This is a genomic window from Pseudomonas sp. DTU_2021_1001937_2_SI_NGA_ILE_001 (genome assembly GCF_032463525.1).
GTDB lineage: Bacteria > Pseudomonadota > Gammaproteobacteria > Pseudomonadales > Pseudomonadaceae > Aquipseudomonas.
In genome coordinates, this window is the sequence record NZ_CP135971.1 from 4,933,341 (window position 1) to 4,989,576 (window position 56,236).

Annotated in this window: 52 protein-coding genes, 1 tRNA gene, 2 pseudogenes and 1 riboswitch (1 of these 56 running past the window's edge); of the genes and pseudogenes, 38 read left to right on the plus strand and 17 right to left on the minus strand. The window is 62.7% G+C overall.

The window, feature by feature from the left end; translation table 11 throughout:
* Positions 1-73 carry the 5' end (the start) of a manganese efflux pump MntP gene (mntP, locus tag RRX38_RS21565; protein ID WP_315960599.1) on the minus strand. The gene continues 494 nt to the left of window position 1, outside the view, so 73 of the gene's 567 nt are visible here — the first part of the coding sequence; it begins with the start codon at positions 71-73; its stop codon lies beyond the left edge, outside the window.
* 6 nt (positions 74-79) lie between these two features.
* Positions 80-241, minus strand: a riboswitch (yybP-ykoY riboswitch).
* 149 nt (positions 242-390) lie between these two features.
* Here mntP and RRX38_RS21570 point away from each other — a divergent pair.
* Positions 391-2,169 (plus strand): sensor domain-containing phosphodiesterase, encoded by a 1,779-nt coding sequence (locus RRX38_RS21570; protein WP_315960600.1) that lies wholly within the window; start codon positions 391-393, stop codon positions 2,167-2,169.
* A 112-nt stretch (positions 2,170-2,281) separates the two neighbouring features.
* On the opposite strand, the gene RRX38_RS21575 is transcribed toward RRX38_RS21570, so the two are convergent.
* From RRX38_RS21575 to RRX38_RS21590, 4 genes are all read right to left on the minus strand, one after another.
* Complete coding sequence (locus RRX38_RS21575) at positions 2,282-3,595, minus strand: c-type cytochrome (RefSeq protein ID WP_410524924.1); 1,314 nt, start codon at positions 3,593-3,595, stop codon at positions 2,282-2,284.
* Between the two features lie 71 nt (positions 3,596-3,666).
* On the minus strand, positions 3,667-5,436 hold the full coding sequence (locus RRX38_RS21580) for a GMC family oxidoreductase (RefSeq protein ID WP_315960603.1): 1,770 nt from the start codon (positions 5,434-5,436) through the stop codon (positions 3,667-3,669).
* 27 nt (positions 5,437-5,463) lie between these two features.
* Positions 5,464-6,183 (minus strand): gluconate 2-dehydrogenase subunit 3 family protein, encoded by a 720-nt coding sequence (locus tag RRX38_RS21585; protein WP_295471192.1) that lies wholly within the window; start codon positions 6,181-6,183, stop codon positions 5,464-5,466.
* Between the two features lie 574 nt (positions 6,184-6,757).
* Positions 6,758-7,543 carry a transporter substrate-binding domain-containing protein gene (locus RRX38_RS21590; RefSeq protein WP_315960604.1) on the minus strand — a complete coding sequence of 262 codons (786 nt, stop codon included), beginning with the start codon at positions 7,541-7,543 and terminating at the stop codon, positions 6,758-6,760.
* Between the two features lie 278 nt (positions 7,544-7,821).
* Between RRX38_RS21590 and RRX38_RS21595 the strand changes: the two genes are divergently transcribed.
* Positions 7,822-9,000, plus strand: a complete 1,179-nt coding sequence (locus RRX38_RS21595; RefSeq protein WP_295471189.1) for a GGDEF domain-containing protein — start codon at positions 7,822-7,824, stop codon at positions 8,998-9,000.
* A 28-nt stretch (positions 9,001-9,028) separates the two neighbouring features.
* On the opposite strand, the gene RRX38_RS25140 is transcribed toward RRX38_RS21595, so the two are convergent.
* The 5 genes and pseudogenes from RRX38_RS25140 to RRX38_RS21610 all read right to left on the minus strand — a co-directional run bounded on the left by RRX38_RS25140 (position 9,029) and on the right by RRX38_RS21610 (position 13,228).
* Positions 9,029-9,796: a methyl-accepting chemotaxis protein gene (locus RRX38_RS25140; protein WP_410524925.1), complete on the minus strand. Its 768-nt coding sequence runs from the start codon at positions 9,794-9,796 to the stop codon at positions 9,029-9,031.
* A gap of 87 nt (positions 9,797-9,883) precedes the next feature.
* Positions 9,884-10,969: pseudogene (locus RRX38_RS25145) on the minus strand (cache domain-containing protein); the annotation flags it as partial.
* A gap of 188 nt (positions 10,970-11,157) precedes the next feature.
* The gene (locus RRX38_RS25150) at positions 11,158-12,021 is read right to left on the minus strand and encodes a methyl-accepting chemotaxis protein (protein ID WP_410524926.1); all 864 of its coding nucleotides are present in this window, start codon (positions 12,019-12,021) and stop codon (positions 11,158-11,160) included.
* Positions 12,016-12,873: pseudogene (locus RRX38_RS25155) on the minus strand (CHASE3 domain-containing protein); the annotation flags it as partial. The pseudogene RRX38_RS25155 and the gene RRX38_RS25150, both read right to left, overlap by 6 nt.
* A 270-nt stretch (positions 12,874-13,143) precedes the next feature.
* A tRNA-Leu gene (locus tag RRX38_RS21610) sits at positions 13,144-13,228 on the minus strand.
* Positions 13,229-13,351: 123 nt separating this feature from the next.
* Between RRX38_RS21610 and queA the strand changes: the two genes are divergently transcribed.
* From queA to RRX38_RS21640, 6 genes are all read left to right on the plus strand, one after another.
* Positions 13,352-14,416 carry a tRNA preQ1(34) S-adenosylmethionine ribosyltransferase-isomerase QueA gene (gene queA, locus RRX38_RS21615; protein WP_295471162.1) on the plus strand — a complete coding sequence of 355 codons (1,065 nt, stop codon included), beginning with the start codon at positions 13,352-13,354 and terminating at the stop codon, positions 14,414-14,416.
* A gap of 14 nt (positions 14,417-14,430) precedes the next feature.
* Entirely contained in the window at positions 14,431-15,546 is a 1,116-nt protein-coding gene (tgt, locus tag RRX38_RS21620) for a tRNA guanosine(34) transglycosylase Tgt (RefSeq protein ID WP_295471571.1), read from the plus strand.
* 53 nt (positions 15,547-15,599) lie between these two features.
* On the plus strand, positions 15,600-15,941 hold the full coding sequence (gene yajC / locus RRX38_RS21625) for a preprotein translocase subunit YajC (protein WP_315960607.1): 342 nt from the start codon (positions 15,600-15,602) through the stop codon (positions 15,939-15,941).
* Between the two features lie 61 nt (positions 15,942-16,002).
* On the plus strand, positions 16,003-17,871 hold the full coding sequence (secD, locus tag RRX38_RS21630; RefSeq protein ID WP_315960608.1) for a protein translocase subunit SecD: 1,869 nt from the start codon (positions 16,003-16,005) through the stop codon (positions 17,869-17,871).
* Between the two features lie 9 nt (positions 17,872-17,880).
* Positions 17,881-18,795: a protein translocase subunit SecF gene (gene secF, locus RRX38_RS21635; RefSeq protein WP_295471157.1), complete on the plus strand. Its 915-nt coding sequence runs from the start codon at positions 17,881-17,883 to the stop codon at positions 18,793-18,795.
* A 109-nt stretch (positions 18,796-18,904) separates the two neighbouring features.
* On the plus strand, positions 18,905-19,441 hold the full coding sequence (locus tag RRX38_RS21640; RefSeq protein ID WP_295471156.1) for a glycine zipper 2TM domain-containing protein: 537 nt from the start codon (positions 18,905-18,907) through the stop codon (positions 19,439-19,441).
* A 92-nt stretch (positions 19,442-19,533) separates the two neighbouring features.
* On the opposite strand, the gene suhB is transcribed toward RRX38_RS21640, so the two are convergent.
* Entirely contained in the window at positions 19,534-20,349 is an 816-nt protein-coding gene (gene suhB / locus RRX38_RS21645; protein WP_295471155.1) for an inositol-phosphate phosphatase, read from the minus strand.
* A gap of 215 nt (positions 20,350-20,564) precedes the next feature.
* Here suhB and trmJ point away from each other — a divergent pair, with 215 nt between their 5' ends.
* The 22 genes from trmJ to RRX38_RS21755 all read left to right on the plus strand — a co-directional run bounded on the left by trmJ (position 20,565) and on the right by RRX38_RS21755 (position 39,849).
* Complete coding sequence (trmJ, locus tag RRX38_RS21650) at positions 20,565-21,329, plus strand: tRNA (cytosine(32)/uridine(32)-2'-O)-methyltransferase TrmJ (protein WP_315960609.1); 765 nt, start codon at positions 20,565-20,567, stop codon at positions 21,327-21,329.
* The gene (gene cysE / locus RRX38_RS21655; RefSeq protein WP_295471152.1) at positions 21,329-22,105 is read left to right on the plus strand and encodes a serine O-acetyltransferase; all 777 of its coding nucleotides are present in this window, start codon (positions 21,329-21,331) and stop codon (positions 22,103-22,105) included. Before trmJ ends, cysE begins: the two co-directional genes overlap by 1 nt.
* Before the next feature lie 143 nt (positions 22,106-22,248).
* Positions 22,249-22,746: a Fe-S cluster assembly transcriptional regulator IscR gene (iscR, locus tag RRX38_RS21660; protein WP_295471150.1), complete on the plus strand. Its 498-nt coding sequence runs from the start codon at positions 22,249-22,251 to the stop codon at positions 22,744-22,746.
* Positions 22,747-22,790: 44 nt separating this feature from the next.
* Positions 22,791-24,005, plus strand: a complete 1,215-nt coding sequence (locus RRX38_RS21665; protein ID WP_315960610.1) for an IscS subfamily cysteine desulfurase — start codon at positions 22,791-22,793, stop codon at positions 24,003-24,005.
* Between the two features lie 75 nt (positions 24,006-24,080).
* Positions 24,081-24,467 (plus strand): Fe-S cluster assembly scaffold IscU, encoded by a 387-nt coding sequence (gene iscU, locus RRX38_RS21670; RefSeq protein ID WP_002552476.1) that lies wholly within the window; start codon positions 24,081-24,083, stop codon positions 24,465-24,467.
* Between the two features lie 42 nt (positions 24,468-24,509).
* Positions 24,510-24,833, plus strand: a complete 324-nt coding sequence (iscA, locus tag RRX38_RS21675; RefSeq protein WP_295471088.1) for an iron-sulfur cluster assembly protein IscA — start codon at positions 24,510-24,512, stop codon at positions 24,831-24,833.
* Between the two features lie 11 nt (positions 24,834-24,844).
* On the plus strand, positions 24,845-25,366 hold the full coding sequence (hscB, locus tag RRX38_RS21680) for a co-chaperone HscB (protein ID WP_295471086.1): 522 nt from the start codon (positions 24,845-24,847) through the stop codon (positions 25,364-25,366).
* A 44-nt stretch (positions 25,367-25,410) separates the two neighbouring features.
* Positions 25,411-27,273, plus strand: a complete 1,863-nt coding sequence (gene hscA, locus RRX38_RS21685; protein WP_315960614.1) for a Fe-S protein assembly chaperone HscA — start codon at positions 25,411-25,413, stop codon at positions 27,271-27,273.
* Positions 27,274-27,276: 3 nt separating this feature from the next.
* On the plus strand, positions 27,277-27,618 hold the full coding sequence (gene fdx, locus RRX38_RS21690; RefSeq protein WP_295471082.1) for an ISC system 2Fe-2S type ferredoxin: 342 nt from the start codon (positions 27,277-27,279) through the stop codon (positions 27,616-27,618).
* A 19-nt stretch (positions 27,619-27,637) separates the two neighbouring features.
* Positions 27,638-27,838 (plus strand): Fe-S cluster assembly protein IscX, encoded by a 201-nt coding sequence (gene iscX, locus RRX38_RS21695; protein WP_295471080.1) that lies wholly within the window; start codon positions 27,638-27,640, stop codon positions 27,836-27,838.
* A gap of 188 nt (positions 27,839-28,026) precedes the next feature.
* Positions 28,027-28,452, plus strand: a complete 426-nt coding sequence (gene ndk, locus RRX38_RS21700; protein WP_295471079.1) for a nucleoside-diphosphate kinase — start codon at positions 28,027-28,029, stop codon at positions 28,450-28,452.
* A 31-nt stretch (positions 28,453-28,483) separates the two neighbouring features.
* Positions 28,484-29,626 carry a 23S rRNA (adenine(2503)-C(2))-methyltransferase RlmN gene (gene rlmN, locus RRX38_RS21705; protein ID WP_315960615.1) on the plus strand — a complete coding sequence of 381 codons (1,143 nt, stop codon included), beginning with the start codon at positions 28,484-28,486 and terminating at the stop codon, positions 29,624-29,626.
* Positions 29,627-29,649: 23 nt separating this feature from the next.
* Complete coding sequence (pilW, locus tag RRX38_RS21710) at positions 29,650-30,408, plus strand: type IV pilus biogenesis/stability protein PilW (RefSeq protein WP_315960616.1); 759 nt, start codon at positions 29,650-29,652, stop codon at positions 30,406-30,408.
* Positions 30,408-31,445, plus strand: a complete 1,038-nt coding sequence (locus RRX38_RS21715; RefSeq protein ID WP_315960617.1) for a RodZ family helix-turn-helix domain-containing protein — start codon at positions 30,408-30,410, stop codon at positions 31,443-31,445. The genes pilW and RRX38_RS21715 overlap by 1 nt, the downstream gene beginning before the upstream one ends.
* Before the next feature lie 3 nt (positions 31,446-31,448).
* The gene (ispG, locus tag RRX38_RS21720) at positions 31,449-32,558 is read left to right on the plus strand and encodes a flavodoxin-dependent (E)-4-hydroxy-3-methylbut-2-enyl-diphosphate synthase (RefSeq protein ID WP_295471072.1); all 1,110 of its coding nucleotides are present in this window, start codon (positions 31,449-31,451) and stop codon (positions 32,556-32,558) included.
* Positions 32,559-32,580: 22 nt separating this feature from the next.
* A complete protein-coding gene (gene hisS / locus RRX38_RS21725) occupies positions 32,581-33,870 on the plus strand; it encodes a histidine--tRNA ligase (RefSeq protein WP_315960619.1) in 1,290 nt (429 codons plus the stop codon).
* Between the two features lie 71 nt (positions 33,871-33,941).
* Positions 33,942-34,550 (plus strand): tetratricopeptide repeat protein, encoded by a 609-nt coding sequence (locus RRX38_RS21730; protein WP_295471569.1) that lies wholly within the window; start codon positions 33,942-33,944, stop codon positions 34,548-34,550.
* Positions 34,543-35,697 carry an outer membrane protein assembly factor BamB gene (gene bamB / locus RRX38_RS21735; RefSeq protein ID WP_315960620.1) on the plus strand — a complete coding sequence of 385 codons (1,155 nt, stop codon included), beginning with the start codon at positions 34,543-34,545 and terminating at the stop codon, positions 35,695-35,697. The genes RRX38_RS21730 and bamB overlap by 8 nt, the downstream gene beginning before the upstream one ends.
* Before the next feature lie 136 nt (positions 35,698-35,833).
* Positions 35,834-37,318 (plus strand): ribosome biogenesis GTPase Der, encoded by a 1,485-nt coding sequence (gene der / locus RRX38_RS21740; RefSeq protein ID WP_295471069.1) that lies wholly within the window; start codon positions 35,834-35,836, stop codon positions 37,316-37,318.
* Between the two features lie 126 nt (positions 37,319-37,444).
* Positions 37,445-38,593: a pyridoxal phosphate-dependent aminotransferase gene (locus RRX38_RS21745; RefSeq protein WP_315960621.1), complete on the plus strand. Its 1,149-nt coding sequence runs from the start codon at positions 37,445-37,447 to the stop codon at positions 38,591-38,593.
* Entirely contained in the window at positions 38,581-39,372 is a 792-nt protein-coding gene (locus tag RRX38_RS21750) for an amidohydrolase (protein ID WP_315960622.1), read from the plus strand. The genes RRX38_RS21745 and RRX38_RS21750 overlap by 13 nt, the downstream gene beginning before the upstream one ends.
* A 57-nt stretch (positions 39,373-39,429) precedes the next feature.
* Positions 39,430-39,849 carry a hypothetical protein gene (locus RRX38_RS21755; protein WP_315960623.1) on the plus strand — a complete coding sequence of 140 codons (420 nt, stop codon included), beginning with the start codon at positions 39,430-39,432 and terminating at the stop codon, positions 39,847-39,849.
* 65 nt (positions 39,850-39,914) lie between these two features.
* Here RRX38_RS21755 and RRX38_RS21760 read toward each other — a convergent pair whose 3' ends face one another.
* The 4 genes from RRX38_RS21760 to xseA form a co-directional block, all read right to left on the minus strand.
* Positions 39,915-40,784, minus strand: a complete 870-nt coding sequence (locus RRX38_RS21760; RefSeq protein WP_295471065.1) for an oxaloacetate decarboxylase — start codon at positions 40,782-40,784, stop codon at positions 39,915-39,917.
* Between the two features lie 483 nt (positions 40,785-41,267).
* Positions 41,268-42,944 carry a 2-isopropylmalate synthase gene (gene leuA / locus RRX38_RS21765; protein ID WP_295471064.1) on the minus strand — a complete coding sequence of 559 codons (1,677 nt, stop codon included), beginning with the start codon at positions 42,942-42,944 and terminating at the stop codon, positions 41,268-41,270.
* Positions 42,945-43,290: 346 nt separating this feature from the next.
* The gene (locus RRX38_RS21770) at positions 43,291-44,115 is read right to left on the minus strand and encodes a peptidoglycan DD-metalloendopeptidase family protein (RefSeq protein WP_315960624.1); all 825 of its coding nucleotides are present in this window, start codon (positions 44,113-44,115) and stop codon (positions 43,291-43,293) included.
* A gap of 7 nt (positions 44,116-44,122) precedes the next feature.
* Positions 44,123-45,502, minus strand: a complete 1,380-nt coding sequence (gene xseA / locus RRX38_RS21775) for an exodeoxyribonuclease VII large subunit (protein WP_315960625.1) — start codon at positions 45,500-45,502, stop codon at positions 44,123-44,125.
* A 98-nt stretch (positions 45,503-45,600) separates the two neighbouring features.
* Here xseA and RRX38_RS21780 point away from each other — a divergent pair, with 98 nt between their 5' ends.
* From RRX38_RS21780 to guaA, 4 genes are all read left to right on the plus strand, one after another.
* Positions 45,601-46,380: a sulfite exporter TauE/SafE family protein gene (locus RRX38_RS21780; protein ID WP_315960626.1), complete on the plus strand. Its 780-nt coding sequence runs from the start codon at positions 45,601-45,603 to the stop codon at positions 46,378-46,380.
* Positions 46,381-46,445: 65 nt separating this feature from the next.
* Positions 46,446-47,000, plus strand: coding sequence for a sugar ABC transporter ATPase (locus RRX38_RS21785; RefSeq protein WP_295471059.1), 555 nt, complete (start codon positions 46,446-46,448; stop codon positions 46,998-47,000).
* A 118-nt stretch (positions 47,001-47,118) separates the two neighbouring features.
* Positions 47,119-48,588 carry an IMP dehydrogenase gene (guaB, locus tag RRX38_RS21790; protein ID WP_295471058.1) on the plus strand — a complete coding sequence of 490 codons (1,470 nt, stop codon included), beginning with the start codon at positions 47,119-47,121 and terminating at the stop codon, positions 48,586-48,588.
* A gap of 105 nt (positions 48,589-48,693) precedes the next feature.
* Entirely contained in the window at positions 48,694-50,271 is a 1,578-nt protein-coding gene (guaA, locus tag RRX38_RS21795; RefSeq protein WP_295471057.1) for a glutamine-hydrolyzing GMP synthase, read from the plus strand.
* Positions 50,272-50,357: 86 nt separating this feature from the next.
* Here guaA and RRX38_RS21800 read toward each other — a convergent pair whose 3' ends face one another.
* Complete coding sequence (locus RRX38_RS21800) at positions 50,358-52,304, minus strand: putative bifunctional diguanylate cyclase/phosphodiesterase (RefSeq protein ID WP_315960627.1); 1,947 nt, start codon at positions 52,302-52,304, stop codon at positions 50,358-50,360.
* Positions 52,305-52,613: 309 nt separating this feature from the next.
* Positions 52,614-53,174 (minus strand): TetR/AcrR family transcriptional regulator, encoded by a 561-nt coding sequence (locus RRX38_RS21805; protein WP_315960628.1) that lies wholly within the window; start codon positions 53,172-53,174, stop codon positions 52,614-52,616.
* 96 nt (positions 53,175-53,270) lie between these two features.
* Between RRX38_RS21805 and RRX38_RS21810 the strand changes: the two genes are divergently transcribed.
* The 4 genes from RRX38_RS21810 (at position 53,271) to RRX38_RS21825 (ending at position 56,190) form a co-directional block, all read left to right on the plus strand.
* The gene (locus tag RRX38_RS21810; protein WP_315960629.1) at positions 53,271-54,452 is read left to right on the plus strand and encodes an MFS transporter; all 1,182 of its coding nucleotides are present in this window, start codon (positions 53,271-53,273) and stop codon (positions 54,450-54,452) included.
* A 39-nt stretch (positions 54,453-54,491) separates the two neighbouring features.
* Positions 54,492-54,752 carry a hypothetical protein gene (locus RRX38_RS21815; protein ID WP_315960630.1) on the plus strand — a complete coding sequence of 87 codons (261 nt, stop codon included), beginning with the start codon at positions 54,492-54,494 and terminating at the stop codon, positions 54,750-54,752.
* Between the two features lie 83 nt (positions 54,753-54,835).
* On the plus strand, positions 54,836-55,618 hold the full coding sequence (locus RRX38_RS21820) for a hypothetical protein (RefSeq protein WP_315960631.1): 783 nt from the start codon (positions 54,836-54,838) through the stop codon (positions 55,616-55,618).
* A gap of 83 nt (positions 55,619-55,701) precedes the next feature.
* Complete coding sequence (locus RRX38_RS21825) at positions 55,702-56,190, plus strand: hypothetical protein (RefSeq protein WP_315960632.1); 489 nt, start codon at positions 55,702-55,704, stop codon at positions 56,188-56,190.
* Positions 56,191-56,236: the final 46 nt, after the last annotated feature.

The window sequence follows — 56,236 nt, forward strand, 5'->3', positions numbered from 1 at the left end:
CTTTACCGATGGCGGCGGCGAAGGCGTCGGTGGACATGGCCAGGGCCAGGAAAACGAGGGAAATCGGGTTCACGGTTTGCTTCCAGCCGGGCTGTGGGACAACGACACTGCCACGCGCCCGGCTTCAGGCGTGTGCAATGTCGCTGGTCTCACCAACCTTGAAGGTGTTCGTACCACGGCTGTCGTGCCGAGAATGTTGATACGAACGCTGACGGTTGCTCGTCAGCAGGCTACTCCCCAACGGAAGCGGCGATTATATACAGGTCTTGGGCAAGGTGTCTGGTGGAGCACGCGGATCGCTCTGCGGTGCTACCTGACGGCGACCCTTCGGCGCTTTTTTGCCTTTGGCCCGGCCATTTCTTTTACAGTGTGTCTAGATAGCACCCCGCCATGAGGTACCCGTCAGTGCAGGATGAAACCCCTTGCTTGCTCAATACCCCGGCACGACAGGAAGCCGTGAACGCCCTGGCGTGTTTCAAAGGTGTCAGGGACGAGATGTTCGATGAGCTGATCCGCCTGGCAACCCAGCACTTCAATGTACCTATCGCGTTGATCTCGATCCTGGAAAACAATCGCCAGTGGTTCTGGGCCCAGGCCGGCATGGATGTGGACCAGACACCGCTGGTGGATTCGTTCTGCGCCACGGCGATTCTGGCCGATGACTTTTTCCAGGTCAGCGATGCCACCACCGATGCGCGCTTTCGCGACAACCCGCTGGTGCAGGGCAATCCCGGTATTCGCTTCTACGCCGGCTATCCGCTGGTGACCCTTGAAGGCCTGCCGCTGGGCATGTTCTGCCTGATCGATACCGAGCCGCGCGAAGAGCTGACGCGGGAGCAGCAGGCCACTCTGCAGCAACTGGCCAAGCTGGTCATGCTGCGCATCCAGGCGCTACGCGAAAGCAGCTATGTGGACGCCACCATCGGGTTGTTCAATCGCATCAAGTTCGAAAAGGATGTCGAGGCCTATCGCTGGTCTGATGAGCCGGTCACGGTGATTGCTGCCGACATGATTTCCCCGGCCTTTCTCAACGAGATCGTCAAATCGCTGGGGTATCCGTTTTCCACGCGGGTGATGCTGCTGCTCAAGGACAAGCTCAAGCAGATCATCGGCGCCCGCGACCTGTACAAGATCAGCCCCACCCGGTTCGGCTTCATGGTGCCCGGTGAGGTGGATCTGTCGGAGCTGATCGAGCGTTTGTCCCGGGAAATCCAGCAGCCCATCGAGTGCTCTGGCATTCCCCTGCAGCCGCGTGCCGGGTTGGGCATGCTCAAGCTCAGCCAACAGACCTGGCACGATGACTGGCTGCGTTGTCTGGTCAGCTCTGCCGACCACGCGCGGCACCGTGGCAAGGGCTGGGTGTACTTCGAGCCTGAGCTGGATCACGCGCAGGTGCGGGCGTTCAGGCTGCTCACGTCGTTGTCCAAGGCGGTGGAGCAGGAAGATCAGTTCTATCTGGAGTTTCAGCCCAAGGTGCATGCCGCCAGCGGCAAGATGTGTGGCGCCGAGGCGTTGCTGCGCTGGAAACACCCGGAACTGGGTCTGATCAGCCCGGCTGAATTCATCCCCCTGGCGGAAAAGACCCCGCTGATTCGCCAGATCAGTGCCTGGGTGGCACGACGTGTCTTGCAGCAGATGTCGGCATGGCAGGCTCAGGGGCATCGCTGGCTGGTGTCATTCAACGTTTCGGCCAGCGACATGGCTGACTCGGCATTCGTCGAGCGGATGATCGGCCTGTTGCGGCAGCAGACCATCGAGCCGAACCTGGTCGAGCTGGAGTTCACCGAAAGCGCCCTGATGACCACCCCGGAGCTGACCCACAGCAACCTGCAACGTATCCGTGCCTGTGGTATTCGCCTGGCCATCGATGACTTCGGCACCGGCTACAGCAACTGGACCTATCTGCGCACGTTGCCAGCGACCACGGTGAAGCTGGACCAGTCGTTCATGCGCGATGCCTGCAGTAACCCCAAGGACCGCGCGGTGGTCACCTCGATCATCCAGCTGGCGCAGAACATCGGCTACGAGGTGGTGGCCGAGGGCGTGGAGAGCGAAGAGCTGTTCGAGCAGTTGCGCAGTTGGGGCTGCGATCAGATCCAGGGCTATTACGTCGCTCGGCCGATGTCTGCGTCGGCTCTGGTGGACTGGGCCCGGAGTCGCCAGGTCTGAGTGCACGCCGGACGGCATGCACCGGATGGGAAATCGAGATAGCCAGCCTGCTTGCGAAGATGACGCCTTGTAGGCGGTGTTCTCCGCAAGCAGGCTCGCCTGCGGCTCGGCCTTACTGCGGTCGTGAAGGGGCGAGGGCGGGTTTGGCCACTTCATGACCCGCTTCGACCTGTTGGCGCACGGCACGAACCTGCTCGGCGGACACCGCGCTCGCCTGGTTCGACCAGCCTTCGCGCAGGAAGCTCACCAGTGCCGCCGTCTCGTTGTCATCCAGGCGCCAGGCGAAAGCCGGCATCGGCAGCACGGCCGGGGCGCGGGCGGTCGACGGCGTCTGGGTGCCGGCGAGGATCACATGGATCAGCGCGGTGGGGTTGTCGGCATTGACGATGCTCGCGCCGTCCAGGCGCGGGAACACCCGCGAAGCGCCTTCACCAGCCACGAAGTGGCAAGCCCCGCAGTTGTCCAGGTAAAGCCGTTCGCCCAGGTTCAGGTCCTTGGCTGCCGTCAGCCTGGCGGTGGTCGCTGCGCTGCGTTGCGGATCATGCCGGTAGGTGGCGTTGGCTGAAGGCAGCGACTTGAGGTAGACGGCAATGGCCTGCAGGTCGGCATCGCTCATGTGCGAAGTGCTGTTGGCGATGACGTCGGTCATCTCTCCGCCCACCGAGGCCTTGGCGTTACGGCCGCTGCCCAGGTAATCGACCAGTTCCTCCTCGGTCCAGTGCGGTACGCCGCGCAAGGCCGGTACCGACCAACCGTTGAGTTCGCCACCGGCCAGGTAGGTCGCGCTCTTTTCGTCCAGGCCGCGCTCCTGCATGGTCAGCGCACGGGGCGTGTGACACGAGCCACAGTGGCCCAGGCCCTGGACCAGGTAGGCACCGCGGGCAACCTGTGCCGCCTTGCCGTCGGTCGAGTCCTTGAGCGATACGGCGGCGTCTTCTGGCAGCGGCGCGAACAGCGTGCGCCAGTAGGCCAGCGGCCAGCGGATCGACAATGGCCAAGGAATGTCATGCGCTTTGTTGTCCTGGCGGACCGGTGCGACAGCGTTCATGAAATAGGCGTACAGCGCTTGGGTGTCGGCGTCGGAGGTACGGGCATAGGACGGGAACGGCATGGCTGGGTACAGCGCACTGCCGTCGTGGCCGATGCCGCGACGCACCGCGCGTTCGAATTCACCGTAGCTCCAGCCGCCAATGCCGGTGGCGCGGTCAGGCGTGATGTTGGTGGCGTAGATCGTGCCGATCGGCGACTCGATACCGCGCCCGCCGGCGAACGGTTGGCCGCCATGGGCGGTATGGCAGGCCACGCAGTCACCGGCACGGGCCAGGTATTCGCCTTGCTTGATCAGCGCCGGAGTCACCGGTTGGTCCAGCTGCGCGCTGGCGTCGCCAGAGCGGTTCAGCAGGCCGCCGACCAGCCAGCCCGACAAGGCCAGCAGCACACCAAGAGCAATCAGGATGAGCAGCACAGAACGGGGTCTGGATTTCACTTTCGCACTCCTCATGCCTGCACCAGCGGGCCAGGGTTCTTCAGGTACTGATCCTTGATGGCCTGAGCCGCGAACAGCGTCAGTGCGCCGATCATGGAAGTGGGGTTGGCCTGGAAGTTCTGCGGGAACGCGTTACCGCCCGGCACGAACACGTTGTGCACGTCCCAGCTCTGCAGGTAGCGGTTCAGCGCGCTGGTCTTGGGCGAGTCGCCCATCACGGCGCCGCCGACGTTGTGGGTCGACACGTACTTGGTGATGTCCCAGTGCGCGTCCATGGCCAGGAAGCTTTCCGAAAAGCTGTCCGGGCCCAGTTCCCGGGTGATGTCCAGGACGATGTTGCGCAGGTACTGTTGCAGCTTCAGCTCGTTCTGTTTCCAGTCGAAGGTGATACGCGCCAGCGGCAGACCCCACGGGTCCTTGTAGGTCGGGTCGAGGTCCATGTAGTGATCGCGGTACGACATGCAGCTGGTGGTGATGCTGACTTTCATCGAGTGGCCGTACCAGTCGACCATGCCTTCCTTCCAGCCCTTGCCCCAATCGGCGGTACCGGGTGGCAGCGCGGTGCCGATCGGCGCACCGGTGGCCTGGGAACTGTGGATCTTGGCACCGCCGATGAAGCCCAGCGACGGGCCATCGAAATTGCCTGGCGAGACGTCGTTGAACATCTGCCCGGTGGCACCGGCGGTGGCGAACGGGTTGAAGTGCTTGTCCTTGAAGAACAGCGTGGCGCCGCCATTGCTGAGGAAGGCGTAGCTGCGCCCGACGGTACCGGTTTCGGTGATCGGGTCGTAGGGCTTGCCGATGCCCGAGAGCAGCATCAGGCGCACGTTGACGAACTGGAAGCCCGCCAGCACCACGATCCTGGCTGGCTGGAACACGGTGTTGCCGTCAGCGTCGGCGTAGGTCACGCCCTTGGCGGTCTTGCCATCAGGGTGCAGCTCGACCTTGAGGACATTGGCATTGACCTTGTAGTCGAAGTTGGGCATGCGCTTGAGCGCATCCAGCACGGCGGTTTGCGGCGAGGCCTTGGAATAGTTCAGGCACGGGTACTTGCTGCAGTAGCCACAGTAGTTGCACGGTGCGATCTGGTTGCCGTAAGGGTTGGTCCATGCCTGCGAGACATTGGCCGACGGGTTGGGGAACGGATGGTAGCCCAGCTTGCGCGCCGCGTCGGCGAACAGTTTGTTGTTCAGGGTGTCTTGCAGCGCTGGCAATGGGTAGGGGTTGGAGCGCGGCCCCTCGAACGGGTCGCCGCCTTCCATGATCTGCCCACGCAGGTTGCCGGTATTGCCCGACAGGCCGCAGATCAGGTCGAACTTGTCGAGGAATGGCTCGATCTCGTCCCAGGTGAACGGGTAGTCACCGATGCGCATGTCATCCTGCAGCACGCCCTTCCTGTATGCCTGATCGGCATAGGTCTTGAGCTTGATATCGGTGGGTGTCGGGCGGATCAGTACACCGGTCCAGTGCAGACCCGAGCCGCCCACGCCGGTGCCTGGCTCGAAGGCACCCCACTTGCGGGTGGGCAGGGCTGTGGCGTTCATGTTGTGGCGGACAGTCATCGCCGCGGCCTTGGGGGTGGCCATGATCTTGTTGCGCACGCCGTAGGCGTACTGATCGGCTGGCTTGGGGTAGGCGAAGTCGGCATTGGTGCGATCTTCGCCGCGCTCCAGGGCGCGGACCTTCAGGCCGGCCTGGGCCAGCTCGATGCTCATCAGCGAACCGGCCCAGCCGAGGCCGACGACGACGACATCGACTTCGTCATTGGTAATGTTTGCCATAAAAAACCTTGCGAGTATTCGGGGGGATCAGCCGCGCTGGCCGCTGATGCTGACCGGCCCGAGTGGATACTTGACGTTGTGTTGGGCGACCCATTCCACGTAACTGGCGCGCGCGCCCGGGAAGCCGATGGCGATCCACGCCTTCATGCCCTTGTTGCCGCCGTAGATCGGGTCGGAAAGGTAGCCCTGCTTGGTATGGCCGAGCAGTTCGCCGAAGAACTGCTTGGACTTGAGCACGTCCTCGCCATAAGCCTTGAAGTCGATCTCGCCGCCTTGCAGCTTCTTGAGCACATCGTTTTGCGTGGCGGCGTCGAGCACCGCGAAGTTGTCGCGGTGGGTCGCCTGGCACCAGGCGTTCAGCGCCTTGATCGCATTGCGGTAGATCTGCTGTGGCGTATATGGAATCTGATAGCCCATGGTTGCCGGCGGGTTGGCCGGGAAGGGGCCTTCCAGGTAGATCTCGCTGCCCAGGTCGCCAGCCAGTTGCTGGTCGATGAACACCGGTACGTTGGTCTCCAGCGCACCCGGGCCGCGGCCGTCGGCCGGAATCAGCTTGTCGGTGGCGGCAAGGATGAAGGCCCATTCACCGGCGCTGAAAAAGCTCGGTTGGTAGGTATCCAGGCCCGGCGCGATCATTTCCGCTGCTGCGGCGGCGCTCAGGCCCTTGACGGTTACGCCCAGCGCAGGCAAGGCAATCAGAGAGGAAAGCAGGAACTTCCTTCGCGATGTCGGCTTGTTTATCAGCATGTAGGGATCACCTATGACGGCTCACAAGAAAATCCCGGACGGCACAAGCCTGCGCAGGTGGCGATATGGCCGACCTTGCCCTCTGCTGCAACGCTGGCGGCAGGTTCCCGGCCATCGCCTGGCCTGCCGATCCTTTTCTGAGGGCGAGCGCAAGCGCACGTCCACGACGAGGGGGCATGACAGGGGAGAGGTCTTCGGGAACAGGACTGGCGGGCCTGGCTGGCCGCTCTCATTGTGGTTCGTTTGCAGCGGGGTGCCGAAACCGGGAAACGCCCGGCTTCGGACAGCGAGGTGCGACACTATGGCCGCTTGCTCATCACGGGTTGTACGATGTTAACAGACTCATTCAAGGATGTAACGAATGATTTCAATGTGATGTGATGGCTCTAAATTGAGGATCTCGGCTAATCCTGACGCGACTTTTGAAAAAGCGGAGCGGATGGAAGGCGAGCTTTAACAACCAGTTGTCTGATGAGTTAAGGCGGTTTTTCACCTGCCAGTCCGCGTCTACCCACCGCGCCTCGCCACCCCCTCCTGCGTTGCGGGAGGGGGCGACGTCAGCCGCCAGAGGGCTTCACTCGCCAGGCATGGCCAGCCATTCGCCCTGGATCTTCTGATACGCCCCGGTGGCTTTGCTCAGATGCAGCCACTGGTCCACATAGCTTTTCCAGGCCACGTCGTCGCGCGGCAGCAGGTAGGCCTTCTCGCCATATTGCATGTAGTGCGCAGGGTTCACCGCGCACAGCCCCGGCAGGCGCTTCTGTTGGTACAGCGCCTCGGAGGAGTCGGTGATCATCACATCGGCTTTCTTGTCCAGCAGTTGCTGGAAGATGGTGTTGTTGTCGTGGAACGCCAGCTGCGCCTTGGGCAGGTGGGCACGGGCGAAGGCTTCGTTGGTGCCGCCGGCCGGTTCGATCAGGCGCACCGAGGGTTGGTTGATCTGTTCGACGGTCTGGTACTTGGCCTGCTCTTCACAGCGCACCAGCGGGATCTTGCCATCGACGTCCAACGGGTTACTGAAGAAGGCTTTCTTCTGCCGTTCCAGGGTCACGGAAATACCGCCCATGGCGATGTCGCATTTGCCGGCCTGGAAGTCGGGCATCAGGGTTTTCCAAGTGGTCGGCACCCAGGTCACTTTGGCACCCAGGCTTTGCGCCAGGCTGCGCGCCATGCTGATGTCGATGCCTTCGTAGTCGCCATCGGTACGCAGGAAGGTGTAGGGCTTGTAGTCGCCAGTGGTGCATACCGTCAATTCGCCGCTCTGCTGCACCTTGTCCAGGTGCGACGACGGTTGCTCGGCCTGGGCCAGGCCGGAAAGCCCCAGCAGCAGGGCGGTAAGGGCACGGGTTTGCAGTTTCATCGGCGGTTACTCGCTTGTTGGTATGAAGGCCGACAGGGTAGCCGGTTTTGCCAGGGCCACGCACCTTGGCGAGGCATGCTGCCTGCCCGCTCGCAAGCCGGGATATTTGTGGCAAATGGCTGCTATCGGTCTGCCCCGATTGGCGGCGATGAACTACCATGTTGCAGTCCAACCCCGGGCACCGGCACCGGGCGTCGCAGTAATGGAAAATTCGCTGTCCGACGCCCAGGAAATGCATACAATCCGCCCCTTTTTTCCCGATACAGGTCCGGCAGTCTATGGCCCTCGACCCCGTTACCATGCTGGTCCTCTCTCTTGCCCTCGCGGCGTCGGCAGCGTTGCACCTGGCCATCGAGTGGCGCAGCGTGCGAGCGCCGGCGCTGTTGTTCTGGAGCGCGGGGTTCGCGACCATCTTTCTGGGCTGTGGCCTGTCGTTGCTGCGCACCAGCGGCATCCTCATTCTGGGTATCTGGTTCGCCAACGGGCTGTTGATCTTCGCGCACTGGTTGTTCCTGTTCGGCGTGGCGCGCTTCACCGACACCCGGTTGTCCCGAGGCTGGTATCTGATCGTGCCGTTCTGGGTGGCGTTGTTGCTGCTGCCGGAAGGGCCGCAGTGGTCGAAGACCATGTTGTTGGTCAATTCGCTGCTGGTAGCGGCACTGGCCCTGCGTGCCAGCCTGTTGCTGCAGCCCCATGGCCGCTCGCTGAGTGTCGGGGCGGTGCAGCTGCGTTTCGTGCTGTTGCTTCACGGCCTGTTCTATCTGCTCAAGGGGCTGTCGGTGTTCCTGCCTGGCACCTTGCTCGACCTGGCGGCGCTGCGTGGACAGATCATCCAGATTTCCCTGGTCGAAGGGGTGATGGCGATCATGTTGATCGCTGTGTCGATGACCGGCTCCGAGCGTCACCGTCGGGAAAAACAGATGGCCCACCTGGCCGCACGCGACCCGCTGACGGCGCTGTACAACCGTCGGGCCTTTGAAGTCCGCGCCGCTGCGCTGCTCGATGAGGTGTCTGTGGTAACGCCGGGGGCGCTGCTATTGATCGATGTCGACAACTTCAAACCCGTGAACGACCTGCACGGGCACACCGCCGGTGACCACCTGCTGGTCACGCTCAGTGAGCAGATCCGTTCGCTGCTGCCCGAGCAGGCACTGGCGGCCCGTCTGGGGGGGGATGAGTTCGCGATTCTCCTGAAGCACGCCTCGCGTGAGCGGGTGGAGAGCATCGGCAATGCGCTGCGCGAGCAGTTCAATGCCGTCACATCGGCCAGCTTTTCCACGCCCCAGCCGGTGACCCTGAGCATTGGCGCCAGCCTGTTCGACCAGCCGCCCGGTAGCCTGGCGGTGCTGATCGAACAGGTGGACGAGGCCCTTTACCAGTCCAAGCGCGGCGGGCGCGATACGCTGCAGCTTGTAGACCGTACGCGCCTGGGGGTGGCCAGCCGTCAGCCGGTCTGAGCCCAAAACGCCGGGTAGCGGTTGCGCCTCAAGACTTGAAGCGACCCACCAGCCCGTTGAGCTCATCCGACAGCTGCGACAGGCGACCTGAGTCTTCCTGTGCCGAGCTGGCCAGGTTTTCTACCAGCTGGGCTTCGTCGTAGATCTGCTGAATGTGCCGGTTGATCTCTTCGGCCACGCTGTGCTGTTCTTCGGCGGCTGCGGAAATCTGCAGGTTCTGGTCGCGGATTTCGTTCACCGAAAGCTGGATGCCTTCGAAGCTGTCCAGCGCGTTCTCGATGGAAGACACGCTGGCCTGCGACAGCTCCAGGCAGCTGTCCATCTTCTGAGCGACTTCATGAGTCTTGTTGCCCAGCGCATTGAGCAACTGGTCGATCTCGCCGGTGGAGTCGGCCGTGCGCTTGGCCAGGGCCCGCACCTCGTCGGCCACCACCGCGAAGCCACGGCCCTGGTCGCCGGCGCGGGCCGCTTCGATGGCCGCGTTGAGGGCTAGCAGGTTGGTCTGCTCGGCAATGGCACGGATGGTGCCGAGGATCTGGTTGATATTGCGGCTGCCTTCTTCGAGCTCGACCATGGCCTGGGACGACTCGCCGATACGACGGCTCAGGCGGTTGACGTTCTGGGTGCTCAGCTCGATCTGCTGCTTGCCTTCGGTGACCCGCTGATGGCCGCTCTCGGCCGAGGAGGCGGCGGCGCTGCACGAGCGGGCCACCTCGTTGGCGGTCGAGACCATCTGGTTGAAGGCCGTGGACACCAGCTCTACCGACTGGCGCTGACGCCCTGCGGCCTGGTTCATGTCGCTGGCCACCTGGCTGTTGACGTGCGAGGCATCCTGCAGGTTGGCCGAGGCTGAACCGATGCGTTGCACCAGTTGGCGAATCGCCGCCAGAAACTGGTTGAACCAGCCGGCCAGCTCGGCGGTTTCATCCTTGCCTTGCACCTTGAGGTCGTTGCGCAGGTCGCCTTCGCCATCGGCGATCGACTGCAGGCCGCTGCTGACCTGGCCGATGGGACGCACGATGACCTTGGCCAGAGCGGCGGCCAGGCCGGCGAGGATCACCACCAGCACGGCCACGATGGCCAGGGTCAGGTAGGTCATCTGGGTGGCGCCGGCCATCACTTCGGAGCGTTCGATCAGGCCGATGTAGCGCCAGCCCAGCACTGGCGAGGTCCAGACGTTGGCCATGTAGGTGACGCCGTTGATCTCCACCTCGGTCATGCCTGAGGGGGTGGCGGCCAACTTGGCATAAGGTTCGCCGAGGTCCTTGAGCGGCTTGAAGTTGTGCGCCGCGTCACGCGGGTCGACCAGCACCGTGCCGTCTTCGACCAGCATCACGTAGCCGCTCTGGCCGAGCTTGATGCTCTTGAGCAGTTCGGTGAGATTCTTCAGCGAGACGCTGACCACGAACACGCCCTTGGCCTTGCCGGTTTCGTCGAGCAAGGTCCGCGCGGTGCCGACCAGGGCCACGGCGTCCTTGTCGTAGTAGTAGGCGGGTGTGCGCACGGTCTTGCCGGGGCTGGCCATGGCCGCCTTGTACCAGGGGCGTGCGCGTGGGTCGTACTTCGACAGTTGCGGGTCGTCTGGCCACTTGGCATAGGTGCCGTCTTCCAGGCCGATGGACAGGATCGCTGCCGCCGGATGGTTCTTGCCGTAGCGGGCGAACTCGTCGATGACCCGCTGTGCCTCGGCCGGCAACGGCTGGCTGGCGGCATCGGCGCCGGTGTAGTTCTTCAGGCTCTTGGCCGAGGTGTAGACCGGGTCGGTGGCCATCTGATCGACGTTCTGCACGTTGGCATCGAAGAACTGCCGGATGTTGCCGTCGATCTGGCGAATCTCTCGGGTGCTGCTGTCGACGAACTGATCCACCGCCTGACTGCGGATGTTCAGCACGGAGATGACCGCGACCAGGCTGACGGGCAGGAAGGCCGCCAGCACGAACGCGAGGATGAGCTTGTTCTTTATTTTCATCAGAATGCCACCGTCCAAGGAGAAAGACGCAAACGACCAGGCAGGAAGGTGGCCATTTGATGCTTGTCTGAATCTTCGGCTTGACCGGTGAATACTTTATGAAGGGTTCGTGTACAAAGCGGGTGGGATTGTTGCTGGCGCTGCGATGATCACCGAGGCCCGTGCAGGCCTCGGCTTGGCGGGAGGGGTCAGTACACGAAGACCCGCACCTGACGTTCCAGATCTTGCGCCAGGGCCTGCAGCGCGCGGGCGGTGGTACTGGTCTGTTCTACGGCCTGGCTGTTCTGCTGCGACATCTGCGCGATGCGCTCGACGTTGCGCGCCACGTCCTGGCTGGCCATGCTCTGCTCCTTGAGCGCCAGGGAAATCTGGTCCACGACCCGTACCACAGTGCCCGAGGACTCGCGGATATTGACGATTGCCTCGCCGGCCTGCTGAGCCAGCTCGACACCGCTCTTTACCTGGGTGACGCCCACCTCCATGCTGCCCACCGCCTCCTGAGTCCCTTGCTGGATCTTCACCACCATGTCGGTGATTTCCTGGGTGGAGTTGGCGGTGCGCTGGGCCAGCAAGCGCACTTCATCGGCCACCACGGCGAAGCCTCGGCCCTGCTCGCCGGCACGTGCCGCCTCGATGGCGGCGTTGAGGGCCAGCAGGTTGGTCTGCTCGGCAATGCCCTTGATGACACTGACGATGCTGGAAATCTGTTCGGCGTGCTGGTCCAGCGTGGCGATCTGGCTGGCGGACGCCTGCACCGTGTCGGCGATGCGCTGCATACTGCCCAGGGTGCTCTGAATCACGTTGCCGCCTTCGGTGGACTGGCGTCCGGACTCGGTCGACAGCGCGTGGGCGTCGCTGGCGTTGTCAGCCACATGATTGATGCTGACGGTGAGTTCTTCGACGGTGGCGGCCATCGAAGACGCCGCCTGGGATTGCTCCTGCGCCGATGCGGAAAGCTGCGTCGAGGCGCTGGAGATGTTCTGCGAGGCGCTGACCAGTTGCTCGGCGCCCATGCGGATCTGGCCGATCATGCTGCGCAGACGCTCCTGCATGGCCGCGAAGGCCTGCAGCAGGGTGCTGACTTCGTCGCCTTCTCTGGCTTCGATGGCATTGTCCAGGCGACCGCCGGCAATGGCTTTGGCTACTTCGACAGCTTGGCTGATACGCCGCACCAGGGCGCTGGACAGCGACCAGGCGATCAGCACGGCGAGCAGAGCGGCCACTGCACCGCCCCCGACCAGCATGCTCAGGGCAAATGACTTGGCGTCGTCCATGGCCGCGGTGCGCTGGCTCTGCAGAGCCACCTCGGCGTCACGCAGCTCACCCAGCACCTGGCGCATGGCGTCCATGCGCGCCTTGTCACGACCGGCGCTGATCTCCGTTACCAGGGCGCTGAATGGCTGGCTGCCGTCGTTGACGGCCCGGCGCAGCGCCAGCTTGCCCTGGATACCTTCGCTCATCCACTGCTGATAGTTGCTGCGCAGGCGCTCCAGGCGCGCCTGCTGCTCGGCGTTGTCGGCGGTGCTGCGTTTGATCTGCGCGAATTCACGGTCGAAGTCGTCCGAGCCCTGCTTGAGCGGATCGAGGAAGTCCTCTTTCCCGGTCAGCGCATAGCCGCGCATGCCGGTCTCGATGTTCACCAGACTGCGCAGCAGTGCATCGGCCTGGTTCAACACCGCATAGCTATGAATGTTGCTGCGTACGCTGGTGGATACCTCGTTGAAGCCATGCCATGACACCGCGACGAGCAGAGCGATGATAAGGGTGACAATGCCGAAGCCTGCGTACAACTTCTTGGAAATGCTCAGGGACGAGAACATGATGATCTGCTCATTGGCCGTTGACGAAATGCCCCACCGGCAGGCTCGTTCATGAGTGTCGAGGTGATGGCTTATTGACTTCATTCCATGATGTCGTTGAGATTTGGCTTGTACAGATAAAGTTCCTTGTACAAGTTTTCTTTGCTCAACTATTTTTCGGGCGAGGTCGGGCAGGGCGCGGACGAAGCCCGTAGGCTGGATTCAGGGGGCGAGAGAGGGGGTAGGGACGGCGCGGTGATGGAGCGAGGCAGGGCGTAGCCGAGACGCAGGCGAAACGGCGGACACAAAAAAACCGCCAGATTGGCGGTTCAGTTGGGTTTTGCTGCGATGCAGATGCATCTGCAAACCTGTAGATGGTGCCCCGAGGGAGACTCGAACTCCCACTCCTTTCGAAAACGGATTTTGAATCCGCCGCGTCTACCAATTCCGCCATCAGGGCTCAGTGGCCGCGAAGTATAGGGAGGCCCTGGCAGGCGGTCAACCATGATTTCCGAGGGTTTTTTACTATTGCTGGCAAAACCGCTAAACTTCCCGGCCCTGCTGGACGACCCCCCTCACCATCATGCGTGTTGCCGACTTTACCTTCGACCTTCCCGATGCCCTGATCGCGCGCCATCCCCTGGCCGAGCGGCGGGCTAGCCGCCTGTTGACCCTGGATGGCCCTACCGGCGCCCTGGCTCATCGTCAATTCACCGACCTGCTGGAGCACCTGCGCCCCGGAGACCTGATGGTGTTCAACAACACCCGGGTGATTCCGGCGCGGCTGTTCGGCCAGAAGGCTTCCGGCGGCAAGCTGGAAATTCTCGTGGAGCGTGTGCTGGACAGCCATCGCGTGCTGGCTCACGTGCGTTCGAGCAAGTCGCCCAAGCCCGGTTCGTCGATTCTGGTCGATGGCGGCGGCGAGGCGACCATGGTGGCGCGTCATGACACGCTGTTCGAGCTGGCCTTCGCCGAGCCGGTGTTGGCGCTGCTGGACCGAGTCGGGCATATGCCGTTGCCTCCTTATATAGACCGCCCCGACGAAGGCGCCGACCGCGAGCGCTACCAGACGGTGTATGCCGAGCGCGCCGGTGCCGTGGCCGCGCCGACGGCTGGCCTGCACTTCGACGAGCCGCTGCTCGAAGCCATCGCCGCCAAGGGCGTAGAGACCGCCTTCGTGACCCTGCATGTCGGTGCCGGGACCTTCCAGCCGGTGCGTGTCGAGCGTATCGAAGACCATCACATGCACAGCGAATGGCTGGAAGTCAGCCAGGACGTGGTCGATGCCGTGGCCGCCTGCCGAGCGCGGGGCGGACGGGTCATCGCGGTGGGCACTACCAGCGTGCGTTCGCTGGAGAGTGCCGCGCGAGACGGCCAGTTGAAGCCGTTCAGCGGCGATACCGACATTTTCATCTACCCAGGCCGGCCTTTCCATGTGGTCGATGCCCTGGTGACCAATTTCCACCTGCCGGAGTCCACGCTGCTGATGCTGGTTTCCGCATTTGCCGGTTACCCCGAGACCATGGCCGCCTACCAGGCTGCCGTGGAAGAGCGTTACCGCTTCTTCAGTTACGGTGATGCGATGTTCATCACCCGCAATCCCGCGCCCACGGGGCCCCGGGAATCCAACCCGGAGGATCACCCATGAGCCGCACCTGTCGTATGTCTTTCGAACTGCTGGCCACCGACGGCAAGGCTCGTCGTGGCCGCCTGACCTTCCCGCGTGGCGTGGTGGAAACCCCGGCGTTCATGCCGGTGGGCACCTACGGCACGGTGAAAGGCATGCTGCCGCGTGACATCGAGGCCATCGGCGCGCAGATCATCCTCGGCAACACCTTCCACCTGTGGCTGCGTCCGGGCACCGAGGTCATCAAGGCCCACGGCGACCTGCACGATTTCATGCAGTGGAAGGGGCCGATTCTCACCGACTCCGGCGGCTTCCAGGTGTTCAGCCTGGGCGCGATGCGCAAGATCAAGGAGGAGGGCGTGACCTTCGCCTCGCCGGTCGACGGCGCCAAGGTGTTCATGGGCCCGGAAGAGTCGATGCAGGTGCAGCGCGACCTGGGTTCGGACATCGTGATGATCTTCGACGAATGCACGCCGTACCCGGCCAGCGAAGACGTTGCGCGCACGTCCATGGAGCTGTCGCTGCGCTGGGCCAAGCGCTCGAAGATCGCCCATGGCGACAGCGACGCGGCGTTGTTCGGCATCGTCCAGGGCGGCATGCACGAGAACCTGCGCATGCGCTCGCTGGAAGGTCTGAGCGAGCTGGACTTCGACGGCCTGGCAATTGGCGGCCTGTCGGTCGGCGAGCCGAAGGAAGAGATGATCAAGGTGCTCGATTATCTGCCTGGCCAGATGCCAGCAGACAAACCTCGTTACTTGATGGGAGTAGGCAAACCCGAAGATCTGGTCGAAGGTGTGCGCCGCGGTGTGGACATGTTCGACTGCGTCATGCCGACCCGTAATGCCCGCAACGGTCATCTGTTCATCGACACCGGTGTATTGAAGATCCGCAATGCGTTCCATCGCCATGATGATTCGCCGCTGGATCCGACCTGTGACTGCTACACCTGCCAGAACTTCTCCCGCGCCTACCTGCACCACTTGGACAAGTGCGGGGAAATGCTGGGTAGCATGCTCAATACGATCCACAATTTGCGGCATTACCAGCGGCTGATGGCTGGTTTGCGCGAGGCTATCCAACAGGGTAAATTGGCCGACTTCGTTGAAGTCTTCTATGCCAAGCGCGGCCTTCCGGTGCCGCCTTTGGGCTGAAACACCGCGAGTTTTTCCTGCTTTACATACCAATTATGAAAATGGAGCGCTAAATGAGCTTTTTCATCTCCCCCGCTTTTGCGGACGGTGCTGCACCTGCGGCCGCTGCTGGTCCGGCGGGTACTGGCTTTGAGTGGATCTTCCTGGTCGGCTTTCTGGTCATCTTTTATCTGATGATCTGGCGTCCACAGGCCAAGCGCGCCAAAGAGCAGAAAAACCTGCTGGGCAACCTGCAGAAAGGCGATGAAGTTGTGACCGCTGGCGGTATCGCCGGAAAAATTACCAAAGTCACTGACGACTTTGTGGTGATCGAGGTGTCGGATAGCGTCGAGTTGAAAATCCAGAAGGGCTCGGTTGTAGCCACTCTGCCAAAGGGCACCCTCAAGGCGCTCTGAGTTCCATATCTACCAATCGACGGGGCGCGCAAGGCGCCCCGCGTTCTAAGCGGGCGGCGTGATGCTGAACAAATACCCTCTGTGGAAATACCTACTGATCCTGGTGGTACTGGCGATCGGTTTCATTTATTCCGCACCCAACCTCTATCCTGATGATCCGGCGATCCAGATCAGCGGCACGAGCACGGCCCTGCAGGTTGACCAGTCCGATCTCGACAAGGCCAGCAAGGCGCTGACCGATGCGGGTATCTCGGTCAAGGCGGCGAGCCTCTCTGCGAATGGCAAGGGTGGCCTGCTGCGCCTGACCCGCCAGGAAGACCAGTTGCCGGCCAAGGATGTGGTGCGCAGGGCGCTGGGTGACGACTATGTCGTGGCCCTGAACCTGGCCCGGACCACTCCGACCTGGCTGCGCAACCTGGGCGCTCACCCGATGAAGCTGGGCCTGGACCTTTCGGGCGGTGTGCACTTCCTTCTCGAAGTGGACATGGACAAGGCCATCGATGCGCGCCTGAACGTGTACGAGGGTGAGGTCAAGACCTTGCTGCGCAAAGAGAAGCTGCGTTATCGCAGCCTGCCGCAGCAGAACAATGTCATCCAGCTGGGCTTCAGCGACAATGCCGAGCGTGACCAGGCCCGCGACCTGATTCGCAAGAATTTCACCGATTTCGAAATTACCCCGTCCGAGCTGAACGGTATCGTCACCCTGCGCCTGGCCCTGACCCAGGCCAAGCTGGCGGAGATCCGCGAATACTCCATCAAGCAGAACCTGACCACGGTGCGCAACCGGGTCAACGAGCTGGGTGTGGCCGAGCCGCTGGTACAACGCCAGGGCGCCAACCGCATCGTGGTCGAGCTGCCAGGTGTGCAGGACACCGCCGAGGCCAAGCGTATTCTCGGCAAGACCGCCAACCTGGAGTTCCGTCTCGGCGCCGGCCCGGATGACACCAAGGCCACCACCGAGACCTTCGAGTTCCGTGAAGGCAATCGTCCGCCTGCCGCTGTCGAGCGTGGTCTGATCATCACCGGTGACCAGGTCACCGACGCCCAGGCCAGCTTCGACGAGCACGGTCGTCCGCAGGTGAACATCAAGCTCGACGGCCATGGCGGTGAGCTGATGAGCCGTGCGACCCGCAGCAACGTGGGTCGCAGCATGGCGGTGATCTTCATCGAGCAACGCCCGGTGACCACCTATGCCAAGCAGATGGTCGATGGCGTCGAGAAGGAAGTGCAGCTGCAGACTTTCAAGGAAGACAAGAAGATCATCAGCCTGGCGACCATCCAGTCGCCGCTGGGCAGCCAGTTCCGTATCACTGGCCTGAACGGCCAGGGTGAGTCGTCCGAGCTGGCCCTGCTGCTGCGCGCTGGTGGCCTGGCTGCACCGATGTACTTCGCTGAAGAGCGCACCATCGGCCCGAGCCTGGGCGCCGACAACATCGCCAAGGGTATCGATGCCTCGCTGTGGGGCATGCTCTTCGTCTCGTTGTTCATCATGGCGATCTACCGCTTTTTCGGTCTCATCGCTACCGTGGCACTGGCCTTCAACATGGTCGCGCTGCTGGCGCTGATGTCGCTGCTGGGGGCTACGCTGACCCTGCCGGGCATCGCCGGTATCGTGCTGACCATGGGCATGGCGGTCGACGCCAACGTGCTGATCTTCTCGCGTATCCGTGAAGAGCTGGCCAATGGCATGAGCGTGCAGCGTGCCATCAACGAAGGTTTCGACCGTGCCTACACGGCGATTCTCGACGCCAACCTGACCAGCCTGCTGGTCGGCGGCATTCTCTACGCCATGGGTACCGGCCCGGTGAAAGGCTTCGCCGTCACCCTGTCGCTGGGTATCTTCACCTCCATGTTCACGGCCATCATGGTGACTCGCGCAATGATCAACCTGATCTTCGGCGGGCGTGACTTCAAGAAGTTGTGGATTTAAGAGGCTGCCATGAAGTTAAAAACCATCAACTTCATGGGCGTGCGCAACGTTGCGTTCGCCCTGACCATGCTCCTGACCCTGCTGGCGTTGTTCAGCTGGTTCCACAAGGGGCTCAACTTCGGCCTGGACTTCACCGGCGGTACGCTCATCGAGCTGACCTACGAGAAGCCGGCAGACCTGGGCAAGGTGCGCCAGGAGCTGGTCGCAGCCGGCTACCACGAAGCCGTGGTGCAGAGCTTCGGTGCGACCACCGACCTGCTGGTGCGCATGCCGGGCGATGACCCGCAGCTGGGCAGCAGTATCGCCAATGCCCTGCGCCAGAGCGGTGCGGACAACCCGGCCACGGTCAAGCGCGTCGAGTTCGTCGGCCCGCAGGTGGGTGAGGAGCTGCGCGACCAGGGCGGTATCGCCATGCTTCTGGCGCTGGGCGGCATCCTGATCTACCTGGCGTTCCGCTTCCAATGGAAGTTCGGCGTCGGTGCGATCGTCTCGCTGGTTCACGACGTGGTCGTGACCATGGGGATCCTGTCGTTCTTCCAGATCACCTTCGACCTCACCGTGCTGGCGTCGGTCCTGGCGATCATCGGCTACTCGCTCAACGACACTATCGTGGTCTTCGACCGGGTGCGGGAGAACTTCCGTGTGCTGCGCAAGGCGTCGCTGATCGAGAACATCAACGTTTCGACCACTCAGACCCTGCTGCGCACCATCGCCACCTCGGTGTCGACGCTGCTGGCGATCGTCGCGCTGTGGATGTTCGGCGGTGACAGCCTGGAAGGTTTCTCCATTGCCTTGTTCGTCGGCGTGCTGGCCGGTACCTACTCGTCCATCTACATCGCCAACGTGGTGCTGATCTGGCTGAAGCTCAGTGCTGAAGACCTGATTCCACCGGTAACCACTGACAAGGTCGACGATCTTCCTTAAACGGCGGGCTTGTTCAGAAAAAGGCGCGAGTTGAACTCGCGCCTTTTTTTATGCTCCAAGGCTAGGCAGTGCGTAGGAATGACTACGTTTTAGAGGTCAGGAGGTTCAAGTGAACAAGTCTCTGTTGGTGGGTGCCGTGTTGGGGGCCGTTGTGGTGACAGCGGGTGGCGCGTTCGCCACCTACAGTCTCGTCAAAGGTCCGGAATACGCCGATGTCCTGGCTGTCGAGCCGGTCAAACAGCAGATCAAGACACCCCGAGAAGTGTGCAAGGACGTGACGGTTACCCGCCGTGCGCCCGTTAAGGACGAGCATCAGATCGTTGGTAGTGTGCTGGGTGCCGTGGCCGGTGGTCTGCTGGGTAACCAGGTGGGCGGTGGCAACGGCAAGAAGATCGCTACGGTGGCCGGTGCGGTAGGTGGTGGCTACGCCGGTAACAAGATCCAGGAGGGTATGCAGGAGCGTGATACCTATACCACCACCCAGACCCGCTGCAACACCGTCAATGACGTCAGCGAGAAGGTCGTGGGCTACGACGTGAAGTACCAGCTGGGCGACAAGGTCGGCAAGGTACGCATGGAGCAGGAGCCCGGTAACCGCATTCCGGTGGACAAGAATGGTCAGTTGATCCTGGGTCAGGCCCAGTAAGCTGCAGTCTTGAGGCTGCTCGCGGGCGGCTTCAAGGTTGTCCAGGCACAAAAAAACCGGTCATCAGGACCGGTTTTTTTGTGGCGCTTCGATCAGCGTTTGATCGAAGCGGGCAGGTGAGGTGCGATGGAGGTCAGCACGGCCTTGAAGCACTTGGCATTGCCCGCCACCACGTGGCCTTTTTCCAGGAATTCATGACCACCGGTGAAGTCGCTCACCAGGCCGCCAGCTTCCTGGATGAGCAGGGCGCCTGCGGCGATATCCCACTCGGAAAGGCCCGACTCCCAGAAGGCGTCGAAGCGGCCTGCGGCGACATAGGCCAGGTCCAGGCTGGCGGCGCCGGCGCGGCGGATGCCGGCGGTCTGGCCGATCAGGCTGCGGAACATGCCCAGGTAGTTTTCCAGGTTGTCCAGCTGGTTCTCGCGGAACGGGAAGCCGGTACCCAGCAGTGCGCCTTCCAGGCTGCGACGCGAGCTGACCCGCAGGCGGCGGCCGTTGAGGGCGGCGCCACGGCCACGGCTGGCGGTGAATTCTTCCTGGCGTACCGGGTCGAGCACTACCGCGTGCTCCAGGCGGCCACGGTATTTGCAGGCGATGCTGACGGCGAAGTGCGGGATGCCACGGACGAAGTTGGTGGTGCCGTCCAGGGGGTCGATGATCCACAGGTAGTCGGCCCCTTCGCCCTTGCCGGCGTGCAGGCCGCTTTCCTCGCCGAGGATGCCGTGGTCAGGGTAGGCCTTGCGCAGTGCGGTGATGATGCTTTGCTCGGCAGCGCGGTCGACTTCGCTGACGTAATCCTTGGCTTCTTTTTCATCGACCTTGATGGTATCCAGGCGCTCGATGGAGCGGAAAATCAATTCGCTGGCGTTGCGTGCGGCGCGCAGCGCGATATTCAGCATGGGCTGCATGGATAAATCACCTAGGGTTGTTAAAGAGAGCCGGCCATTTTAGAGGCAGCGACGAATTATTTCCAGCTTCGAGTGTCGTTGCGCCGCGTGCTTCGTCGACCTGAGAGGCGGGGGTGCGGTGTCTATCCGGTCGGTGCTCGACCAAGGCCGCGTGGCGCAAAGCCGACTGCTTCGGTAAGATTTGCGCCCTTGATTTTTCTCAGTGAGCGCTAGCGGTGTTGCAGAACATTCGTGTTGTCCTGGTCGGTACCACGCACCCCGGAAACATCGGTGGGGCGGCGCGTGCCATGAAGAACATGGGCCTGTCGCGCCTGGTGCTGGTCGAGCCGCGGGTGTTCCCTTCGCCCGAGGCTGATGCGCGGGCATCCGGCGCGGACGATATCCTGGCTTCGACCCAGGTGGTGGCGAGCCTGGAGGAAGCGCTGGTGGGTTGCAGCCTGGTGCTGGGTACCAGTGCCCGCGATCGCAGCCTGCCCTGGCCGATGCTCGATCCCCGCGAGTCGGGGGTGAAGGTCGTCGAGCAGGCGGCCCTTGGGCAGGAAGTGGCGCTGGTGTTCGGTCGCGAGCATGCCGGCCTGACCAACGAAGAACTGCAGCGCTGTCATTATCATGTGCATATCCAGTCCAACCCGGAGTTCAGTTCGCTGAACCTGGCGGCTGCCGTGCAGGTATTGAGCTACGAGGTGCGCATGGCCTGGCTGGCCGCTGCCGAGCAGGCCTCCGTGGCTGTCGATGCGCCGGGTCGCGATGTGGAGTTGGCGACCATGGACGAGATGGAAGGCTTCTATGCGCACCTGGAGCAGACCCTGGTGGCCATCGGTTTTCTCGACCCCGAGAAGCCTCGCCACTTGATGGCGCGGCTGCGCCGCCTGTACGCACGCAGCGAGGTCGAGCGGCCGGAGCTGAGCATTCTCAGGGGAATCCTCACGGAAACCCAGAAAGCGGCACGGGGTGAGCCCCATAAACGGAAGGATCAGTGATGTTCGAGCGTTTGCGAGAAGATATCCAAAGCGTTTTCCATCGTGACCCGGCGGCGCGCAATGCCTTCGAGGTGCTGACCTGCTATCCCGGCATGCATGCCGTGTGGATGCACCGCCTGGCCCACAAGCTGTGGACCGGCAACTGGAAGCTGTTGGCACGGATGGTCTCCAATTTCAGCCGCTGGATGACCGGCATCGAGATTCATCCGGGGGCGAAGATCGGTCGACGCTTCTTCATCGACCACGGCATGGGCATCGTCATTGGTGAAACTGCCGAGATCGGTAACGACGTAACGCTTTATCAGGGCGTGACCCTGGGCGGCACCAGCTGGAACGCTGGCAAGCGTCATCCGACGCTGGAAGATGGTGTGGTGGTAGGGGCGGGGGCCAAGGTGCTGGGGCCCTTCACTGTCGGTGCGGGGGCGAAGATCGGCTCCAACGCGGTGGTCACCAAGGCGGTGCCGGCCGGTGCGACGGCGGTGGGCATTCCGGGGCGCATCATCGTCAAGACCGATGACGAGGTGGAGGCCAAGCGCAAGGCCATGGCCGAGAAGCTGGGGTTCGATGCCTACGGTGTCGGCCAGGACATGCCAGACCCCATCGCCCGCGCCATCGGGCAATTGCTCGATCACCTGCAGGCCGTCGATGTCCGTCTGGAAGGCATGTGCGGTGCACTGAACAAGTTGGGCAGTGATTACTGCGCCGGTGAATTGCCGGAGCTGCGCGACGAGGTCTTCGAGTGCGTCAAGGATCGCCCGGAGCAGGCGCAGGCTTGAAATGTGTCAATGTGCGCCCATGTTTGCTATGATGCCGCCCGCTATTTCGGGGTAAATCCGAGTGTTTTGCTTGGTTTTATAGTTGACTCAAATACTCGGGAATAGCATACTCGCACCCATTCTGAACCATTGCGGTACATGCCATGCGATTGACTACCAAAGGCCGATACGCTGTGACAGCCATGCTCGATCTGGCTTTGCATGCGCAGCACGGTCCCGTCTCTTTGGCCGATATCTCCGAGCGCCAGGGCATTTCCCTGTCGTATCTGGAGCAGCTGTTCGCCAAGCTGCGGCGCAGTAACCTGGTGTCGAGCGTGCGGGGCCCCGGTGGGGGCTACCAGCTTTCGCGTGACATGAAAGGCATCCAGGTGGCCCAGGTGGTCGATGCGGTCAACGAGTCGGTCGATGCCACCCGTTGTCAGGGTTTGGGCGATTGCCACGCCGGTGATACCTGCCTGACCCACCACCTGTGGTGCGACCTTAGTCAACAGATCCACGAGTTCCTCAGCGGTATTAGCCTGGCCGACCTCGTCACTCGCCGTGAAGTGCAGGAAGTCGCTCAGCGCCAGGATCTGCGTCGCTGCTCGAACACGAGCAACATGTCGCAACTGGGTAAGATTGAAACGTCCGCCGTCGAATGAACGCAGATGAATGAGCGGTGCGCCTGCCTGATAGGAGATATGCAATGAAGTTGCCGATTTACCTCGATTATTCCGCGACGACGCCGGTCGATCCGCGTGTCGCCCAGAAGATGATGGATTGCCTGACTGTCGACGGCAACTTCGGTAACCCGGCATCTCGCTCCCATGTGTTCGGCTGGAAGGCCGAGGAAGCCGTCGAAAACGCCCGTCGCCAGGTCGCCGATCTGGTTGGTGCCGACCCGCGCGAGATCGTCTGGACCTCGGGTGCCACCGAGTCCGACAACCTGGCCCTCAAGGGCGTGGCGCACTTCTATCACACCAAGGGCAAGCACATCATCACTTCCAAGATCGAGCACAAGGCGATCCTGGACACCGCGCGCCAGCTGGAGCGCGAAGGTTTCGAAGTCACCTACCTTGAACCGGGCGAAGACGGCATCGTCACCCCGGCCATGGTCGAGGCTGCCCTGCGTGAAGACACCATTCTGGTGTCGGTCATGCACGTCAACAACGAGGTCGGCACCATTACCGACATCGCCGCCATTGGCGAGCTGACCCGCTCGCGCGGCGTGCTGTTCCATGTCGATGCCGCTCAGTCGCCAGGCAAGGTCGAGATCGACCTGTCGAAGATGAAAGTCGACCTGATGTCCTTTTCCGCGCACAAGGCCTACGGCCCCAAGGGCATCGGTGCCCTGTACGTGAGCCGCAAGCCGCGTGTGCGCCTGGAAGCCACCATGCACGGCGGTGGTCACGAGCGCGGCATGCGTTCCGGCACCCTGCCTACCCACCAGATCGTCGGCATGGGTGAAGCCTTCCGCATCGCCAAGGAAGAGATGGCCGCCGAGAACCAGCGTATCAAGGCCCTGAGCGAGCGCTTCTTCAAGAAGCTCGAAGACCTCGAAGAACTGTACGTCAACGGCAGCCTGACCGCCCGTATTCCGCACAACCTGAACCTGAGCTTCAACTACGTCGAGGGTGAGTCGCTGATCATGGCGCTCAAGGACCTCGCCGTGTCGTCCGGTTCGGCCTGTACTTCGGCATCCCTGGAACCGTCCTACGTCCTGCGTGCCCTGGGCCGCAACGACGAGCTGGCGCACAGTTCGATCCGTTTCACCTTCGGCCGCTTCACCACCGAGGAAGACGTCGACTACGCCGCCGAGAAGGTCCGCGAGGCGGTGACCAAGCTGCGCGAACTGTCGCCGCTGTGGGACATGTACAAAGACGGTGTCGACATCTCCAAGATCGAGTGGGCGGCGCACTAATCGAAAGCCGCCTCCCGGACAGGCCGCCGCCGCGCGGCCTGCAGAGCGGCACCCTGATGTGAGAGGAACAGAACCATGGCTTACAGTGAAAAGGTCATCGACCACTACGAGAACCCCCGCAACGTCGGCAAGATGAATGCCGAGGACCCGGATGTCGGTACCGGCATGGTCGGTGCTCCGGCTTGTGGCGACGTCATGCGCCTGCAGATCAAGGTCAACGAGCAAGGCGTGATCGAAGACGCCAAGTTCAAGACCTACGGTTGCGGTTCGGCCATTGCCTCCAGCTCCCTGGCCACCGAGTGGATGAAGGGCAAGACCCTGGACGAAGCCGAAACCATCAAGAACACCCAGCTGGCCGAAGAACTGGCCCTGCCGCCAGTCAAGATCCACTGCTCGGTTCTGGCCGAAGATGCGATCAAGGCCGCTGTGCGTGACTACAAGCAGAAGAAAGGCCTGCTGTAAGCCGCCTTTCCCTGCATCGCTGGGCAAAACCAAGGAGCTCCGATGGCAATCAGCATGACAGAAGCCGCCGCCAACCACGTTCGCCGTTCCCTCGACGGGCGCGGCAAGGGTGAGGGCATTCGCCTTGGCGTGCGTACCACGGGCTGTTCGGGTCTGGCCTATGTGCTGGAATTCGTCGACGAGACGGCCCCGGAAGATTCGGTATTCGAATCCCATGGCGTGAAGGTCATCATCGACCCCAAGAGCCTGGTGTATCTCGACGGCACTGAGCTGGACTTCGTCCGCGAAGGGTTGAACGAAGGCTTCAAGTTCAACAACCCCAACTCGCGCGGTGAGTGCGGCTGCGGCGAAAGCTTCAACGTCTGAGGCGATCGATCGTGGGAACTCCTTGTCATTTCGCGTTGTTCGACCTCAAGCCCGGCTTCGAGGTGGACGTCGACCAGCTGGCCAGCCGCTACCGCGAACTGGCGCGCAGCGTACACCCAGATCGTTTCGCCGATGCCCCCGAGCATGAGCAGCGCCAGGCGCTGGAACGCTCGGCCAATCTCAACGAGGCCTACCAGACGCTGCGCAGCGCGCCGCGTCGCGCCCGTTACCTGCTGGCCTTGCAGGGCGGCGAGGTGCCGCTTGAGGTGACGGTGCATGACCCGGACTTCCTGCTTCAGCAAATGCAGTGGCGCGAAGAGCTCGAAGACCTCCAGGACGACGCAGACCTGGACGGCGTCGCCGCCTTCAAGCGCCGCCTCAAGGCTGCCCAGCAGGAACTCAACGACAGCTTCGCCGCCTGTTGGGACGACGCAGCGCAACGCGAACAGGCCGAGCGCCTGATGCGGCGCATGCAGTTTCTCGACAAGCTCTCTCAAGAAGTGCGCCAGCTCGAAGAGCGCCTCGACGACTAACCCTGTGCGGTTGCGGCCGCACGCCTGTGATTATTCTTAAAAGCATGGCCTTACTGCAGATCGCCGAACCTGGCCAGAGTCCACAACCGCATCAGCGCCGTCTGGCTGTCGGTATCGACCTGGGCACCACCAATTCGCTGGTCGCTGCTTTGCGCAGCGGTCTTTCCGAGCCGCTGCCCGATGAGAACGGTCAGGTCATCCTGCCGTCGGCAGTGCGCTACCATGCCGACCGTGTCGAAGTCGGGCAGGCTGCCAAAGCGGCTGCCTCGCTGGACCCGCTGAACACCGTGCTGTCGGTCAAGCGCCTGATGGGGCGCGGCCTGAGCGACGTCAAGCAGCTGGGTGAGCAATTGCCCTATCGCTTCGTTGAAGGTGAGTCCCACATGCCATTCATCGACACCGTACAGGGCGCCAAGAGCCCGGTGCAGGTGTCGGCCGACATTCTCAAGACCTTGCGCCTGCGCGCCGAATCCACCCTCGGTGGCGAGCTGGTCGGTGCAGTGATCACCGTGCCGGCCTATTTCGACGACGCCCAGCGCCAGGCCACCAAGGACGCGGCCAAGCTGGCCGGCCTGAACGTGCTGCGCCTGCTCAACGAGCCGACTGCTGCGGCGGTGGCCTATGGTCTGGACCAGCAGGCTGAAGGTGTCGTGGCCATTTATGACCTGGGCGGCGGTACGTTCGATATTTCCATCCTGCGCCTGACCGGTGGGGTGTTCGAAGTGTTGGCCACCGGCGGTGATACAGCGCTGGGTGGTGACGATTTCGACCACGCCATTGCTCAGTGGATCATCCAGGGTGCTGGCTTGTCCGCCGACCTGGCGCCTGCTGCACAGCGCAGCCTGCTGCAGGCGGCTTGCGCGGCGAAGGAAGCCTTGACCGACTCGGCGAGTGTCGAGGTGGTCTACGAAGGTTGGCGTGCCGAGCTGACCCGTGAAGCCTTCAATGCGCTGATCGAACCGATGATCGCGCGCAGCCTCAAGGCGTGCCGCCGTGCCGTGCGTGACGCGGACATCGAGATCGACGACGTTCAGGCCGTGGTCATGGTCGGTGGTTCGACCCGTGTGCCGCGCGTGCGTGAGGCCGTGGCCGAGCTGTTCGGTCGCCAGCCGCTGACCGAGATCGACCCTGATCAGGTGGTGGCCATCGGCGCGGCGATCCAGGCCGATACCCTGGCGGGCAACAAGCGTGACGGTGGTGAGCTGTTGCTGCTCGATGTCATCCCGCTGTCGCTCGGTCTTGAGACCATGGGCGGGCTGATGGAGAAGGTCATCGCCCGCAACACCACCATTCCGGTGGCGCGTGGCCAGGAATTCACCACCTACAAGGACGGCCAGACAGCCATGATGATTCATGTGCTGCAGGGCGAGCGCGAGCTGATCAGCGATTGCCGCTCCCTGGCGCGCTTCGAGTTGCGTGGCATTCCGCCGATGGTCGCCGGTGCGGCGAAGATTCGCGTGACCTTCCAGGTCGATGCCGATGGCCTGCTCAGCGTCGCGGCACGTGAGCTGGGTTCGGGTGTCGAGGCCAGCATTCAGGTCAAGCCGTCCTATGGGCTGACCGATGGCGAGATTGCCCGCATGCTCAAGGACTCGTTCCAGCATGCCGGCCAGGACAAGGCGGCGCGCGCCCTGCGCGAGCTGCAAGTGGATGCCGAGCGTCTGCTGGAGGCCGTTCAGGGTGCCCTGGAAGCCGATGGCGAGCGCCTGCTCGACGAAGAAGAGCGCCTGGTGATCAGGCTGCAGATGGATGAACTCCGTGAACTGATGCAAGGCACCGATGGCCCGGCCATCGAGCAGCAGACCAAGCGTCTGTCGCAGGTGACCGATGCATTTGCTGCCCGACGCCTGGATTCGACGGTCAAAGCCGCATTGGCGGGGCGCAACCTGAATGATATCGAGGAATAATTGATGCCGAAGGTGACTTTCCTGCCCCATCACGAGCATTGCCCTGAGGGGATGGTCGTCGAGGCCGAGCCGGGGGTTTCGATCCTCGAACTGGCCCATGAGCATCACATCGAGATCGAGAGCGCCTGTGGTGGCGTATGTGCCTGCACCACCTGCCACTGCATCATCCGCAAGGGTTTCGACTCGACCGGCGAGCTGGACGAGCTGGAAGAAGACATGCTGGACAAGGCCTGGGGTCTTGAGCCGCAATCGCGCCTGGCCTGTCAGGCCCGGGTCGGTGACCAGGACATCACCGTCGAGATTCCCAAGTACTCGCTCAACCATGCTGCCGAGCCGCCGCACTGATTCCTGAGGAAAACCGTTCATGAGTCTCAAATGGGTTGATGTGCTGGAAATCGCGATCCAGTTGGCTGAAACGCGGCCTGACGTGGATCCGCGCTATGTGAATTTCGTCGACCTGCGCGACTGGGTGACCCAGCTGCCGGAGTTCGATGATCAGCGTGATCGCGGCGGAGAAAAGGTCCTGGAGGCCATTCAGGCTGCCTGGATCGAAGAACTCGACTGAAAGTGCGGTCGGCGGGGCGGGCGAGCAATCGTTGCCCTGGGGCGCAAGGCCCGATTTTCCGGGCCGTAACGCCTCGGCGACAGGTCCGCACTGGGGGTTCTATGCATCGCGTTAGGCAATACCTCATAACCCGCGTATAATTCGCGGGTTTAATTTTTCGCTTTAATCTCTGTTTCTGGAGTTTCACCATGGCTGTTCAACGTACCTTCTCCATCATCAAGCCAGACGCCGTTGCCAAGAACGTCATCGGCAAGATCACCTCTCGCTTCGAAGAAGCCGGTCTGCGCATCGTTGCCTCGAAAATGAAGCAACTGTCCAAGGCCGAAGCCGAAGGCTTCTACGCCGAGCACAAAGAGCGCGGCTTCTTCGGTGACCTGGTTGCCTTCATGACTTCCGGTCCGGTTGTCGTTCAGGTTCTGGAAGGCGAGAACGCTATCGCTCGCAACCGTGAGCTGATGGGCGCTACCAACCCTAAAGAAGCTGCTGCTGGCACCATCCGTGCCGACTTCGCCGAGTCCATCGACGCCAACGCCGTCCACGGTTCCGACTCCGAAGCCGCTGCTGCACGTGAAATCGCTTACTTCTTCGCTGCAACCGAGGTAACCGCTCGCTAAGCCTTCGGGTTATCGAGTGAAGGGTGAATCCATGATCGCGACCACTGGTAAAACCAACCTGCTGGGCCTGACCCAGCCGGAAATGGAAAAATTCTTCGAGTCCATCGGGGAGAAACGCTTCCGTGCCGGTCAGGTCATGAAGTGGATTCACCACTTTGGCGTCGATGATTTCGACGCCATGACCAACGTCGGCAAAGCCCTGCGCGAAAAGCTCAAGGCGTGTGCCGAGATCCGCGGCCCCGAAGTGGTCAGCGAGGACATCTCCAGCGACGGTACCCGCAAATGGGTCGTGCGCGTGGCGTCCGGCAGCTGCGTCGAGACCGTGTTCATTCCCCAGGGCAAACGTGGCACCTTGTGCGTTTCGTCCCAGGCAGGCTGTGCCCTGGACTGCAGCTTCTGCTCCACCGGCAAGCAAGGCTTCAACAGCAACCTCACCGCCGCCGAAGTCATCGGCCAGGTGTGGATCGCCAACAAATCCTTCGGCAGCGTACCCGCCACCATCGACCGTGCCATCACCAACGTGGTGATGATGGGCATGGGTGAGCCGCTGCTGAACTTCGACAATGTCATCGCCGCCATGCATCTGATGATGGATGACCTGGGGTATGGCATTTCCAAGCGCCGGGTGACACTGTCCACCTCCGGCGTGGTACCGATGATCGACGAACTGGCCAAGCACATCGACGTGTCCCTGGCACTGTCGCTGCATGCGCCTAACGACGAGCTGCGCAACAAGCTGGTACCGCTGAACAAGAAATACCCCCTGAGCGTGCTGCTCGACTCCTGCCGCCGCTACATGGCTGCGTTGGGTGAAAAGCGCGTGCTGACCATCGAGTACACCCTGCTCAAGGATGTCAACGACCAGCCCCAGCACGCCATCGAGATGATCGAGCTGCTCAAGGACACCCCTTGCAAGATCAACCTCATCCCGTTCAACCCGTTCCCGCATTCCGGTTACGAGCGGCCTAGCAACAACGCCATCCGCCGCTTCCAGGACATGCTGCACAACGCCGGCTACAACGTCACCGTACGGACTACCCGTGGCGAAGACATCGATGCCGCCTGTGGCCAGCTGGTCGGCCAGGTGATGGACCGCACACGGCGCAGCGAACGCTACATCGCCGTTCGCGAGCTTGAAGCCGGGACCGGGCAGGACCGTCGCGCGGCTTCTTGAACCTGACTGCAAAGAGAGACTCCATGTCTGTGCGTGCCTCGCTGCTGTTATGTTTCGCCTTCTGGCTGGCAGGATGTGTTTCGTCGGGTGACGTCAACCCGTTGTCCACCAGCAAGGGGCGCGAAGAAGCACGCAAGGCCTATGTGCAACTGGGGCTGGGGTATCTGCAGGAAGGGCAGACCGAGCGCGCCAAGGTGCCCTTGAAGAAGGCTCTGGACCTCGACGGCAACGACCCTGATGCCAATGCCGCCCTGGCCCTGGTGTTCCAGGCCGAGATGGAGCCGAAGCTGGCCGACGAGTACTACCTCAAGGCGATCGCCGCCAGCAAGGGCGATGCACGCATAGTCAACAACTACGGCAGTTTTCTCTACGAGCAGGGGCGTTATAAGGACGCTTACGCGCGTTTCGAACAGGCCGCCGCCGATAACCTGTATCCTGAGCGCTCCCGCGTCTTCGAAAGCCTTGGCATGACCGCCCTGAAGCTCGGGCAGCGTGAACAGGCTCGTGAGCATTTCACCCGTGCCCTGCGTCTGGACCGGCGTCAGCCGCGCGCGTTGCTGGAAATGGCAGAGCTGTATTACGAAGATGGGCAGTACGTCCCGGCGCGTGAATACTACGAACGTTACAGTCAGCTCAGCCAGCAGAACGCTCGCAGCCTGCTGCTCGGCCTGCGCCTGGCGAAGATCTACGAAGACCGCAACACTGCAGCCAGTTATGGTCTGCAGTTGAAAAGACTCTATCCCGGTACGCCGGAATATCAGCAATACCTGTCGGAGCAATGATGAAAACGGCGCATCCCGAAGTTGTAGCAGCCCATCGCGCAAATCCTGGGGAGACCCTGCGCCAGGCCCGTGAGCATCAGAATTGGTCGTTGCCTGACGTGGCCCACCGGCTCAACCTCACCGTCTCCTCGTTGAACCACGTCGAGAACGGCGATTTCGACAGGCTGCCCGGTCACACCTTCGCGCGCGGCTATGTGCGGGCCTATGCCAAGCTGCTGGGTCTCGACCAGGCTGCGCTGGTCGCGCAGTTCGACCAGTACACCGGTACCGACGGCAAGGGCAGCGAAGTCCACTCGCTGGGGCGTATCGAAGAGCCGGTGCGGCTGTCGCACAACATCCTGCGTATCGTCAGCCTGCTGTTGCTGCTGGTGCTGGTCGGTGGCGGCTTCCTCTGGTGGCAGGACCAGGCTGCACAGCGTGGCAAGGACCTCACCGGCCTGGTGATGGAGCACGTCGAAGTCGAAAGCGCCGATGGCACCACGCAGATTCACCCGATCGACGAGCCGCAGCAACCGGCCCCGGCGCCAGCTCAAGCCAGCGAGGGGGGCAGCGCGCCACTGCCGTTGAACCCGTCCTCGACCGCGGCGCCGGCCCCTGAGTCCATCGCCAGCGCTCCTGCGCCAGCCGTCCAGGCGCCGGGTGCCCCGTCCACCACCCCTGCGACCCCGGCAGCCCAGGGCAGCAGCACTCAGCAGGCCTCCAGCGCCCCGAGCGTAGCGCACACCCCGGCAGGCACGGCCCCGGCGGCGCCTTCCGCACCGGCCTCTTCCGAGCCTATCGCGCCGATCCTGCCGGGTTCCGCCCAGGTCACCATGAAGTTCACCGCCGACTGCTGGACCCAGGTGACCGACGGTAATGGCAAGGTGCTGGTCAGTGCCCTCAAGCGCAAGGGCGAAAACCTCGAAGTCAGCGGTAAGCCGCCGTTTTCGGTCCGCCTGGGCTTCGCACGAGGGGCCGAGGTCAGTTATAACGGACAGCCTGTAGACGTCGCTCCATTCACCACCGGCGAAACCGCTCGCCTGAAGCTAGGGCAATAAGTCATGCACGGCCATTCCCCCATCAAGCGTCGCGAATCCAGAAAGATCTGGGTCGGTTCCGTACCGGTCGGTGGCGATGCCCCGATCGCCGTGCAGAGCATGACCAACAGCGACACCAACGACGTCGCCGCCACGGTCGCGCAGATCAACCGTCTGGAAGCTGCCGGTGTCGACATCGTGCGCGTTTCGGTGCCGGACATGGACGCCGCCGAGGCGTTCGGGCGCATCAAGCAGCAGGTCAAGGTGCCGCTGGTCGCCGACATCCACTTCGACTACCGCATTGCCCTGCGCGTGGCCGAGCTGGGTGTCGACTGCCTGCGCATCAACCCCGGCAACATTGGCCGTGAGGATCGCGTCAAGGCGGTGGTCGATGCGGCGCGTGACCGTGGTATCCCGATCCGCATCGGCGTCAACGCCGGTTCGCTGGAAAAGGACCTGCAGAAGAAATACGGCGAACCGACCCCCGAAGCGCTGGTCGAGTCCGCACTGCGCCATGTCGAGCACCTGGACCGCCTGAACTTCCAGGACTTCAAGGTCAGCGTGAAGGCGTCCGACGTGTTCATGGCCGTCGAGGCCTACCGCCAGCTGGCGCGGCAGATCGTCCAGCCCCTGCACCTGGGCATCACCGAAGCCGGTGGCCTGCGCTCCGGCACGGTGAAGTCCGCCGTGGGCCTGGGGATGCTGCTTGCCGAAGGGATTGGCGATACTATCCGCATCTCGCTGGCCGCCGACCCGGTGGAAGAGGTCAAGGTCGGTTACGACATCCTCAAGTCGCTGCACCTGCGTTCCCGTGGTATCAACTTCATCGCCTGCCCGAGCTGCTCGCGGCAGAACTTCGATGTGGTCAAGACCATGAACGAACTCGAAGGTCGCCTGGAGGACCTGCTGGTGCCCATGGATGTCGCGGTCATCGGCTGCGTGGTCAATGGCCCGGGTGAAGCCAAGGAGGCCCATATCGGCCTGACCGGTGGCAGCCCGAACCTGATCTACATCGATGGCAAGCCGTCGCAGAAGCTGGGTAACGAGAACCTCGTCTCCGAACTGGAGCGCCTGATTCGCGAGAAGGCCGCTGAAAAGGCAGAAGCCGACGCCGCCGTGATCGTGCGCGGCTAATCAAGATTGCTAAGGATTTTTTGTGAGTAAGTCTCTGCAAGCCATTCGTGGCATGAACGACATCCTGCCCGAGCAGACCCCGCTGTGGCGCTATTTCGAAGGCACCGTATCGGGTCTGCTGGATAACTACGGCTATCGGCAGATCCGTATGCCGATCGTCGAGTTCACCGAGCTGTTCAAGCGCTCTATCGGTGAAGTGACCGATATCGTCGAAAAAGAGATGTACACCTTCGCCGACCGCAACGGCGATTCCCTGACCCTGCGCCCCGAAGGCACCGCAGCCTGCGTGCGTGCGGTGCTGGAGCACGGCATCACTGGCGGTGGCCAGGTGCAGAAACTCTGGTACATCGGCCCGATGTTCCGCCACGAGCGCCCGCAGAAGGGCCGCTACCGGCAGTTCCACCAGATCGGTGTGGAAGTCTTCAACCTCGACGGCCCGGACATCGACGCCGAGCTGATCGTGCTGACCTGGCGCCTGTGGGGGCAGTTGGGCATTCGTGATGCGGTCAAGCTCGAACTCAACAGCCTGGGCACCAGCGAGGCGCGTGCCCGCTACCGTGACGCCCTGGTCGAATTCCTTGCCGCACGGCATGATCAGCTCGACGAAGACAGCCAGCGTCGTCTGAAGACCAATCCGCTGCGTATTCTCGACACCAAGAGCCCGGAAACCCAGGCCCTGTTGGTAGACGCGCCGAAACTGGCCGACTACCTCGACGAAGAGTCGCGGGTGCATTTCGAAGGTCTCAAGGCGCGTCTGGATGCCGCTGGCATTCCTTACGTGATCAACCCCAAGCTGGTTCGCGGCCTGGATTACTACAGCAAGACCGTATTCGAGTGGGTCACCGACAAGCTGGGTGCCCAGGGCACCGTTTGCGCCGGTGGCCGCTACGACGGCCTGGTCGAGCAGATGGGCGGCAAGCCGACGGCAGGCGTAGGCTTCGCCATGGGCATCGAGCGCCTGGTTTTGCTGCTGGAAACCCTGGAGCAAGTGCCGGCCGATCTGGCCCGCCAGGTCGACGTCTACCTCTGCGCCTTCGGTGAGCAGGCCGAGCTGGCTGCCCTGGCGCTGACCGAGCAGGTGCGTGACCAGTTGCCCAACCTGCGGCTGCAGGTCAACGCCGGCGCCGGCAGTTTCAAGAGCCAGTTCAAGAAAGCCGACAAGAGCGGCGCACTGTTCGCACTGATCCTGGGCGAAGAAGAACTGGCCAACCGGCAGATCGGTGTCAAGCCGCTGCGCGGGCAGGGCGAGCAACAGAACATTGCCTGGGAGGCTCTGGCCGAGCACCTGGCGAACAGCCTGGCACAGGCTTGAACGAATAAAACAGCTGATTTGGCGATAGGAGTATTGGGGTGTCGCGTACCGAAGATGAAGAGCTGGCGGTAATGAAGGACTGGTGGCAGCGTAACGGCAAACCCCTGGTAACTGGCGGTCTGCTGGCGTTGATCGTGGTCTTCGGCTGGCAGTACTGGCAAAAGTATCAGCGTACCCAGGCCGCCAACGCCTCGGTGCTCTACCAGCAACTGCTGGAAACTTCGCTGACGCCGACCGGTGAGGCTGATCCTGCTCGCGTGGCCGACCTGGCCGGCAAGCTCAAGAGCGAATACGGCGGCACCGCCTACGCGCAATACGCCAGCCTGTTCGTCGCCAAGGTCGCGGTAGACACCGGCAAGCTGGACGACGCGGCCGCCGAACTCAAGGCTGTAGCCGACAAGCCCGCCAACGCCACCCTCGGCGAGATCGCCCGTCAGCGCCTGGCACGTGTGCTGGCTGCGCAGAACAAGGCCGAAGACGCGCTCAAGCTGCTTGCTGGCGACGCCGACAAAGCGTTCCTGGCCAGCCGTGAAGAACTCAAGGGTGACCTGCTGGTGCAACTCGGTCGTACCGACGAAGCCCATGCGGCGTACCAAAAGGCCAAGTCCGCGCTGTCGCCCGACGCCGCGGTGGGTGGCCTGCAAATGAAGCTCGACGATCTGGCCAAAGGGGATGCGTGACGTGATTCGTTGGAAACATGCAGCATTGCTGGCTCTGGCCGTTATGGCCGTGGGTTGCAGCAGCAACAGCAAGAAGGAATTGCCTCCGGCCGAGCTGACCAGCTTCAAGGAGGAGGTCGTCCTGCAGAAGAAGTGGAGCCATTCGGTCGGTGACGGCCAGGGCAAGACTTACAACATGCTGGTACCGGCCATCGACGGTGACCGTATCTACGCCGCCGACGTGACCGGCGAGATCGTCGCCCTGGATCGCATGACCGGCGAGACGCTGTGGAAGAAGGATCTGGACCTGCCGGTGTCCGGCGCCGTGGGGGTCGGTTACGGCCTGCTGACCATCGGCACCCTCAAGGGTGAAGTGGTGGCTCTGGACTCCAGCACCGGTGACGAGAAATGGCGTGCACGGGTGACCAGTGAAGTACTGGCGCCACCGGCCAACAACGGCGACGTGGTGGTGGTACAGACCCAGGATGACCGCGTGATTGGCCTGGATGCCTACACGGGCTCGCAACGCTGGATCTACGAAAGCACACCGGCGGTGCTGACCCTGCGTGGCACCGGCGCGCCGATCGTGACCAACCGCCTGGCCGTGGCCGGCCTGTCCACCGGCAAGGTGGTGGCGTTGGACATCAGCAATGGCGTACCGGTCTGGGAGCAACGCGTTGCCATCCCGCAAGGTCGTTCGGAGCTGGAGCGCGTGGTCGACATCGACGGCGGTCTGCTGCTGTCTGGCGGTACCCTGTACGTAGCCAGCTACCAAGGCCGCGTCGCCGGCCTGGACCTGCAGAGCGGTCGCGTGCTGTGGCAGCGCGATGCGTCGAGCTACGATGGCGTGGCGCAGGGCTTCGGCAGCGTCTACGTGAGCCTGGCTTCGGGCACCGTGGAAGGCATCGACGAGCGTTCGTCCACCGCGCTGTGGAGCAACGATTCGCTGGCCCGTCGTCAGCTGAGCGCCCCTGAGGTGTTCTCCAGCTACGTGGCCGTGGGTGACTTCGAGGGTTACCTGCACCTGCTGAGCCAGGTGGACGGCCGCTTCGTCGGGCGTGAGCGCATCGACAGCGACGGCCTGCGGGCACGCCCGCTGGTGGTCGGCGACATGATCTACGTGTATGGCAACAGTGGCAAACTCGAAGCCCTGACCATCAAGCAATGATCGCCAAGGCCGGAGCTGCCCGCTCCGGCCGACCCTGCTCCGGCAGGGCTGCGGGCTCTTCGGAACCCGCCCAGAACTCCGGCCGCTGCCTAGCAGCGGCTTTTGTATTTTCTGAAATAACGCAGTGGAGAGCCGCATGGTTCCCGTAATCGCCCTGGTGGGCCGACCGAACGTCGGCAAGTCCACCATGTTCAACCGCTTGACCCGAACCCGAGACGCCATCGTCGGCGACCTTTCCGGTCTGACCCGAGATCGCCAGTACGGAGAGGCGAAGTGGAAAGGGCGCTCGTACATTCTGATCGACACCGGTGGTATCTCCGGCGACGAGCACGGCATGGATGAAAAGATGGCCGAGCAGTCGCTGATGGCCATCGAGGAGGCCGATGTCGTCCTGTTCCTGGTCGATGCCAAGGCCGGCTATACCGCCGCCGACCAGATGATTGGCGAGCACCTGCGCAAGCGCAACAAACGCAGCTTCGTGATCGCCAACAAGATCGACAACATCGACGAAAACCTGGCCCGGGCCGAATTCAGCCCCATGGGTCTGGGTGACGCCATTCCGGTGGCCGGCGCCCATGGGCGTGGTGTTTCGCAGATGCTCGACATCGTCCTGCAGGGGCTGACCTGGGACGAAGACGAAGAAGCCGCTGCCGCCGAAGGCGAGGAAGACGAAGAGGTCGCCGAAGGCGAGGAAGCCAAGCGCATTCCTGGCCCGAGTGAAAAGGATGGCATCAAGATCGCCATCATCGGTCGCCCCAACGTTGGCAAGTCGACGCTGGTCAACCGCATGCTCGGTGAAGACCGCGTCATCGTCTACGACCAGCCCGGCACCACCCGCGACAGTATCTACATTCCGTTCGAGCGCAATGAAGAGAAGTACACCCTGATCGACACCGCCGGGGTGCGCAAGCGCGGCAAGATCCACGAGGAAGTCGAGAAGTTCTCGGTGGTCAAGACCCTGCAGGCCATCAAGGACGCCAACGTGGTGATCTTCGTGATGGACGCTCGTGAAGGCGTGGTCGACCACGACCTGAACCTGCTCGGTTTCGCCCTGGAGTCTGGCCGTGCCATGGTCATCGCCCTCAACAAGTGGGACGGCATGACCCCTGGCGAGCGCGACTACGTGAAGATCGAACTGGAGCGCCGGCTGTTCTTCGTCGACTTCGCCGACATCCACTTCATTTCTGCGTTGCACGGCACCGGTGTGGGTAACCTGTACGCTTCGGTACAGAACGCCTTCAAGTCGGCGGTGACCCGCTGGCCGACCAGCCGCCTGACGCAGATTCTCGAAGATGCGGTCAGCGACCATGCGCCGCCGATGGTCAATGGCCGACGCATCAAGCTGCGCTATGCCCACCTCGGTGGTGCCAACCCGCCGCTGATCGTGATCCACGGCAACCAGGTCGAGGCCGTGCCCAAGTCCTACGTGCGCTACCTGGAGAACACCTACCGCCGCGTGCTCAAGCTGGTCGGTACGCCGATCCGCATCGAGTTCAAGGGCAGCGACAACCCGTACGAGCACATCAAGAACAAGCTGACCGACCGCCAGGTCAACAAGAAGCGCCGCCTGATGTCGCACCACAAGAAGGCCGACAAGAAGCGCCGCGACAAGAAGCGTTGAAGCTGCGGCAAGCCAGAGCGCACGGCGAGGCGCTTTTGCTTGCTCTCGTAGCTTGCCGCTTGTAGCTTGCCGCTCGATCCTGCGCTAGGGTTGAACCCTTCGGTTCATCCCCAGCGCAGGCCTTCCATGCTCGACAGCAAGTTGCCCAATGTGGGCACCACCATCTTTACCGTCATGTCTCAGCTCGCGGCGCAGACCGGGGCGATCAACCTGTCTCAGGGCTTTCCCGATTTCGATGGGCCGCAGGCGCTGCGCGATGCGGTGGGCCGGCACGTGGCCGAGGGACGCAACCAGTATTCACCGATGACCGGCCTGCCCGCCTTGCGCGAGCAGGTGGCGGCGAAGATCGCTCGCCTGTATGGCGCGCAGGTCGATGCCGACAGTGAGGTGACCATTACGCCCGGTGCCACCCAGGCCATCTTCTGCGCCGTGCAGGCGGTGATCCGGCCCGGTGACGAGGTGATCGTCTTCGACCCCTGCTACGACAGCTATGAGCCCTCGGTGGAGCTGGCCGGCGGGCGCTGTGTGCATGTGCAGCTCGATGCCCGGGATTTCTCCATCGACTGGCAGGCACTCAGCGATGCGCTGAGCCCGCGCACCCGCATGATCATCATCAACACGCCGCACAACCCTTGCGGTGCGTTGATCAGTCGAACCGAGCTGGATCAACTGGCCCGGCTGATCGCCGACCGTGACATCTACCTGATCAGCGACGAGGTCTACGAGCACCTGGTCTACGACGGCCGTCAGCATGCCAGTGTCCTGGCCCATGAGGCGCTGTATGCGCGGGCTTTCGTGGTCAGCTCGTTTGGCAAGACTTACCACGTCACCGGCTGGAAAACCGGCTACGTGGTGGCGCCGTCGGCCTTGACCGCAGAGCTGCGCAAGGTGCACCAGTACGTGAGTTTTTGCGGCGTCACACCCTTGCAGTTCGCCCTGGCCGAGTTCATGGCCGAACACCCCGAGCATCTCGACGAGTTGCCAGGGTTCTACCAGGCCAAGCGGGATTTCTTCTGCAACCAACTGGCCGGCTCGCGCTTCACCTTCCAGCCCGTGGCCGGCACCTACTTTCAGCTGGTGGACTATTCGCAGATCCGTCCAGACCTCAAGGATGTCGACATGGCCCTGTGGATGACCCGTGAGCACGGCGTGGCCAGCATTCCAGTCTCGGTGTTCTATCAGCAGCCGCCCGAAGGTCAGCGGCTGATTCGTCTGTGCTTCGCCAAACGTGAGGAGACGCTGCGCCAGGCAGCGGAAAAACTATGCGCGATCTGAACACGCTGCCGCCGCTGAAGCTGGCCCTGGTGCAAACCCAGCTGGCCTGGCACGACCCGCAAGCCAACTTCGCTCACTTCGATGACCTGCTCAAGCAGGCTCACGGTGCTGATCTGGTGATTCTGCCGGAGATGTTCAGCACCGGTTTCAGCATGGATTCGGCAGGCCAGTTCGAGCCGGAGAACGGTCCGGCCGCGCAGTGGCTGCTGGCCCAGGCGCAGCGCCTGGAGGCGGTGGTGACCGGCAGCGTGATCGTGCAGGCCGCCGATGGCAGTTACCGCAACCGTCTGTACTGGGCGCGCCCCGACGGTGAGCTGGCGCACTACGACAAGCGCCACCTGTTCCGCATGGCCGGCGAACATGAGCACTACAGTGCCGGTGAGCAGCAGGTCGTCGTCGAGCTCAATGGCTGGCGCATCCGCCCGCTGATCTGCTACGACCTGCGCTTTCCGGTGTGGAGCCGCGATGCCATGGACACCGATCTGCTGCTGTATGTCGCCAACTGGCCAGGCGCCCGCCGTTTGCACTGGAATCGTCTGCTGCCTGCGCGGGCCATCGAAAACCTCTGCTATGTGGCGGCGGTGAATCGGGTCGGCAAGGATGGCAATGGCCTGGTGTATGCCGGTGACAGCCAAGTGCTGGATTTCCAGGGTGACAGCCTGCTGGAGGTCGGAACAGCCGACGGAGTGTTCACAGCGACCCTGGACGGCGCCGGACTGGCTGCCTATCGCGACCGTTTTCCTGCTTATCTGGATGCTGATACCTTCCGGATACAATGATGCCCTTCAGTTCTCGAGCGAGTGGCCGATACCTTCGGCAACATAAAGGAGCTTGCCATGACCACCATCAATACCAGCTCGTTGACCAGCTATAACAGCGCTCTGTCATTGACCGCTCGCAACGCGACGACGTCCGAGGCGCAAGACGCCGCAGCCGGCAGCAAGGATGCCACGGCGACCGCCGACACCAGCAAGCTTACGGGGACTGCTGCCGGTGGAGGCGCCTCTGGTGCCAAGTCGTCTACCGAGCAGTTGATCGACCAGCTCGAGAAGCAGATCAAGGTGGCCCAGAAGCAACTGCAGCAACTGCAGCAACAGCTGGCAGCTGCACAGAAGAGCAAAGGCTCTGAAGTGGAGAAGGCCGCTCAGGTGGCGACCATCCAGGCACAGATCGCCACCACCAGCGCGCAGCTGGTCAGCTTGCAGGGTTCGCTGATGCAGTTGCAGGCCCAAGGCAGTGTGAACACCACCGCCTGAGATTATCGAGGGCACAAAAAAACCTCCGTTCTCGCCAGAGACGGAGGTTTTTTAATGCCCGGCGCTTACTCGTTCACGTTCATGAACTTCTTCGCCCACTGCACGTAGTCTTCCGGCTGCGTGTAGGTGTGGGTCAGCTCGGTGGCGCTCATTTCGCTGGTCTTGCAGGTGATCTGGCGCTGTGCACGCAGGCTGTCGTAGGTTGCCTTGATCGCCGCGAAGTAGGCCGCGTGACCGTCCACGCAGATGCGTACGCCCATTTCCGCCAGGCGCTTATTGTCCAGCAGCTCTGGGTTGCCGTAGGTGACCAGCATCATCGGCACGGTGATGCCTTCGGAAATCTGCGCCAGATGCTCGAAATCACGTACGCCGACCACGGTGATGCCGTCAACACCGGTGGCCTGGTACTGCTTCATGCGATCGTTGGCCTCGGCCACCGGCAGGATGCCCGCATTGGTGCGGGCGAAGATCGACAGTTCAGGGTCTACACGGGCTTCCAGCGCGGCGCGCATCTTGCCCACGCCTTCCGCTACCGAGATCAGGTCGGTGGATTTGCGGCCGAATTGCGCTGGCAGCAGGGTATCTTCGATGGTCAGGGCCGCCACGCCGGCGCGCTCCAGCTCGATCACGGTGCGCATCACGTTCAGCGCGTTGCCGTAGCCATGGTCGGCGTCGGCAATGAAGGGCAGCTCGGCGACGCGGCCAATACGGGTGGCCTGCTCGACGAACTCGGTGAGGGTGATCAGCGCGAAGTCCGGAGCTGCCAGCACCTGCAGCGAGGCGACCGAGCCGCCGAGGATACCGACTTCGAAGCCGAGGTCGGCCGCGATGCGGGCGGACATGGGGTCGAATACCGAGGCGGTGCGGTAGCAGGAACTGGAAGAGGTCAGCGCACGAAAGCTGCGGCGCAGGCCTTGATGGGAAGCCTTGGGCATAGTCGCTCCATGTAGGGCAGGGTCAGCCTGGCAGCAGCGAGGCCGACGGTTTTCTCAATGCACGGTGAGTCGCTCCGTGCAGGATTCTCGTTCGAAAATCAATGCGATGGTCGTCGTGATAAATAAGGATTACAGCCTAGTGTGGTGACTCACAAGTTCGTGCAAAAAATGGCCAGTGATCTTGGCTGTCAGGCGTGGCCATGCAGCATGGTGGTCAAAGGCACATCAGGATTGTGCAGCCAACTTGTGATTCAACGCACTAGAGGCACGTTAACAGCCAGATGAGATGACCCGAGCAGGTCAAGCGGCTTATGCCTGAAACGTTTAAGGCCGCAATGCTATCACGGTGATTTGGGCGTGCCTTATGCCGAATGTGCGGGGGGTATGCGAGAAATGCAACTTGCACAACGGTGGGGCAAAAACAAGAAGGAACTTCGCCTCAAGCACCAATAAGGTGCATTTTGAGGCGAAATTTGCCGAGGGTCAGGCTGCAGCGGAGGTGGTCGGCGACTGGCTCAACGAGCGGTTCAGTGCGCTGAACAGGGCCTTGAAGCTGGCGGTGGTGATGTTTTCGTCGATACCCACGCCATGCACGGCGCGTTCGCCGTTGACGCGCAGTTCGATGTAGGCCGCCGCCTTGGCGGTCGTGCCAGCACCGATGGCGTGCTCGTTGTAGTCCATGATCTCGACCCGCACTGGCAGGCTGGAGACCAGCGCTTCCAGTGCACCATTACCCTTGCCTTTCCAATGGTGGGTTTCGTCGTTGACGTTGACCTCGGCATCTACGGCACTGGTGTTGTTCTCTTCCTGCAGGCGGTGGCTGACCAGGGCGTACGGTTTATTGGCCTGCAGGTACTCGCGCTTGAACAGGGCGTAGATCTGCTGCGCGGTCATTTCCAGGCCCAGGCGGTCGGTTTCACCCTGCACCACCTGGCTGAACTCGATCTGCATGCGGCGCGGCAGGGAAATACCGTATTCCTGTTCCAGCAGGTAAGTGATGCCGCCCTTGCCGGACTGGCTGTTGACGCGGATCACCGCCTCGTAGCTGCGGCCGATATCGGCCGGGTCGATCGGCAGGTAAGGCACTTCCCAGAGCGCATCGTCCTTCTGCTGGGAGAAGCCCTTGCGGATCGCATCCTGGTGCGAGCCGGAGAAGGCGGTGTGCACCAGGTCGCCGACGTAAGGGTGGCGTGGGTGTACCGGGATCTGGTTGCACTCTTCGACCACCTTGCGGATGCCGTCGATGTCGGAGAAGTCCAGCTCAGGGTCGACACCCTGGGTATAGAGGTTCAGGCCCAGGGTTACCAGGTCGACGTTGCCGGTGCGCTCGCCGTTGCCGAACAGGCAGCCTTCGACACGGTCGGCGCCGGCCATCAGGCCCAGCTCGGTGGCGGCTACGCCGGTGCCACGGTCATTGTGGGTGTGCAGGCTGATCAGCACGCTGTCACGACGGTTGACGTGACGGCAGAACCACTCGATCTGGTCGGCGTAGACGTTCGGTGTCGAGACTTCGACAGTGGCCGGCAGGTTGAGAATGATCTTGTGTTCCGGAGTCGGGTTCCACACCTCGATGACCGCGTCACAGACTTCCTTGGCGAACTCCAGCTCGGTGGCGCTGAAGGTCTCTGGCGAATACTGGAAGGTCCACTGGGTTTCAGGCTGCTGGGCTGCGTACTTGACGAACAGCTTGGCGGCATTGACCGCGATGTCCTTCACGCCTTGCTTGTCCTGGTTGAAGACAATGCGGCGGAACGACGGGCTGGTGGCGTTGTACAGGTGGACGATGGCTTTCTTGGCGCCGCGCAGCGATTCGAAGGTACGGGCGATGAGGTCTTCACGGGCCTGGGTCAGCACCTGGATGGTGGTGTCCTCGGGCACATGGTTGTCTTCGATCAGGGTGCGGACGAAGTCGAAGTCGGTCTGCGAGGCGGCTGGGAAGGCGGCTTCGATTTCCTTGACGCCTACGCTGACCAGGGTCTTCCAGAAGCGCAGCTTCTTGGCCGAGTCCATTGGCTCGATCAGCGACTGGTTGCCGTCGCGCAGGTCGGAGCTGCACCAGATTGGCGCCTGGGTAATGGACTTCGAAGGCCAGGTGCGGTCCGGCAGGTTGATGGTCGGAAACGCACGGTACTTCTTCGAAGGGTCTTTGAGCATGGTCATCGGGCTAATCCTTTGTGCTTGTGCTATAGCGGCCGATAGAGGGCGGCCAGGCAATACGAATGCGGATGAGGCAGGGGCGAGGTCAGACGGTAAGGCCTGGCAGTCGTGCGCTCACCAGATCCAGGCAGGCGTGCTGACGCAGCAGAATGAGGGTTTGAGAGGTTTTCATGGGGCCAACCGTAACCATTGGGGTAAATGTTGGCAAGCAGTTGCAGAAAATTGATAGAAATCTTCTGCTTGACGTTTTTGGTGATTTTTAATGGCTTAAAAATCCATCTTTAAAGTGATTAATTGCGGGACCTTCCTAGCTCCCGCAACCTGGTGTCTTGCCAACCGCCTCGCGAGATCAGGGTTCGAACGCGCCGATGAAAATCGCCGGGTCCACTCGTGCATCGTTGAGGCTGACGTTCCAGTGCATGTGCGGGCCGGTGGCGCGGCCGGTGGCGCCGACCTTGCCCACCACGCCGCCGCGTGGCACCGCATCGCCGACCTTCACGTCGATCTTCGACAGGTGGCAGAACATGCTGATGAAACCCTGGCCGTGGTCGACGAACACGGTCTGGCCATTGAAGAAGTAGTCACCGGTGAGGATCACCTTGCCGGCAGCCGGTGACTTGATCGGCGTGCCGGCTGGCACGGCGAAGTCCAGGCCCGAGTGCGGGTTGCGTTCTTCACCGTTGAAGAAGCGGCGCACACCGAAGCGACTCGACAGCGGGCCATTCACCGGCTTGTCTAGGATCAGGTTGCTCGGCGTGCCAGGGCTGAAGCTGCGATAGGCACGCAACTGCTCGGCCAATTCCCGCTCGTAGCGCTTGGTCTGCTCGGTGTCCGGGGTGACCTGGCTCTGGTTCTTCAGGGTGATGCGCTGTTCCTTGTATTTCTTGCTGCCCACTGTGAAGTTCAGGCTGCGGCCACCACTCACGACCTGCTGGGTGCCGGGCTTGACGCTCAATGGAATGCCGACGATGGCCAGCCAGCCGCCGTCCTGTTCGCGCACCACCAACACCGGCTTGCCCTGGTAGGTGGCCTTGGGCGGCTGTGCGGCATTGCCCAGGTCGATGACCGCCACGCCACCGGGTACCGGCTTGTTGAGCATGCGCGAAATGTAGCTCTCGGCCTGTGCTGGCAGGCAGAGCAGCAGGGCGAACAACGGTGCGATAAGACGAAGCATCGGCGGGTCAGTCCAGAAGGGAAAGGGTTACGGGCGTCAGGTGGTTGTCTTCCACCCGCACTTGCAGCTCGCCTTCGCCCAAGCGGGCAGTGAGGCGCTGGCCGTTGTGGGTCTGCGCGGCCTGGCGGATCGCCTGGCCCCGTTCGTCGAGAAGGATGCTGTAGCCTCGGCCCAAGGTCGCCAAGGGGCTGACCACATGCAGGGTCTGCATCTGGCTGTGCAATTGCAGGCGGCGGGCCTTGATCTGCTCGCGCATCGCTCGCGGCAGGCGCTCGGCCAGGGCATCCAGGCGCTGGCGCAGGAAGGCCAGGGTGCGTCCCGGATGCTGGGCGGCCAGGCGACTCTGCAGGTGAGCGACCTGTAGCTGCTGCTTGCGCATGCCTTGCTCGAAAGCGCGGCGCAGGCGCATATCCAAGTCATCCAGGCGTTGCGCCTGTTGACGCAACCGCTCGCCGGGGTGGCGCAGGCGCCGCGACAGCCCGTCGAGGCGCAATTGCTCACGGGCCAGTTTCTCGCGCATGCGGCTGTGCAGGCGACGTTGCAGGTTCTCGACCCGGCGGTGCAGGTCGCTGGTGTCGGGGGCCAGCAGCTCGGCGGCCGCCGACGGGGTAGGGGCACGCACGTCGGCGACGAAGTCGCTGATGGAAACGTCGGTTTCATGCCCCACTGCGCTGACGATCGGTGTAACGCAGGCGGCGATGGCACGGGCTACGGGCTCTTCGTTGAAGCACCAGAGGTCTTCCAGCGAGCCTCCGCCACGGGCCAGGATCAGCGCGTCGAAGCCGGCGCGGTCGGCCAGTTGCAGGGCGCGGACGATCTGCCCGACCGCCTCGCGGCCTTGCACGGCGGTAGGGATCAGGATCAGCTCGACCTGCGGGGCGCGACGGCGGAACACACTGATGATGTCGCGGATCACCGCGCCGGTGGGCGAGGTGACGATGCCGATGCGGCGTGGGTGCTGGGGCAGGGGCTGCTTGCGTTCGGTGCTGAACAGGCCTTCTTCGCCCAGTTGGGCCTTGAGGGCTTCGAAGGCTTGGCGCAGCACGCCATCGCCAGCGGGCTCGACAGCATCGAGGATCAATTGGTAGTCGCCACGGCCTTCGTAGAGAGAGACCTTGCCGCGGACCTTGACCTGCAGGCCATCCTTGAGCGCCTGGCGTACTCGCGCGGCGTTCTGGCGGAACAGCGCGCAGCGCACCTGGGCGTTGCTGTCCTTGAGGGTGAAGTAGACATGCCCGGACGCCGGGCGCGACAGGTTGGAAATCTCGCCCTCGACCCAGATGCCGGTGAATACGTCTTCGAGCAGCACCCGGGCGCGGCCGTTGAGCTGGCTGACAGTGAGGACTTCCCGGTCCAGGCCGAGTCTTGCGAAAGGGTCTTTGATCATGGCGGCCATCATAAAGGGAAATACGGCCTGGTGCTGGCGCTTTTCCAGACGCTGGCGTTATATGGAAAAACAATGACAAGCGGCACAAGGAGCGTGGAGTGGGCATCGAGCAAGTTATCGAGTGGTTTTCCCAGCTGGGGTTCAGCCCGCTGGACTGGTTGTGCATCGAACTGGCGGTACTGGCCGCCTATATCGTTTTCGGCATCGCTGGCTTCGGTACTGCCCTGGTGGCCGGGCCGGTGCTGATTCACTTCATGTCGTTGTCGCGCATCATCCCCTTGCTGGTCATGCTCGATTTTCTTGCTGCGCTGGGTAATCTGCTGCCGGCTCGGCAGTCGGTGGTCAAGGGCGAGCTGCTGCGCCTGCTGCCCTGTATGGCGGTGGGCTGCACGCTGGGTGTGCTGTTTCTGCTCAACCTCAAGTCCGATGTGCTGCTGTTGCTGATGGGGCTGTTCGTGACCGCCTATGCGTTGTACAGCCTGGCGGTGAAGGTGCGCCCAGCCAATCTGTCGGCCGGCTGGGCGGTGCCGATGGGCATCGTGGGCGGGCTGTTCGGTGCGCTGTTCGGCAGTGGCGGCTTTCTCTATGCCATCTATCTCAATGGTCGCCTGGAGGCCAAGGAGCAGGTGCGCGCCACCCAGGGGGCGCTGATCAGTTGCAGCACCGTGGTACGCCTGGGGTTGTTCATCATCGCCGGGGTCTATGCGCAGATCCCCTTGCTGGTGCTGGCAGCCTGCTTGCTGCCAGCGATGTTGTTCGGCTCATGGGTCGGCCGCTCGCTGACCATGAAGCTGTCCCGCGAAGCCTTCGTGCGGCTGATTACCTGGCTGGTGCTGATCAGCGGCATCGCCCTGCTGGCGCGTTACTTCGGCGGCTGAGGCTTGACCTGTGGCGGCGGCGAATTAAGCTGCCGCCCCTGTTCCATCTTCCTGTGACCCTCGCCATGCCCAGCCAGAGCATCATCGTCCCGCAAATCTCCAGTTTTCCGCTGCACGAGCTCAAGGCGCGCCAGGCATTGCGCTGGCTGGTCAAGCTCAATGTGGTGGAGCCCGAGCTGAGCACCTGCGGGCGTACTGGCAACCGTATGGCCTATGCCATCGCGCCGGGCGCTCGCAAGGTGGTGGAGAACCCCGACGTGCTGCCGTTCGGCCAGCCGGTCAATGGCCTGGAGATCGTCACCCGGCGCTGCATTTATACGCCGCTCGACGGTTTTGCCGAAGAGGCCGGCTGCCCGGAGTGCCGCCAGGAGATCGGTGAGGCGCTGTTCGAAAGCCTGGAAGACTGGATGCCCGGCCACACCGACAATTTCACCTGCCCGCTGTGCGGGCATGAAGATGACATCAACGGCTTCCTGTTTCTTGACCCATGCGGGTTCTCCAACCTGGGTTTCATCTTCAACGATTGGCTAGCTGCCGGCTTCAAGAAGGATTTTCTCGACCAGTTCGCCGCGCGGCTGGACCGTTCGGTGACCTGGGTGAAGGTGCGTTGGCAGGACTGAACGGGGTGGTTTGGGTTTGTAACCGGCTTTGTAAACGGGCCAAGTTTTTGCATTGAGCCGGCCAGTGTGTGTGGGTATAATGGCGCGCTTCCAATTTTCCCGCTCGGGAGCCCCCGCGATGCTGCGTATCAGTCAAGAAGCCTTAACATTTGACGACATTCTCCTTGTACCCGGTTATTCCGAGGTCCTGCCCAACGAAGTCAGTCTCAAAACCCGTTTGACCCGCGGCATCGAGCTGAACATTCCGCTGGTCTCCGCAGCCATGGACACCGTCACCGAAGCCCGCCTGGCCATCGCCATGGCGCAGGAAGGCGGTATCGGCATCATCCACAAGAACATGACCATCGACCAGCAGGCTGCTGAAGTCCGCAAGGTCAAGAAGTTCGAAGCCGGTGTAGTCAAGGACCCGATCACCATCGAGGCCGACGCCACCGTGCGTGACCTCTTCGACCTGACCCGCCAGCACAACATCTCCGGTGTGCCCGTGCTGCACGACGGCGACCTGGTCGGTATCGTCACCTCCCGCGACGTGCGTTTCGAAAGCCGCCTGGACATTCCGGTGCGAGAAGTCATGACCCCCAAAGAGCGTCTGGTCACCGTCCGTGAGGGCGCCGACAAGAACGAAGTGCGTGAGCTGCTGCACAAGCACCGCCTCGAGAAGGTCCTGATCGTCGACGACAAGTTCAGCCTCAAGGGCATGATGACCGTCAAGGACATCGAAAAGGCCAAGGCCTACCCGCTGGCCAGCAAGGACGACCAGGGTCGTCTGCGCGTCGGTGCCGCGGTCGGTACCGGCAAGGACACCGGTGAGCGCGTTGCCGCGCTGGTGGCCGCTGGCGTCGACGTGGTGGTGGTCGACACCGCCCACGGTCACTCCAAGGGCGTGATCGACCGCGTACGTTGGGTCAAGGAGCACTACCCGCAGGTTCAGGTGATTGGCGGCAACATCGCCACCGGCGCAGCGGCCAAGGCCCTGGTCGAGGCAGGCGCCGATGCGGTCAAGGTCGGTATCGGCCCTGGCTCCATCTGCACCACCCGTATCGTCGCCGGTGTCGGCGTTCCGCAGATCAGCGCCATCGCCAACGTTGCCGAAGCGCTGGAAGGCACTGGCGTGCCACTGATCGCCGACGGCGGTATCCGTTTCTCCGGTGACCTGTCCAAGGCCATCGTCGCCGGTGCCTCCGCTGTGATGATGGGTTCGATGTTCGCCGGTACCGAAGAAGCTCCGGGCGAAATCGAACTGTTCCAGGGCCGCTCCTACAAGGCCTACCGTGGCATGGGTTCGCTGGGTGCGATGTCCCAGGCCCAGGGCTCTTCGGACCGCTACTTCCAGGACTCTTCGGCCGGTGCCGAGAAGCTGGTACCTGAAGGTATCGAAGGCCGCGTCGCCTACAAGGGCTCGCTGGCCGCGATCATCCATCAACTGATGGGTGGCCTGCGTTCCTCCATGGGCTACACCGGCAGCGCCAACATCGAAGAAATGCGCACCAAGCCCGAGTTCGTCCGCATCACCGGTGCCGGCATGGCCGAATCCCACGTCCATGACGTGCAGATCACCAAGGAAGCGCCGAACTATCGCGTTGGTTGATCGGGTCGGCAGCTTGGCCTTCGCCAGGCTGCCTCCCAACGAGTTTTGTAGCCGGGGCTGTTTTCGCAGCCCCGTGTCGTTTCTGTTTTTTGACGAGAATGAGCCATGGCCCTCGACATTCACGCCCAGCGTATCCTGATCCTCGACTTCGGTTCCCAGTACACCCAGCTGATTGCCCGCCGCGTGCGCGAAATCGGCGTGTACTGCGAACTGCATCCGTTCGACATGGACGACGCGGCGATTCGCGAGTTCGCACCCAACGGCGTCATCCTGGCCGGTGGCCCGGAGTCGGTCCACGAGGCCAACAGCCCGCGGGCCCCGCAAGCGGTATTCGACCTCAAGGTTCCGCTGCTGGGTATCTGCTACGGCATGCAGACCATGGCCGAGCAACTGGGTGGCCGTGTCGAGGGTTCCGACCTGCGTGAATTCGGCTACGCTCGCGTCGATGTAGTCGGCAAGGCACGCCTGCTCGACGGCATCGAAGACCACGTGGACGCCGACGGTGTACTGGGCCTGGACGTGTGGATGAGCCACGGCGACAAGGTCACCGAGATTCCGGCCGGTTTCCACATCCTGGCCAGCACCCCGAGCTGCCCGATCGCCGGCATGGCCGACGATGCGCGTGGCTACTACGGCGTGCAGTTCCACCCGGAAGTGACCCACACCAAGCAGGGCGGTCGCATCCTGTCGCGCTTCGTCCTCGACATCTGCGGCTGCGAAGCCCTGTGGACCCCGTCGAACATCGTCGAAGACGCCATCGCCAACGTGCGTGCCCAGGTTGGCACCGACAACGTGCTGCTGGGCCTGTCTGGCGGTGTCGACTCTTCGGTGGTCGCCGCTCTGCTGCACAAGGCCATTGGTGACCAGCTGACCTGCGTATTCGTCGACAACGGCCTGCTGCGCCTGCACGAAGGTGAGCAGGTAATGGCCATGTTCGCCGAGAACATGGGCGTCAAGGTGATCCGCGCCAACGCCGAAGAGCAGTTCCTTGCCAACCTGGCTGGCGAAAGTGACCCGGAGAAGAAGCGCAAGATCATCGGCCGCACCTTCATCGACGTGTTCGATGCCGAGTCCAGCAAGCTGCACAACATCAAATACCTGGCCCAGGGCACCATCTACCCCGACGTGATCGAGTCGGCCGGCGCCAAGAGCGGCAAGGCTCACGTGATCAAGTCCCACCACAACGTCGGTGGCCTGCCGGAAGAGATGAACCTCAAGCTGGTCGAGCCGCTGCGTGAGCTGTTCAAGGACGAAGTGCGCCGCCTCGGCCTGGAACTGGGCCTGCCCTACGACATGGTCTACCGTCACCCATTCCCAGGCCCGGGCCTGGGCGTGCGCATTCTGGGTGAAGTGAAGAAGGAATACGCCGACCTGCTGCGTCGTGCCGACCACATCTTCATCGAAGAACTGCGCAAGGCCGACTGGTACCACAAGGTCAGCCAGGCCTTCGTGGTGTTCCAACCGGTCAAATCCGTCGGCGTGGTCGGCGATGGCCGCCGCTACGCCTGGGTCGTCGCCCTGCGCGCCGTGGAAACCATCGACTTCATGACCGCCCGTTGGGCCCATTTGCCGTACGAACTGCTGGAAACCGTCAGCGGCCGGATCATCAACGAAATCGACGGCATCTCCCGCGTGACCTACGACGTGTCGAGCAAGCCGCCAGCGACCATCGAGTGGGAATGATCCCGCGTCCGGCACTGCCCGGCACGATCTAGCAAAAAATGCCCTGAAGCCCGCGTAATTGCGGGCTTTCTTGCGCTATCGATGGATCAAACCGCCTGCACCTTAGCCATTTGCTCGGCTTCAAGCCAGGCGCTGATGTCGCTGGCGCGCATGGGCTTGGAGAACAGGTAGCCCTGCGCTCGGGTACAGCCGAGGTTTTTCAGGGCGCCGAGTTCTGCGGCGGTTTCCACGCCTTCGACGATGCATTCCAGCTGCATGTCCTGGCACAGGGCGATCAGCGACTTGACGATCTTGAAGCTGGCCGGGTCGAGGTCGATGTGGGTGACGAAGGTGCGGTCCACCTTGAGTTTGGTCAGCGACAGCGCGTGGATCTGGCTCAGGCTGGAATAGCCAGTGCCGAAGTCGTCGAGGGAAATACCGCAACCCAGGTCGCGAAACCGACTGATCGCTCGCTGGGTCTGTGGCAGGTCCTGGATGACTGCGGTTTCGGTGATTTCCAGGTCGAGACAGGCCGGATCGAAACGACTGCTCTTGATCAGCTCGACGACCTGCTGGGCAGCGTCCTCCGACCCCAGGTCGTGGGCGGACAGGTTGAAGGACAGGCGCATGCCCGCCGGCCAGCTCGCGGCCGTGTCCAGCGCCTTGCTCAGCAACGGCAGCGTGAGGCGATTGACCATGCCGACGCGCTCGGCAATCGGGATGAACTGACCGGGCGGTACGTTACCCAGCTCCGGGCTTTGCCAGCGCGCCAGTGCCTCGAAGGCGATGGTTTGCTCGGTGTGAATGTCCACGATGGGCTGGAACACCACGTGAAACTCGCTCTCCAGGTCAGCTCGGCGCAGGGCCTGCTCGGTCAGCCCGTCACGATTGAGTTGCTGGCGATGCTCGGCACTGAACAGGCACACCGTACCGGGGCGCTGGCGCTTGCTCTGATACAGGGCGTAGTCGGCGTATTCATACACTTGCGTGGCGCTGGAGGCCTGGTCCGGGAAGGTCGCGATGCCCAGCGACGCACTGATCTGAATAGGAATGTCCACCAGTAGAAACGGCTCGCGCATGTTGGCGCAGATTTTCTCGCCAAACGCCCGCAATTCGTCGTCGCTCATGGCCTGGGTGATGATCAGGCTGAACTCGTCGCCTCCCAGCCGCGCCAGGTGCACATCTTCGTCAAGCAGCCCGGTCAGGCGCTGGCCAACCTGGCACAGCAGCCGGTCACCCACGCTATGGCCATACAGGTCATTCACCGGCTTGAAGCCATCCAGGTCGAGCAGCCCCACGGCCAAGCGAACCTCCTGTTCGCTTGCGCTGGCCAGCAGCGTATCGAGGCGGGAAAAGAACTGCCGCCGATTGGCCAGCCCGGTCAGGCTGTCCTGATTGGCCAGGTGGAGGTTTTCCTCGCTGAGTTTTGCCGTCTGCGCCTGCATGTTCACCAGCTGGGTGAAGTCGGTGTACTGCGATTTGAGAATGACCAGCATGGCGATGGACACCAGCAGGACGTCAATCGCCGTGGCCACGAAGGTAATGATATTGGTGGACGCGAAGAACACCACGAACGCCGTGTTGACCACTGCGGTGGTGATCAGGGCCGATGGCAGCAGGTGCATCATGCAGAAAATGCAGCCGATGACGGTAATCGCCATATAGAAGGCGACATACGACTTGGTATAGCTGTCGCCATAGGGAAACAGCGCCAGCGACCAGGCGGTGAAGCCAATGGCGACAAAGGGCGCAAGCATGTTGGTGCGTTTGAGCGCCGTCAGCATCTGCGCCGTGCTGAGCGTCCGCTTGCGCGTGCGTATCCAGTCGGCCGCACGAATCACGCCGAACACCGTCATGATCAGCGGGCAATACAGCACCAGCCAAAGCGGCGCGACCGCGAAATGGGTGCCCGCCATCATCAGGGTGTTGATCAGCAGGATGAAATACATCATCGGCAACTGACGAGCCAGTGCCGTGAACTGTGCCTTGACCAGGCCAGGATTGGCTGTGGGCGCAGACATCAACGCTCGTATGCCGAGTAGTGTTTTCTTCATCAGGCGACGCTCTGAAAATACAACCGAATAAATAACCGAACGGATTGTTCTTTCCCGCCTGGACCGAGCAAGGTTTGAACATTGCTCCTATGGGATCGTGTCGGCCGATACGCTGGTTTCTGCAATCTTTACGACTAATGGCACTTTGATTTCGTTCCGTCAGTGCTTGCGGCAAGTAAAGACGCTGCAGAAAATTGCGCACCGCATTGCTGGGTGCCTGGAGAGGAGTGGAAAGGCTCGATGCGCTGTCGCGATCTCTTTAACGGGGCTGCCTGAAATTTGCCAACGCCTTGCGGGCCGCTGCAGAAGTCAGCGGGTATCGGTCCCCAGCGTCTGCGCCAACAAACGCTGGCAGAGCTGTTCATCGGGGCGCTCGGCACCGAACAGGGTCCGGTAGATCAGTGGTGCCACCAGGCCATCCAGTAGCACGTCCAGGCTGGGCGCCGCTTCGCCACGCGAGTGGGCGCGTTCGAGCAGCAACTCCAGGCGTTCCCGGGTCGGTTCGGTGCAGCGTACCGCGCAGCCGGGGTCGGTGGCGGCCAGGGCATCCCGGAGCATGGCCTGGCCGGGGGTCGAGGCCAGGTCGTCGACGTAGCGTTCCAGCCAACGCTCAAGGTCACCCCGCAGGCTGCCGGTATCGTCCGGCGGCTCGTCCGGACGCAGGCGGCACAGGTCGACATCGGCGAGCAGGCTCGGCAGGTTGCCCCAGCGGCGATAGAGGGTGGACGGCGTGACGCCGGCGCGTGCGGCAATCAGGGGAACGGTGAGGGATTCGCGTGGCTGCTCTTCCAGCAGGGCCAGCACGGCGTCGTGGATGGCTTGCTGAACACGGGCGCTGCGGCCTCCGGGGCGGGCTTGCTTTTGAGTCATGGCGCACAGGATACCTGCGCTTTAACGCAAAAGCATTGCTTTAGCGAAAGAAAGCGTTCAGGCTTTAAAGCTAATTTTTTGCTTTAATGGTGGGTCATGCCTTTCTCAATTTCCTCATCTGTGGCGCGCCTGTCCCTGCTCGGGGCGCTGCTGTTCACCTTCCTGGCGGCTTCCGCTGCACCCACGCCGTTGTACGCCACGTATCAGCAGGCCTGGGGCTTCTCCACTTTCTGGCTGACCTGGGTATTCGCGGTCTATGCCTTCGCCTTGCTTGCCGCGCTGCTGGTGGGGGGACGTCTGTCCGACCACTTGGGGCGGCGGGCAGTCATTCTCGGTGCCTTGGCGCTGGAGGTGGCGTCCATGCTGCTGTTCCATCAGGCCAACGGCCTGGCAGACCTGGTGGTCGCCCGTACGTTGCAAGGCTTGGCGACCGGCATTGCCACCAGTGCGTTGGGCGCGGCGCTGCTCGATGTGGACCGCGAGCGTGGTCCGTGGTTGAACAGCCTGGCGCCCCTGCTGGGGATGGCCGGCGGTGCATTGGGTTGCGGCTTGCTGGTGGAGTTCGCGCCAGCCCCGCTGCAACTGGTCTATCGGCTGTTCCTGCTGCTCTTCGTATTGCAGGGCCTGCTGTTGTTGCGCCTGCCTGACCTGCTGCCCCGGCAGCCGGGGTTGCTGGCGGCACTACGCCCGCAACTGGCGGTGCCACCCCAGGCTCGGGCCGTGCTGTGGCGGGTGTTGCCGCTGGAACTGGCAGTCTGGGCGGTGGGCGGCTTTTACCTTTCGCTGATGCCGGGGCTGATCAAGGCGGCGACCGGGGCGAATGCTGTTCTGATCGGTGGTGGTGTCGTCGCCGGCCTGACCCTGAGCGGCGCTGCTTGCCTGCATGGGCTGCGCTTCTGGCCTGCTGCTCGCCTGCTGCGCCTGGGCGCGGGCACCCTGGTCGCCGGTCCGGCGCTGCTCTGGCTGGCGGTGCTCGGTGGGCACTTGGGACTTTTCGCGCTGGGAACGGTGGTCACCGGTATCGGCTTCGGCAGCGGCTTCCTGGGTGCCACCCGCAGCGTACTGCCGCTGGCCGAACCGACCCAGCGTGCCGGCTTGCTGGCGGCCTTCTATGTACTCAGTTACCTGGCGTTCTGCCTGCCGGCCCTGGCGGTCAGCACCCTGGTGCCCCGGCTGGGCCTGGATGGCGCGGCGCAGCTGTACCTGGCGGGGGTGATCCTGCTGGCCCTGCTGGGCGTTCGCAACAGCGTGCCGCGCCGCTGTGCTCAGCCCGGCTAGGGCATACGGTGTCCCGTGTTCTTCTTACAAGGCCTAGTCATGTCGCAGCGCATTCAGTCGCCTTCCCTGCAAGACCCCAATCTCAAGTCGCTGGCCTCCCTCGACGGCCTGGACGATGTGCCACTGGCCAGGCTGTGTATCTACAAAACACCGGCACTGGATGTTCTGGCACTGCTCGATAAGCCGTTGCCTGAGTTGCAGGCCGTGCGGCTGGCTAGCGGCAAGCGTGCGCTGGACCAACAGATCGAAGCAAGGCGCGAAGCATTGGGCATTGCGTTGTCGAGTGGGGCTTTTGAATGAGGGCGCATTGTGCAAGTGCCTGGCTGATGGCGCGCAGGCGTCTTGTATGATGCGCGTCAATCTCGACACAAGGACGCTGCGTCTTGAACATCCGCTTCCTCGGTAATCACTCGGACCACAACCCGGCCAATGGTCTGTGCGATGAGTATCGTCTCGATGGCGTCGCCAGCCTCGATGACCTGCTCGCCGCCTGCCGACAGCTCTGCGGGCAGCATCCGGACTGCAAGCCACTGCTTTCTCTGGACGATTTGCCCCAGGCCCGCTACACCGCCGGCCATGCGCGGCTGGACCTCGATCTGGGCAAGGCCACGCCGGAGGAACAGGCCGGCCTGCCGCCCGAGTGCTTCGAAAACGGCGAGTATCCGGGCTACCTGAACACCAAGGCCGAGTTTCCCATCGCGCTGCGCAACTTTCTGGATCAGGTGGCGGGTGCCTCGTTTGCAGAGGCCTGCAACCATGGCCTGATGCTCACTGAAGAGGCTCTGCAAGAATGGTTGGCCTTCCAGCAGGACCCGGTAGCGCTGATCGACCAGCCGGCGTCATTGCTGGCGGTTCCTGTGGCCGATGCCTGCGAAGCCTTGGTGGCCTTTCCCAATGGCTATTTCGAGTGCGACCTGGGGCCCGCACAGAACTTTGCCGTGGCCAGGCACCTGGGCGCTGCCTACGGCTATGAACTGATGGGAGTGGGTGCGGCCTATCTGGGCTTTTTGCGCAGTGAGCCGGCTGATCCGACATTGTCCAGCGCCATCGCGCAAGACCTCTGCGCGCTCTACAACGTGGCGCCCGCGGAGCGGGCCGACATGGCGCGGACCTTTGTCCAGGCCATCATCGGCCGGACCTGGCTCAGCCTGCGTTATGTAGAGTGACCAGGATTCGTCAGGGTGGCGGAGGCTAAAGGTGTCCGGTGCAGGGCCGATATACAGGCAAATTACCCAGCGACGGACCTGCCATGATCAACCTGACTGCCCAGATTTCTACTGCGGCACAACTCAATAGCGCCAACCTGCAGCGCAGCGTCAGCGAGGCCGCCACCGACTCCCGTGAGCAGACCGCCGAAAGTGCCAGCCCTGCACCTGCGGCAGGTGTGCAGGTGTCGCTGTCCAGCGCGAGCATCCAGAAGGCCGCCGAAGAGCGCAAGGCCAACCCCAACAAGGACATCGACGAGAGCGGCCTGCCGGATAACGCCAAGGACCTGCTCAAGGCCATCCGCGAACTGAAGCAGAAGATCGCGGAAAAACAGCAGGAGATTCAGGCCATGATGGCGGACCAGAACATGGACCCCGAGCTGAAGAAGACCCGTGTGGGTGCCCTGCAAGCCGAGATGGCCGCACTGACCGCGAGCCTGATGTCCGCCAGTGCCTCGCTGAACAAGCTGCAGACCAACGGCACGCTGACCAAGAGCGACTCCCAGAAGGTGTCCTCACTGTTGATGAAGTGACACGGCGCCGACACCGTCCTCCGTCCCCAGGCCTCTGCCCATGCAG

Excerpts from the sequence above, each read along its gene's own strand:
- tgt (WP_295471571.1), top strand. The coding sequence starts at position 14,431 with ATGTCTTTCGAACTGCTGGCCACCGACGGCAAGGCTCGTCGTGGCCGC.
- RRX38_RS21810 (WP_315960629.1), top strand. The coding sequence starts at position 53,271 with ATGCCTTTCTCAATTTCCTCATCTGTGGCGCGCCTGTCCCTGCTCGGG.
- RRX38_RS21595 (WP_295471189.1), top strand. The coding sequence starts at position 7,822 with ATGGCCCTCGACCCCGTTACCATGCTGGTCCTCTCTCTTGCCCTCGCG.
- RRX38_RS25150 (WP_410524926.1), bottom strand. The coding sequence starts at position 12,021 with ATGCAGGAGCGTCTGCGCAGCATGATCGGCCAGATCCGCATGGGCGCC.
- iscX (WP_295471080.1), top strand. The coding sequence starts at position 27,638 with ATGAGTCTCAAATGGGTTGATGTGCTGGAAATCGCGATCCAGTTGGCT.
- hscA (WP_315960614.1), top strand. The coding sequence starts at position 25,411 with ATGGCCTTACTGCAGATCGCCGAACCTGGCCAGAGTCCACAACCGCAT.
- guaB (WP_295471058.1), top strand. The coding sequence starts at position 47,119 with ATGCTGCGTATCAGTCAAGAAGCCTTAACATTTGACGACATTCTCCTT.
- guaA (WP_295471057.1), top strand. The coding sequence starts at position 48,694 with ATGGCCCTCGACATTCACGCCCAGCGTATCCTGATCCTCGACTTCGGT.
- RRX38_RS21730 (WP_295471569.1), top strand. The coding sequence starts at position 33,942 with ATGAAGGACTGGTGGCAGCGTAACGGCAAACCCCTGGTAACTGGCGGT.
- RRX38_RS21755 (WP_315960623.1), top strand. The coding sequence starts at position 39,430 with ATGACCACCATCAATACCAGCTCGTTGACCAGCTATAACAGCGCTCTG.
- RRX38_RS21770 (WP_315960624.1), bottom strand. The coding sequence starts at position 44,115 with ATGCTTCGTCTTATCGCACCGTTGTTCGCCCTGCTGCTCTGCCTGCCA.
- secF (WP_295471157.1), top strand. The coding sequence starts at position 17,881 with ATGAAGTTAAAAACCATCAACTTCATGGGCGTGCGCAACGTTGCGTTC.
- queA (WP_295471162.1), top strand. The coding sequence starts at position 13,352 with ATGCGTGTTGCCGACTTTACCTTCGACCTTCCCGATGCCCTGATCGCG.
- fdx (WP_295471082.1), top strand. The coding sequence starts at position 27,277 with ATGCCGAAGGTGACTTTCCTGCCCCATCACGAGCATTGCCCTGAGGGG.
- ispG (WP_295471072.1), top strand. The coding sequence starts at position 31,449 with ATGCACGGCCATTCCCCCATCAAGCGTCGCGAATCCAGAAAGATCTGG.
- RRX38_RS21815 (WP_315960630.1), top strand. The coding sequence starts at position 54,492 with ATGTCGCAGCGCATTCAGTCGCCTTCCCTGCAAGACCCCAATCTCAAG.
- yajC (WP_315960607.1), top strand. The coding sequence starts at position 15,600 with ATGAGCTTTTTCATCTCCCCCGCTTTTGCGGACGGTGCTGCACCTGCG.
- RRX38_RS21580 (WP_315960603.1), bottom strand. The coding sequence starts at position 5,436 with ATGGCAAACATTACCAATGACGAAGTCGATGTCGTCGTCGTCGGCCTC.
- rlmN (WP_315960615.1), top strand. The coding sequence starts at position 28,484 with ATGATCGCGACCACTGGTAAAACCAACCTGCTGGGCCTGACCCAGCCG.
- RRX38_RS21760 (WP_295471065.1), bottom strand. The coding sequence starts at position 40,784 with ATGCCCAAGGCTTCCCATCAAGGCCTGCGCCGCAGCTTTCGTGCGCTG.
- der (WP_295471069.1), top strand. The coding sequence starts at position 35,834 with ATGGTTCCCGTAATCGCCCTGGTGGGCCGACCGAACGTCGGCAAGTCC.
- RRX38_RS21785 (WP_295471059.1), top strand. The coding sequence starts at position 46,446 with ATGCCCAGCCAGAGCATCATCGTCCCGCAAATCTCCAGTTTTCCGCTG.
- xseA (WP_315960625.1), bottom strand. The coding sequence starts at position 45,502 with ATGATCAAAGACCCTTTCGCAAGACTCGGCCTGGACCGGGAAGTCCTC.
- iscR (WP_295471150.1), top strand. The coding sequence starts at position 22,249 with ATGCGATTGACTACCAAAGGCCGATACGCTGTGACAGCCATGCTCGAT.
- RRX38_RS21800 (WP_315960627.1), bottom strand. The coding sequence starts at position 52,304 with ATGAAGAAAACACTACTCGGCATACGAGCGTTGATGTCTGCGCCCACA.
- pilW (WP_315960616.1), top strand. The coding sequence starts at position 29,650 with ATGTCTGTGCGTGCCTCGCTGCTGTTATGTTTCGCCTTCTGGCTGGCA.
- RRX38_RS21585 (WP_295471192.1), bottom strand. The coding sequence starts at position 6,183 with ATGCTGATAAACAAGCCGACATCGCGAAGGAAGTTCCTGCTTTCCTCT.
- suhB (WP_295471155.1), bottom strand. The coding sequence starts at position 20,349 with ATGCAGCCCATGCTGAATATCGCGCTGCGCGCCGCACGCAACGCCAGC.
- RRX38_RS21590 (WP_315960604.1), bottom strand. The coding sequence starts at position 7,543 with ATGAAACTGCAAACCCGTGCCCTTACCGCCCTGCTGCTGGGGCTTTCC.
- RRX38_RS21825 (WP_315960632.1), top strand. The coding sequence starts at position 55,702 with ATGATCAACCTGACTGCCCAGATTTCTACTGCGGCACAACTCAATAGC.
- RRX38_RS21570 (WP_315960600.1), top strand. The coding sequence starts at position 391 with ATGAGGTACCCGTCAGTGCAGGATGAAACCCCTTGCTTGCTCAATACC.
- secD (WP_315960608.1), top strand. The coding sequence starts at position 16,003 with ATGCTGAACAAATACCCTCTGTGGAAATACCTACTGATCCTGGTGGTA.
- RRX38_RS21745 (WP_315960621.1), top strand. The coding sequence starts at position 37,445 with ATGCTCGACAGCAAGTTGCCCAATGTGGGCACCACCATCTTTACCGTC.
- RRX38_RS21805 (WP_315960628.1), bottom strand. The coding sequence starts at position 53,174 with ATGACTCAAAAGCAAGCCCGCCCCGGAGGCCGCAGCGCCCGTGTTCAG.
- RRX38_RS25140 (WP_410524925.1), bottom strand. The coding sequence starts at position 9,796 with ATGAACCAGGCCGCAGGGCGTCAGCGCCAGTCGGTAGAGCTGGTGTCC.
- iscU (WP_002552476.1), top strand. The coding sequence starts at position 24,081 with ATGGCTTACAGTGAAAAGGTCATCGACCACTACGAGAACCCCCGCAAC.
- RRX38_RS21665 (WP_315960610.1), top strand. The coding sequence starts at position 22,791 with ATGAAGTTGCCGATTTACCTCGATTATTCCGCGACGACGCCGGTCGAT.
- ndk (WP_295471079.1), top strand. The coding sequence starts at position 28,027 with ATGGCTGTTCAACGTACCTTCTCCATCATCAAGCCAGACGCCGTTGCC.
- cysE (WP_295471152.1), top strand. The coding sequence starts at position 21,329 with ATGTTCGAGCGTTTGCGAGAAGATATCCAAAGCGTTTTCCATCGTGAC.
- leuA (WP_295471064.1), bottom strand. The coding sequence starts at position 42,944 with ATGACCATGCTCAAAGACCCTTCGAAGAAGTACCGTGCGTTTCCGACC.
- RRX38_RS21715 (WP_315960617.1), top strand. The coding sequence starts at position 30,408 with ATGAAAACGGCGCATCCCGAAGTTGTAGCAGCCCATCGCGCAAATCCT.
- bamB (WP_315960620.1), top strand. The coding sequence starts at position 34,543 with ATGCGTGACGTGATTCGTTGGAAACATGCAGCATTGCTGGCTCTGGCC.
- RRX38_RS21750 (WP_315960622.1), top strand. The coding sequence starts at position 38,581 with ATGCGCGATCTGAACACGCTGCCGCCGCTGAAGCTGGCCCTGGTGCAA.
- iscA (WP_295471088.1), top strand. The coding sequence starts at position 24,510 with ATGGCAATCAGCATGACAGAAGCCGCCGCCAACCACGTTCGCCGTTCC.